The 52,918-nt window shown below is 71.2% G+C and carries 58 protein-coding genes and 1 pseudogene (1 of these 59 cut by a window edge); 22 read left to right on the forward strand and 37 right to left on the reverse strand.

All coding sequences use genetic code 11. The annotated features are described in order from the left end of the window. Positions 1 to 129: 129 nt before the first annotated feature. Positions 130 to 675 carry a TetR/AcrR family transcriptional regulator gene (locus ACFXJ5_RS30650; RefSeq protein ID WP_384638127.1) on the reverse strand — a complete coding sequence of 182 codons (546 nt, stop codon included), beginning with the start codon at positions 673 to 675 and terminating at the stop codon, positions 130 to 132. Positions 676 to 878: 203 nt separating this feature from the next. On the opposite strand from ACFXJ5_RS30650, the gene ACFXJ5_RS30655 reads away from it, so the two are divergent. After that, positions 879 to 1,346, forward strand: coding sequence for a nuclear transport factor 2 family protein (locus tag ACFXJ5_RS30655; protein ID WP_384638130.1), 468 nt, complete (start codon positions 879 to 881; stop codon positions 1,344 to 1,346). 162 nt (positions 1,347 to 1,508) lie between these two features. Here ACFXJ5_RS30655 and ACFXJ5_RS30660 read toward each other — a convergent pair whose 3' ends face one another. Further along, positions 1,509 to 2,174 carry an NAD(P)H-binding protein gene (locus ACFXJ5_RS30660; protein WP_384638133.1) on the reverse strand — a complete coding sequence of 222 codons (666 nt, stop codon included), beginning with the start codon at positions 2,172 to 2,174 and terminating at the stop codon, positions 1,509 to 1,511. A gap of 171 nt (positions 2,175 to 2,345) precedes the next feature. Here ACFXJ5_RS30660 and ACFXJ5_RS30665 point away from each other — a divergent pair, with 171 nt between their 5' ends. Then, a complete protein-coding gene (locus ACFXJ5_RS30665; RefSeq protein WP_384638136.1) occupies positions 2,346 to 3,329 on the forward strand; it encodes an aldo/keto reductase in 984 nt (327 codons plus the stop codon). Between the two features lie 166 nt (positions 3,330 to 3,495). On the opposite strand, the gene ACFXJ5_RS30670 is transcribed toward ACFXJ5_RS30665, so the two are convergent. From ACFXJ5_RS30670 to ACFXJ5_RS30680, 3 genes and pseudogenes are all read right to left on the reverse strand, one after another. Continuing rightward, positions 3,496 to 4,359 (reverse strand): class I SAM-dependent methyltransferase, encoded by an 864-nt coding sequence (locus tag ACFXJ5_RS30670; protein WP_384638355.1) that lies wholly within the window; start codon positions 4,357 to 4,359, stop codon positions 3,496 to 3,498. Between the two features lie 201 nt (positions 4,360 to 4,560). After that, positions 4,561 to 5,160, reverse strand: coding sequence for a cation transporter (locus ACFXJ5_RS30675; RefSeq protein ID WP_384638138.1), 600 nt, complete (start codon positions 5,158 to 5,160; stop codon positions 4,561 to 4,563). Between the two features lie 45 nt (positions 5,161 to 5,205). Continuing rightward, a pseudogene (locus ACFXJ5_RS30680) lies at positions 5,206 to 5,310 on the reverse strand (YnfA family protein); the annotation flags it as partial. A gap of 191 nt (positions 5,311 to 5,501) precedes the next feature. On the opposite strand from ACFXJ5_RS30680, the gene ACFXJ5_RS30685 reads away from it, so the two are divergent. The 4 genes from ACFXJ5_RS30685 to ACFXJ5_RS30700 all read left to right on the forward strand — a co-directional run bounded on the left by ACFXJ5_RS30685 (position 5,502) and on the right by ACFXJ5_RS30700 (position 7,944). Further along, positions 5,502 to 6,122 carry a TetR/AcrR family transcriptional regulator gene (locus ACFXJ5_RS30685; protein ID WP_384638141.1) on the forward strand — a complete coding sequence of 207 codons (621 nt, stop codon included), beginning with the start codon at positions 5,502 to 5,504 and terminating at the stop codon, positions 6,120 to 6,122. A gap of 127 nt (positions 6,123 to 6,249) precedes the next feature. Continuing rightward, positions 6,250 to 6,861: an NADP-dependent oxidoreductase gene (locus tag ACFXJ5_RS30690; protein WP_384638144.1), complete on the forward strand. Its 612-nt coding sequence runs from the start codon at positions 6,250 to 6,252 to the stop codon at positions 6,859 to 6,861. Continuing rightward, positions 6,798 to 7,250: a zinc-binding dehydrogenase gene (locus ACFXJ5_RS30695; protein WP_384638358.1), complete on the forward strand. Its 453-nt coding sequence runs from the start codon at positions 6,798 to 6,800 to the stop codon at positions 7,248 to 7,250. Before ACFXJ5_RS30690 ends, ACFXJ5_RS30695 begins: the two co-directional genes overlap by 64 nt. 496 nt (positions 7,251 to 7,746) lie before the next feature. Continuing rightward, positions 7,747 to 7,944 carry a hypothetical protein gene (locus ACFXJ5_RS30700; RefSeq protein WP_384638147.1) on the forward strand — a complete coding sequence of 66 codons (198 nt, stop codon included), beginning with the start codon at positions 7,747 to 7,749 and terminating at the stop codon, positions 7,942 to 7,944. Here ACFXJ5_RS30700 and ACFXJ5_RS30705 read toward each other — a convergent pair. Then, positions 7,904 to 8,461 carry a histidine phosphatase family protein gene (locus tag ACFXJ5_RS30705; RefSeq protein WP_384638150.1) on the reverse strand — a complete coding sequence of 186 codons (558 nt, stop codon included), beginning with the start codon at positions 8,459 to 8,461 and terminating at the stop codon, positions 7,904 to 7,906. The two genes, ACFXJ5_RS30700 and ACFXJ5_RS30705, sit on opposite strands and share 41 nt — an antisense overlap. 314 nt (positions 8,462 to 8,775) lie before the next feature. Here ACFXJ5_RS30705 and ACFXJ5_RS30710 point away from each other — a divergent pair, with 314 nt between their 5' ends. Together ACFXJ5_RS30710 and ACFXJ5_RS30715 are read left to right on the forward strand one after the other, a co-directional pair. Next, positions 8,776 to 8,997: a CbtB domain-containing protein gene (locus ACFXJ5_RS30710; RefSeq protein ID WP_384638153.1), complete on the forward strand. Its 222-nt coding sequence runs from the start codon at positions 8,776 to 8,778 to the stop codon at positions 8,995 to 8,997. A 20-nt stretch (positions 8,998 to 9,017) separates the two neighbouring features. Beyond that, the gene (locus tag ACFXJ5_RS30715; RefSeq protein ID WP_384638156.1) at positions 9,018 to 9,782 is read left to right on the forward strand and encodes a CbtA family protein; all 765 of its coding nucleotides are present in this window, start codon (positions 9,018 to 9,020) and stop codon (positions 9,780 to 9,782) included. A gap of 235 nt (positions 9,783 to 10,017) precedes the next feature. On the opposite strand, the gene ACFXJ5_RS30720 is transcribed toward ACFXJ5_RS30715, so the two are convergent. Next, positions 10,018 to 10,740 carry an SDR family oxidoreductase gene (locus tag ACFXJ5_RS30720; RefSeq protein WP_384638159.1) on the reverse strand — a complete coding sequence of 241 codons (723 nt, stop codon included), beginning with the start codon at positions 10,738 to 10,740 and terminating at the stop codon, positions 10,018 to 10,020. 116 nt (positions 10,741 to 10,856) lie between these two features. Here ACFXJ5_RS30720 and ACFXJ5_RS30725 point away from each other — a divergent pair, with 116 nt between their 5' ends. After that, positions 10,857 to 11,225, forward strand: coding sequence for a MerR family transcriptional regulator (locus tag ACFXJ5_RS30725; protein ID WP_384638162.1), 369 nt, complete (start codon positions 10,857 to 10,859; stop codon positions 11,223 to 11,225). A 116-nt stretch (positions 11,226 to 11,341) separates the two neighbouring features. Next, positions 11,342 to 12,439, forward strand: coding sequence for a pentapeptide repeat-containing protein (locus ACFXJ5_RS30730; protein ID WP_384638165.1), 1,098 nt, complete (start codon positions 11,342 to 11,344; stop codon positions 12,437 to 12,439). On the opposite strand, the gene ACFXJ5_RS30735 is transcribed toward ACFXJ5_RS30730, so the two are convergent. Genes ACFXJ5_RS30735 through aroQ form a run of 3 tightly spaced genes read right to left on the reverse strand, consistent with a single transcriptional unit; the run spans position 12,436 to position 15,652 of the window. Beyond that, positions 12,436 to 14,295 (reverse strand): bifunctional sugar phosphate isomerase/epimerase/4-hydroxyphenylpyruvate dioxygenase family protein, encoded by a 1,860-nt coding sequence (locus ACFXJ5_RS30735; RefSeq protein ID WP_384638168.1) that lies wholly within the window; start codon positions 14,293 to 14,295, stop codon positions 12,436 to 12,438. The genes ACFXJ5_RS30730 and ACFXJ5_RS30735 overlap by 4 nt on opposite strands. Positions 14,296 to 14,321: 26 nt before the next feature. Next, positions 14,322 to 15,182 carry a shikimate dehydrogenase gene (locus tag ACFXJ5_RS30740; RefSeq protein WP_384638170.1) on the reverse strand — a complete coding sequence of 287 codons (861 nt, stop codon included), beginning with the start codon at positions 15,180 to 15,182 and terminating at the stop codon, positions 14,322 to 14,324. After that, positions 15,179 to 15,652 carry a type II 3-dehydroquinate dehydratase gene (gene aroQ / locus ACFXJ5_RS30745; protein WP_384638173.1) on the reverse strand — a complete coding sequence of 158 codons (474 nt, stop codon included), beginning with the start codon at positions 15,650 to 15,652 and terminating at the stop codon, positions 15,179 to 15,181. The genes ACFXJ5_RS30740 and aroQ overlap by 4 nt, the downstream gene beginning before the upstream one ends. A gap of 161 nt (positions 15,653 to 15,813) precedes the next feature. On the opposite strand from aroQ, the gene ACFXJ5_RS30750 reads away from it, so the two are divergent. Then, positions 15,814 to 16,479: a TetR/AcrR family transcriptional regulator gene (locus tag ACFXJ5_RS30750; protein ID WP_384638176.1), complete on the forward strand. Its 666-nt coding sequence runs from the start codon at positions 15,814 to 15,816 to the stop codon at positions 16,477 to 16,479. Next, entirely contained in the window at positions 16,479 to 17,078 is a 600-nt protein-coding gene (locus ACFXJ5_RS30755) for a HutD family protein (protein ID WP_384638179.1), read from the forward strand. The genes ACFXJ5_RS30750 and ACFXJ5_RS30755 overlap by 1 nt, the downstream gene beginning before the upstream one ends. Positions 17,079 to 17,088: 10 nt before the next feature. On the opposite strand, the gene ACFXJ5_RS30760 is transcribed toward ACFXJ5_RS30755, so the two are convergent. Genes ACFXJ5_RS30760 through ACFXJ5_RS30775 form a run of 4 tightly spaced genes read right to left on the reverse strand, consistent with a single transcriptional unit; the run spans position 17,089 to position 20,917 of the window. Next, on the reverse strand, positions 17,089 to 17,544 hold the full coding sequence (locus ACFXJ5_RS30760; protein ID WP_384638182.1) for a MaoC family dehydratase: 456 nt from the start codon (positions 17,542 to 17,544) through the stop codon (positions 17,089 to 17,091). 55 nt (positions 17,545 to 17,599) lie between these two features. Continuing rightward, on the reverse strand, positions 17,600 to 19,102 hold the full coding sequence (gene menE, locus ACFXJ5_RS30765; RefSeq protein ID WP_384638186.1) for an o-succinylbenzoate--CoA ligase: 1,503 nt from the start codon (positions 19,100 to 19,102) through the stop codon (positions 17,600 to 17,602). Between the two features lie 10 nt (positions 19,103 to 19,112). Then, positions 19,113 to 19,994 carry an amidohydrolase family protein gene (locus ACFXJ5_RS30770; protein ID WP_384638189.1) on the reverse strand — a complete coding sequence of 294 codons (882 nt, stop codon included), beginning with the start codon at positions 19,992 to 19,994 and terminating at the stop codon, positions 19,113 to 19,115. Then, positions 19,994 to 20,917, reverse strand: coding sequence for an SDR family NAD(P)-dependent oxidoreductase (locus tag ACFXJ5_RS30775; RefSeq protein WP_384638192.1), 924 nt, complete (start codon positions 20,915 to 20,917; stop codon positions 19,994 to 19,996). Before ACFXJ5_RS30775 ends, ACFXJ5_RS30770 begins: the two co-directional genes overlap by 1 nt. Positions 20,918 to 21,154: 237 nt before the next feature. Between ACFXJ5_RS30775 and ACFXJ5_RS30780 the strand changes: the two genes are divergently transcribed. Both ACFXJ5_RS30780 and ACFXJ5_RS30785 read left to right on the forward strand, forming a co-directional pair. Then, entirely contained in the window at positions 21,155 to 21,586 is a 432-nt protein-coding gene (locus ACFXJ5_RS30780) for a MarR family winged helix-turn-helix transcriptional regulator (protein ID WP_384638195.1), read from the forward strand. 3 nt (positions 21,587 to 21,589) lie between these two features. Beyond that, positions 21,590 to 22,360, forward strand: coding sequence for an IclR family transcriptional regulator (locus ACFXJ5_RS30785; protein WP_384638198.1), 771 nt, complete (start codon positions 21,590 to 21,592; stop codon positions 22,358 to 22,360). A gap of 179 nt (positions 22,361 to 22,539) precedes the next feature. On the opposite strand, the gene ACFXJ5_RS30790 is transcribed toward ACFXJ5_RS30785, so the two are convergent. Together ACFXJ5_RS30790 and ACFXJ5_RS30795 are read right to left on the reverse strand one after the other, a co-directional pair. Continuing rightward, entirely contained in the window at positions 22,540 to 23,646 is a 1,107-nt protein-coding gene (locus tag ACFXJ5_RS30790; RefSeq protein ID WP_384638201.1) for an NAD(P)-dependent alcohol dehydrogenase, read from the reverse strand. A gap of 181 nt (positions 23,647 to 23,827) precedes the next feature. Then, positions 23,828 to 25,288, reverse strand: coding sequence for an aldehyde dehydrogenase family protein (locus ACFXJ5_RS30795; protein ID WP_384638204.1), 1,461 nt, complete (start codon positions 25,286 to 25,288; stop codon positions 23,828 to 23,830). A 233-nt stretch (positions 25,289 to 25,521) separates the two neighbouring features. Here ACFXJ5_RS30795 and ACFXJ5_RS30800 point away from each other — a divergent pair, with 233 nt between their 5' ends. From ACFXJ5_RS30800 to ACFXJ5_RS30815, 4 genes are all read left to right on the forward strand, one after another. Further along, positions 25,522 to 25,935: a MarR family winged helix-turn-helix transcriptional regulator gene (locus ACFXJ5_RS30800; RefSeq protein WP_384638361.1), complete on the forward strand. Its 414-nt coding sequence runs from the start codon at positions 25,522 to 25,524 to the stop codon at positions 25,933 to 25,935. Positions 25,936 to 26,037: 102 nt separating this feature from the next. After that, entirely contained in the window at positions 26,038 to 27,129 is a 1,092-nt protein-coding gene (locus ACFXJ5_RS30805; protein ID WP_384638207.1) for a Rieske 2Fe-2S domain-containing protein, read from the forward strand. After that, entirely contained in the window at positions 27,126 to 27,305 is a 180-nt protein-coding gene (locus tag ACFXJ5_RS30810) for a hypothetical protein (RefSeq protein WP_384638210.1), read from the forward strand. Before ACFXJ5_RS30805 ends, ACFXJ5_RS30810 begins: the two co-directional genes overlap by 4 nt. Beyond that, a complete protein-coding gene (locus tag ACFXJ5_RS30815; RefSeq protein ID WP_384638213.1) occupies positions 27,302 to 28,240 on the forward strand; it encodes a PDR/VanB family oxidoreductase in 939 nt (312 codons plus the stop codon). The genes ACFXJ5_RS30810 and ACFXJ5_RS30815 overlap by 4 nt, the downstream gene beginning before the upstream one ends. Here ACFXJ5_RS30815 and ACFXJ5_RS30820 read toward each other — a convergent pair. From ACFXJ5_RS30820 to ACFXJ5_RS30865, 10 genes are all read right to left on the reverse strand, one after another. Continuing rightward, positions 28,202 to 28,873 carry a cytochrome b/b6 domain-containing protein gene (locus ACFXJ5_RS30820; protein WP_384638216.1) on the reverse strand — a complete coding sequence of 224 codons (672 nt, stop codon included), beginning with the start codon at positions 28,871 to 28,873 and terminating at the stop codon, positions 28,202 to 28,204. The genes ACFXJ5_RS30815 and ACFXJ5_RS30820 overlap by 39 nt on opposite strands. Further along, a complete protein-coding gene (locus tag ACFXJ5_RS30825; RefSeq protein ID WP_384638219.1) occupies positions 28,860 to 29,567 on the reverse strand; it encodes a molybdopterin-dependent oxidoreductase in 708 nt (235 codons plus the stop codon). Before ACFXJ5_RS30825 ends, ACFXJ5_RS30820 begins: the two co-directional genes overlap by 14 nt. Before the next feature lie 77 nt (positions 29,568 to 29,644). Continuing rightward, entirely contained in the window at positions 29,645 to 30,820 is a 1,176-nt protein-coding gene (locus tag ACFXJ5_RS30830; RefSeq protein ID WP_384638222.1) for a 4-hydroxybenzoate 3-monooxygenase, read from the reverse strand. A gap of 5 nt (positions 30,821 to 30,825) precedes the next feature. After that, on the reverse strand, positions 30,826 to 32,010 hold the full coding sequence (gene pcaDC / locus ACFXJ5_RS30835) for a bifunctional 3-oxoadipate enol-lactonase/4-carboxymuconolactone decarboxylase PcaDC (RefSeq protein ID WP_384638225.1): 1,185 nt from the start codon (positions 32,008 to 32,010) through the stop codon (positions 30,826 to 30,828). A 259-nt stretch (positions 32,011 to 32,269) separates the two neighbouring features. After that, complete coding sequence (gene pcaB / locus ACFXJ5_RS30840; RefSeq protein ID WP_384638228.1) at positions 32,270 to 33,670, reverse strand: 3-carboxy-cis,cis-muconate cycloisomerase; 1,401 nt, start codon at positions 33,668 to 33,670, stop codon at positions 32,270 to 32,272. Then, positions 33,657 to 34,238, reverse strand: a complete 582-nt coding sequence (pcaG, locus tag ACFXJ5_RS30845; RefSeq protein ID WP_384638232.1) for a protocatechuate 3,4-dioxygenase subunit alpha — start codon at positions 34,236 to 34,238, stop codon at positions 33,657 to 33,659. Before pcaG ends, pcaB begins: the two co-directional genes overlap by 14 nt. Then, positions 34,238 to 35,011 (reverse strand): protocatechuate 3,4-dioxygenase subunit beta, encoded by a 774-nt coding sequence (gene pcaH / locus ACFXJ5_RS30850; RefSeq protein ID WP_384638235.1) that lies wholly within the window; start codon positions 35,009 to 35,011, stop codon positions 34,238 to 34,240. The genes pcaG and pcaH overlap by 1 nt, the downstream gene beginning before the upstream one ends. Positions 35,012 to 35,022: 11 nt before the next feature. After that, positions 35,023 to 36,237, reverse strand: coding sequence for a thiolase family protein (locus ACFXJ5_RS30855; RefSeq protein WP_384638238.1), 1,215 nt, complete (start codon positions 36,235 to 36,237; stop codon positions 35,023 to 35,025). Further along, positions 36,234 to 36,881, reverse strand: a complete 648-nt coding sequence (locus tag ACFXJ5_RS30860; protein ID WP_384638241.1) for a CoA transferase subunit B — start codon at positions 36,879 to 36,881, stop codon at positions 36,234 to 36,236. Before ACFXJ5_RS30860 ends, ACFXJ5_RS30855 begins: the two co-directional genes overlap by 4 nt. Beyond that, positions 36,881 to 37,651, reverse strand: a complete 771-nt coding sequence (locus ACFXJ5_RS30865) for a CoA transferase subunit A (protein ID WP_384638244.1) — start codon at positions 37,649 to 37,651, stop codon at positions 36,881 to 36,883. The genes ACFXJ5_RS30860 and ACFXJ5_RS30865 overlap by 1 nt, the downstream gene beginning before the upstream one ends. Positions 37,652 to 37,828: 177 nt before the next feature. On the opposite strand from ACFXJ5_RS30865, the gene ACFXJ5_RS30870 reads away from it, so the two are divergent. Then, complete coding sequence (locus ACFXJ5_RS30870; RefSeq protein WP_384638247.1) at positions 37,829 to 39,502, forward strand: IclR family transcriptional regulator domain-containing protein; 1,674 nt, start codon at positions 37,829 to 37,831, stop codon at positions 39,500 to 39,502. A 53-nt stretch (positions 39,503 to 39,555) separates the two neighbouring features. Here the strand turns inward: ACFXJ5_RS30870 and ACFXJ5_RS30875 are convergent, their stop codons facing one another. Both ACFXJ5_RS30875 and ACFXJ5_RS30880 read right to left on the reverse strand, forming a co-directional pair. Beyond that, positions 39,556 to 40,155: a nitroreductase family protein gene (locus tag ACFXJ5_RS30875; RefSeq protein WP_384638250.1), complete on the reverse strand. Its 600-nt coding sequence runs from the start codon at positions 40,153 to 40,155 to the stop codon at positions 39,556 to 39,558. A 106-nt stretch (positions 40,156 to 40,261) separates the two neighbouring features. After that, positions 40,262 to 41,542, reverse strand: coding sequence for a multidrug effflux MFS transporter (locus ACFXJ5_RS30880; RefSeq protein ID WP_384638253.1), 1,281 nt, complete (start codon positions 41,540 to 41,542; stop codon positions 40,262 to 40,264). A gap of 45 nt (positions 41,543 to 41,587) precedes the next feature. Between ACFXJ5_RS30880 and ACFXJ5_RS30885 the strand changes: the two genes are divergently transcribed. Beyond that, positions 41,588 to 42,103, forward strand: a complete 516-nt coding sequence (locus tag ACFXJ5_RS30885) for a MarR family winged helix-turn-helix transcriptional regulator (RefSeq protein ID WP_384638256.1) — start codon at positions 41,588 to 41,590, stop codon at positions 42,101 to 42,103. Between the two features lie 7 nt (positions 42,104 to 42,110). Beyond that, the gene (locus ACFXJ5_RS30890) at positions 42,111 to 42,449 is read left to right on the forward strand and encodes an MmcQ/YjbR family DNA-binding protein (RefSeq protein WP_384638258.1); all 339 of its coding nucleotides are present in this window, start codon (positions 42,111 to 42,113) and stop codon (positions 42,447 to 42,449) included. 62 nt (positions 42,450 to 42,511) lie between these two features. Here ACFXJ5_RS30890 and ACFXJ5_RS30895 read toward each other — a convergent pair whose 3' ends face one another. After that, a complete protein-coding gene (locus tag ACFXJ5_RS30895) occupies positions 42,512 to 43,330 on the reverse strand; it encodes a FadR/GntR family transcriptional regulator (protein ID WP_384638260.1) in 819 nt (272 codons plus the stop codon). Positions 43,331 to 43,558: 228 nt separating this feature from the next. On the opposite strand from ACFXJ5_RS30895, the gene ACFXJ5_RS30900 reads away from it, so the two are divergent. Beyond that, positions 43,559 to 43,708 (forward strand): hypothetical protein, encoded by a 150-nt coding sequence (locus tag ACFXJ5_RS30900; protein WP_384638263.1) that lies wholly within the window; start codon positions 43,559 to 43,561, stop codon positions 43,706 to 43,708. Here ACFXJ5_RS30900 and ACFXJ5_RS30905 read toward each other — a convergent pair. The 8 genes from ACFXJ5_RS30905 to ACFXJ5_RS30940 all read right to left on the reverse strand — a co-directional run. Beyond that, entirely contained in the window at positions 43,696 to 45,153 is a 1,458-nt protein-coding gene (locus ACFXJ5_RS30905; RefSeq protein ID WP_384638265.1) for a benzaldehyde dehydrogenase, read from the reverse strand. The genes ACFXJ5_RS30900 and ACFXJ5_RS30905 overlap by 13 nt on opposite strands. 37 nt (positions 45,154 to 45,190) lie before the next feature. After that, positions 45,191 to 46,804, reverse strand: a complete 1,614-nt coding sequence (locus tag ACFXJ5_RS30910) for a thiamine pyrophosphate-dependent enzyme (protein WP_384638267.1) — start codon at positions 46,802 to 46,804, stop codon at positions 45,191 to 45,193. Between the two features lie 221 nt (positions 46,805 to 47,025). Then, positions 47,026 to 47,979: an NADP-dependent oxidoreductase gene (locus ACFXJ5_RS30915; protein ID WP_384638270.1), complete on the reverse strand. Its 954-nt coding sequence runs from the start codon at positions 47,977 to 47,979 to the stop codon at positions 47,026 to 47,028. A gap of 9 nt (positions 47,980 to 47,988) precedes the next feature. Continuing rightward, positions 47,989 to 49,560 (reverse strand): MFS transporter, encoded by a 1,572-nt coding sequence (locus ACFXJ5_RS30920; protein ID WP_384638273.1) that lies wholly within the window; start codon positions 49,558 to 49,560, stop codon positions 47,989 to 47,991. A 365-nt stretch (positions 49,561 to 49,925) separates the two neighbouring features. Further along, a complete protein-coding gene (locus tag ACFXJ5_RS30925; protein WP_384638276.1) occupies positions 49,926 to 50,702 on the reverse strand; it encodes an SDR family NAD(P)-dependent oxidoreductase in 777 nt (258 codons plus the stop codon). Next, positions 50,699 to 52,027 carry a histidinol dehydrogenase gene (gene hisD / locus ACFXJ5_RS30930; protein ID WP_384638279.1) on the reverse strand — a complete coding sequence of 443 codons (1,329 nt, stop codon included), beginning with the start codon at positions 52,025 to 52,027 and terminating at the stop codon, positions 50,699 to 50,701. Before hisD ends, ACFXJ5_RS30925 begins: the two co-directional genes overlap by 4 nt. 25 nt (positions 52,028 to 52,052) lie before the next feature. Next, on the reverse strand, positions 52,053 to 52,568 hold the full coding sequence (locus ACFXJ5_RS30935; RefSeq protein ID WP_384638282.1) for a cupin domain-containing protein: 516 nt from the start codon (positions 52,566 to 52,568) through the stop codon (positions 52,053 to 52,055). A gap of 43 nt (positions 52,569 to 52,611) precedes the next feature. After that, positions 52,612 to 52,918: the end of a VOC family protein gene (locus ACFXJ5_RS30940; RefSeq protein WP_384638285.1), read on the reverse strand. It continues 632 nt past the right edge of the window; 307 of the gene's 939 nt are visible here — the last part of the coding sequence; the start codon falls outside the window, past its right edge — the gene reads right to left on this strand; it ends in the stop codon at positions 52,612 to 52,614.

Consider the following 52,918-nt stretch of genomic DNA (forward strand, 5'->3'; position numbering starts at 1 on the left):
GTCCCGCGGCGTCTGGCGCGGTGCATCGCAAGGCGGAGATTCGCCCTCGTGGGCTACTCGGGCGATTCGACAACGCAGCGAGGCGCCGTGCCAGGCGTCGCGGGACAGGCGGGATTTTGACGACAGGGCCTAGGGGCGTGAGGACGGGGAAGGGGAGTCGGTGCCAGAAGCCCACCAGGCGGGAGCGCATGCCACGGCCGCGTCGACCATGTCGTCCTTCGTCAGCGAGGCATCGTTGAGCCACGCCTTGATGGCCCCGGCGAAGCCGTGCGCCATGAACTCGGCGATCACGTGGCGGTTGGCGTCGGGCAGCTCGGAGTCGCCGCGGGCCATGAAGGCAAGGGTGTATTCGTTGAAATGGCGTACGAGCGCCGCGTACACCCCGCTGTCTGCCGGATCGCCGAGGGAGTTGCGGTAGACGTCCCTGAACCGGTCGATGTGATCCGCGACCTCCGCCGTGGCGAGGCGAAGCAGCTGCTGAGGTGAGTACCCGCCGTGCGCCCGACGCTCCTGCTCCCGTTGGTGACCACGTTCCAGGTCGGCGTAGAGCACCTGGATGAGCAGGTCCAGTGGGGTGTCGTAGCGGTTGTAGAAGGTTGCTCGGGTGACCCCGGCGCGATCCGCCAGTTCGGCGACGGTGATCCGGGAGACGGGCTGCTGCGCAGCGAGTTCCACGATGGCCTGTTCGAAGGCCCGGGTCGTCCGCGTGATGCGTGGGTCCGTCCGGCCGTTCAGTGGGCTGCCCTCCTGTCGATGCGGCGGACACGCCGCCACCCGCTAGCGGCGGCCTCCCGTCGATTTGTACTGCGTACACGTTGCACTCTGCCGCAGCCAATGTTTTTATACATCTGTCAAATAGTAAGGGGAAGGAGACTGTCATGGCCCGCCACTCCTCGATCTCACCCCAGGAAGCCGCCGACCGACTGGCCATCCGTGAGCTGATCGACGCCTACGCGCACTGCGCGGACCGGCGAGACGCCAAGGGCCAGATGGCCCTGTTCACCGAAGACACGGACTTTTTGGTGTTCATGGACGCCACGGCGGCGGTGCCGACGCAGGAACTGCACGGACGCGAGGCCCTCGCCCCGGTATTCGACAACCTCAACGCCTACCAGGCAACCACGCACTTCAACGGCCAGAGCACCGTCACCCTGGACGGGACCCGGGCGACCGGAGAGAGCTACTGCCTGGCCCACCACATCTCGGCCGGCGACGACGGACAGCGCACGATCATGATCGCCTCGATCCGCTATCTCGACGAATTCGCCAAGCAGGACGGCGAGTGGTACTTCGCCGAGCGTCGGCTGATGGTCGACTGGACCGAGACGCGCCCCTCCCACCCCTGACCGCCCGGGCAGGCCCATTGGCGTCAGCCCCGCGCGGACGCACTCACTGCCCCCGCTGACCCTCGACAACGACCACAAAAACTCCTGCGACACCGCAGCTCCGCGCTACCGGCAGGGCATGTCAGTCGTTTCGAAGCGGCGACCGCCCTTCGGGGCTCGGACCTATGCCCCGAGTTGCGTGATCTGCCGTGTCCGCAGAATGCGGGGCCCGGCACCGTCCAGTCGGGCGACAGCGATCATCGCTCGCCCCAGGTGCTCGGTGCTGGTCACATATCGGGGTGCCAGTCGACGCAGGAGCGGATAGAGCCAGGACGTGAGCCGGTAGACCAGTCGGTACCAGCCCGTGCCGGAGGTTTCCCCGTGTACGGGCTGGATCCATCCGGGACGGAAGGCGTAGGTGCGCATGTCCATGGCCATCAGAGCGTTTTCCGTGCGACCCTTCACCCGGGCCCAGGCCGCGCGCCCTTGTTCTGTGCTGTCGGTGCCTTCTCCCGATACGTACACGAATGTCACGTGCGGATTGTCGGCAGCCACTGTCTGCGCGGCGGCCAGGGTGTAGGTGTACGTGATCTTCTCGTATTCCGATGTGCTGCGCCCTGCTGCGGATACTCCAAGGCAGTAGAAGCACGCGTCGGCCCCTGCCAGATCCGCTGCTATCGGGGTGAGGTTCGTGAAGTCCGCATGAAGCACTTCACGAAGTTTCTGAGAGCTGCGGCCGAGTGGCCGTCGGACGACAGCGATGACCTCGGTCACGCCCGGGTCTTCCAGGCAGGCACGGAGAACCCCTTGGCCGACCATGCCTGATGCCCCAAAGAGAATCACCTTCACGCCGACACTCCGTCTCAGTTCTGGCCCTGCAGCGACCTGGCGGCCTGCCGGCCTGCCTGCCAGACCGAAGGCAAGCCCATGTCCGTGGCATGCAGTCCGCAGCAGCGCCGAGCACAAGCTATTCGACAGGTGTAAAATAGTCTACCCAGCCAGCCAGCGAGGGAGAGCCTGATGAAACAGCACGCATTGGGCAGCCAGGGCCTGACCGTCGGCATCCAAGGTCTCGGCTGTATGGGTATGAGCGCCTTCTACGGCACCACGGACGAGGAAGAGTCTCTGGCCACCATCGACCGTGCGCTGGAACTCGGTGTCACCCTGTTGGACACCGCCGAGAGCTACGGCCCCTTCACCAACGAGCAGCTCCTGGGGAAGGCACTCACGGGGCGCCGGGAAGCCGCCGTGGTAGCCACCAAGACCGGAATGGAGATCACCGACGACGGCCAGGTGCTCGGCCTCAACGGCCGGCCGGAGTACATCCGCCGATCGCTGGAACGCTCGCTGCGTCATCTGGCTATGGAATTTGTCGACCTGTACTACCTGCACCGGGTAGACCCGCAGGTACCGATCGAGGAGACCGTCGGCGCGATGGGCGAGCTGGTCACCGAGGGCAAGGTCCGCCACCTCGGCTTGTGCGAAGCCGCCGCCCAGACCGTCAGGCGTGCACACGCCGTCCATCCGCTCACCGCCGTCCAGACCGAGTACTCCCTCTTCGAGCGCGGTATTGAGCACGACGGAGTACTCAAGGCCCTGCAGGAGTCAGGGATCGGACTCGTTGCCTACTCCCCACTGGGGCGTGGCTTCTTGTCCGGCGCCATCACCAACCCCGACGATTTCGCCGAGGACGACTGGCGTCGGACAGACCCCCGCTTCCAGGGTGAGAACTTCGAGCGCAACCTCGACGTTGTTCGCGAGGTCCGCCGCATCGCCACTGACAAGGACGTCACTGCCTCCCAGCTTGCGCTCGCCTGGGCGCAGCACCAGGGGGCGGTCGCCATCCCCGGCACCAAGCGCCGCCGTTACCTGGAGGAGAACGTCGCCGCGACTGCGGTGACCCTCACCGCCGAGGACATCGCCGCGATTGAGGCGGTCGCCCCGCACGGCGTGGTCACCGGCGACCGCTACGCACCCGAGTTCATGGGGACGCTCAACGGCTGAGAACGCCACGAGCTCTGCACGCCGGCCACCCAAGCACGCTGCCGGCCCCCGTGCATGCCGTAGACCCAGGTTTCCGAGGCAAGGAACCGTTACCGGGAGACGACGATGGCCGGCGACCGTCGGACCGTCGATTACGTACGGGCTGCAGGCCGTCGCGAGGTTGCCGTCACCGCTCACCCTGCGGCTTGCGCCAGGTCTTGATCTCGGTCGCCGGAAGACACTCGGTGAAACGGTTGTCGGGTGACGCCTCTTGCAAGAGCGCCCGAAGGTCCCGCTCGAAGTCCGCCAGCCTGTTCTCGAAGAGATGCGGCGCAGAGTGGGATAGGGAGAACACCCACGCCACGATGTCGTCCGCGCTGCGCTCGACCACCTGCCCGGCCGAAATGACGTGCCTTGCGAAGGCCTCGAACCCGGCCTTCGCAAGGACCAGGTCCTCGCGGCCCGGCGTGCCGTTGGGAAGTGTTCCCTGGCCCGCACGGCGAAGCGGGCCCAGATACTGCCGCACCAGTTCACCGATCTCGGCGTTGGGCGGGGCAGGGTGGAAAGGCGATTGGGGCCGCGGCTGCGGTACCGATGCCCCGGACTGGTCCTTGAGGTCGCTCATGTGGACGAACGAGCCACCTGGCTCCAGCATCTCGAAGACGGTCGCAGCGACTTGGTCCCGGTCCGTCCAGTGGAAGGAATTGGCGAACACGACGACGCGGAACTCACCCAGGCCGGCCGGCAGGTCCTCGGCTCGGGCAGTCCCCCAACGCGCGTTGGTCACCCCGCGACGCTTGGCCTGTCGCTCGGCCTCGGCCAGCATGTCTTCATCCGGGTCGATGCCGACCGCCTCGGTGAGGAACCGCGCCATGGCGAGCAGCACGGTGCCCGGCCCGCAGCCGACGTCGAGGAGTCGGCCCCGGCCGTCCAGGCTGAGGGCCGTGGCCAGTGTTTCGGCAAAGCCCGGAGCGTACGGCAGCCGGCCGCGCTCGTAGAAGGCTGCACTTCCCTGGAACAGGGTGTTGTCCCACTGCCATCCATCAGGCATCTCAATTCCCCTCGATGAGTTGACGAAGTTGCCCGCGAATCCGAGCCTGTCGGTGACGTCGCGGTCATCGTGACCCTGTCGACCCAGGTGAAGACGCAGATCCCGCAGGTTCTGCACGGTCTCGGCGATGGGGGCGAGGAGGTTGTCGCGGATCTCGGCCAGACGGGCCCGTTGGGCAAGGTCCGGTCGGAGCGGCCGGGCTCAGTGCTCGCCGCGAAAGACTTCCCTCACCTCGCGCACCGCGTAATAGACGAGCACGTAGCCGACCAGCGGGTCGGCCCACCACCAGCCCAGCGCACTGTTCAGGACGAGACCCACCAGGACCGCGGCGGCCAGCAGGCCGTCGATCAGGGTGACCCGTCCCTCTGTGCTGAGCACCGGATTGCCCAGCGCCGCTCCGGTGCGCGCCTTGCCGCCCGCCAGTGCGAACATCACGCCCGCGGTCACCGCCGTCCACGCGATGCCCAGCGCCGAATGGTGCGGATGGAAGCCGATGGCCAGTACCAGCGTGGACTGCACCACCAGATAGACGGCCAGCAACGCGAAGCCAACGCCGATCAACCGCAATGCGCGGCGCTGCCGGACCTCGCCCGTGCCGCTCAACTCCCAGACCACCGCGGTCGAGGCGCCGATCTCGATCAGCGAGTCCAGCCCGAACCCCGCCAGCGCCACCGACCGAGCCGAGATCGCAGCCACCGCGAGCACCACGATGCCGACCACGTTCCAGGCGAGCGTCGCGTATTCCAGGACGAATCCCCGACGGAGCAGGGCCGTGCGTGCAGCATCGTTCGAGGTGGTCACCGAGCGAGTGTCCCAGAGCAGAATCACGGCACCGTCGCGGCCGGATCAGTGGTTGCGGGGTGCATACATGATGACGGCCATGCCAACGAGGCAGGTGACCGCGCCACTGATGTCGAAGCGGTCGGGACGGTAGCCGTCGGCGATCCAGCCCCGCCCCGTAACAGCGAACCTGCGACGTCCTGGCCGACTTCGCGGTCCGGGTCAACACCTGCCCGGATCGCAGCGGCATCGGAGTGAACAGCGCACTTGTCGCCCCCGGGCCCTCCCGCCACGCACACCATGTGTGTGGTGCTAACATCGGACGGGCGATGTAAGCGGCGTCAACTTTCGCAAGGTGTCTCATGTCGAAGTCGAGTGGCCCGTACCACCACGGCGATCTCCGCGTCGCGTGCCTGCGGGCAGCACGGGAGCTCCTGGAGCAGGACGGCGGCGCCGGGCTTTCGCTGCGCGCCGTGGCCCGGCGAGCCGGGGTCTCGCCCACGGCTCCGTATCGTCATTTCGCCAGCCGCGAGACACTGGTCTCCGCGGTCGCGGCGGAGGGGTACCGCGAGCTTGCCGGGTGCCTGGCCGAGGCTCACCCTGCACCCCGGACGCCCGACGACCTCGCCACCGTCGCCGTGGCCTATGTGCAGTTCGCACTCGCGCACCCGGCCCTGTTCCGAGTGATGTTCTCGGAGCCCTGCGACCCAGGTGACGACGGACGGGTTGCCGCGACCGCCGCCGTCTCCGCGTACGTCGACGCCCTCGTCCGGCGCGCCTTCCCGGACACCGGCACCGATGTCGAGGCACTGTCCACCGCGGTCTGGGCCCTGGTTCACGGCCTTGCGTTCCTGCACCTCGACGGCAAACTCGACGCCTCGACCCAGGAGGCGGTCGCCGACCGGGTCCGCGCCGCCGTCCACGCTGTTTCCGGGGTGACATCACAGAGGGCGGGCACTCCGTCGCCGAAGCCCCGGCAGTAGCGGGCGGCGACTCTCGGGCGGTTCCGCGAAGTGGATTCACGGTGGACGACAACCCACGACACGCGTTGTCTGAATTATGAATATTTTTACCCATATCAAACATCGACTGTGAAGGTAGGAAACTGACGTGCAGGCATACGTGATGACCCGATACGGGGACGCGAGCGCGATGGAACTGCGGGATGTCCCTGAGCCGGTGGCACGCGACGGCGAGGTACTCATCCGGGTACGGGCTGCGGGGCTGAACCCGATTGACTACAAGGTTCGTGAAGGCAAGATGCGGTTGGTGAACCGCCTCGACCTGCCCCGGGTGGCGGGCAGTGAGCTGTCCGGGGTGGTCGAGGGGGTCGGCGCCGGCGTCACCCGTTTCGCGGTCGGGGACCGGGTGTTCGCCAGGGTGGACAGGAAGAAGCTGGGCGCCTATGCCGCCTGCGCTGTCGTCCACGAGACGATGGTGGCGAAGATGCCGGAGTCGCTGGACTTCGCCGATGCGGCCGGGCTGCCGCTGGCCGGGTTGACCGCACTGCAGGCACTGCGCGACGAGCTGGGCGTCACTGCGGGAGACCGGGTGTTCATTTCCGGCGGAGCCGGGGGCGTCGGCACCCTCGCCATCCAGCTGGCTGTCTGGATGGGGCGGAGGTGGCCACCACCGCGTCACCCCGCGGCGAGGAACTGGTGCGGTCTCTCGGGGCCACGACGGTCATCAACTATCAGAAGCAGAAGTTCAAAGACGTGTTGAGCGATTACGACGGTGCGTTCGACCTGACCGGCGGACAGGACCTGCCGGACAGCTTCGCCATCCTCAAGCGGGGAGCCAAAACGGTCTCCATCGGAGGAGTCCCCGAGCCGGCCAACGCTCGCGTGGACCTGGACGCGGGCCCGGTGGTGGCCGCCGCGCTGCGGGTAGCGAGCGCCAGGATCCGCCGCCAGGCCCGGCAAAGGGGAGTCGGCTACCGGTACATGTTCATGCATCCCAGTGGTGAGGACCTCGACCTGCTGGCCGGCTTGGTCGACAAGGGCACGCTGAAGGCGGTGACCGACCGAGTCTTCCCGTTCGAGCAGATCGCCGCGGGCTTCGCCTACCTCGAACAGGGCCGCGCCAAAGGCAAGGTCGTCGTCCGGATGTGAGCCGCACTCCCCTGCTTTCGCGGGGCCATCCCCGGGCCGGCGACACATCACAAACGCGCCCTGGGAGGCGTACGCAGCCACCGACGCCACGACCAGGGCGCAGCAACGCCGCACCCACACCTCAGAGTCAACCGCGCCGCCTGCTCCGCCTGCTCCGCCAGAGCGTTCCCTCAATGTCTTCTCAGCGGCGCTCGTCGCACCCCACCTCGCTGACCGTTACGCACGCCCCGTCGACAGAACCCGACGCCCACAGCCCAACGGCCGCAATTGCGCGGAACAAACGGCCGGTTGCGCCCGCAGGCGGCACGCGCCGCTGACACGCTGACGTGCGTCCGACCGATCACCGGGCATCACCGCTCCGCTGACGCCGCCGCGGAATCTCGACAGTCGCGGAAAGTACAAGCTCACGGCGAGTACGGGACCGTGTGGATGCTGTCGGAACCTCCCCGCCGACTCCTACGCCGACTTCCTGCGCCGTCCTGAGGAGGCGGATCGCATGGCCGACGCCTCCTACCGGGCGGCCCGCGCCGCTGCCCGCACGGAGGTGCCGCTGCTGGCGGCAGGGAACACCACCACGCGCCAGGCCGCCAACCAGCTCGCCAACCGGCTCGCCGCCGACCACCAGCTCGAGTACGGCGGCTTCGCGCTCGGCCTCAGCCGAGGCGAAGGTTCCAGCGGCTGGTGCGTCCGGTGAGCTGGGTGATGGACAGAGGCAGCACGTCGATGCGCCAGAACGCTGTTGGCGGCGCGGCCAGGGCGTGCACGATCGCGGCGCGGATGACAGCGGGTTCTGTGACGGTGAGAGCGCGTCCGGTGCCTGGGGGCAGGGCGTCGAGCCAGGTCCCTACGCGCCGGCACAGATCGGTCACCGATTCGCCGCCGTGCGGGGCGACGGTCGGGTCGCTGGTCCACGCGCCGAGGCCGGCGGGGTCTTGGTCGGCCAGCTCGTCCAGGGTGCGCCCGCGCCAGGTGCCCATGTCCAGGTCTCGCAGCGCGGGCTCCACGAGGGCCAAGAGCCCGAGGGCGTCGGCGGTCTGACGGCACCGCAGCGAGGGCGCCGTGAAGTGGTGCTGGGCCGCCGGGGGCAGTGCCGCGGCGGCGGCACGGGCCGCGTCCAGGCCGCGTGCATCCAGCGGCTGGTCGTCGTCGAAACGCGCTGCGCGCAGCGCGGGGCCGGGGGCCGCGGCCAGCAGGGTCAGCCGGATGGTCATAGGGCGGTCCTTCCGCGGGGAGCCGCTGGTGGCGCTCGGGTGATGCTATCGGGACTGGTCAGCGCGCCGTGCGCCCGGTGGCGTGGACGGACTGTGACCGACGCGGCCTTGGCCGGAGCGGCGGCGGACCGCTACCGTCATAGCGATAAGGCGACGGCGCGAACGGAAGCCCGGTGCAAGTCCGGCACGGTCGCGCCACTGTGTGTCCGGCCCCGCCCCTGGTGAAAGGGGGTGGGTGACGGCGAGTCAGACCCTTGCGCCGTCGTCGCGTGCTCCACCAACACGGGACGCGTGTTCCCGAAGGAGGTCTCGCCGTGGCTCACTCCGCCATTGCCCCCGCCCCGCTCTCCCCGCCCGCCGTGCTCAAGCTGCCGATCCGGGCGATCCTGCCCTGGGCGGCGTTGTTCGGCCTGCTGATGCTGGTCCTGCTCTACTTCGTCGGTGCCGAGCAGGGCGCCACCTCCCTGCTGTCCGGCGCGGGCGTCCACGAATGGGTCCACGACGGACGCCACCTGCTCGGCTTCCCCTGCCACTGAAGACCCGAGGGGAGCACCGCATGAACTCACTCACCGTCCGCGCGCTGCTGGTGCGCGGCATGCTCGCCGGCCTGGCCGCCGGGCTGCTGGCCTTCGGTCTGGCCTACCTGATCGGCGAACCGGGCGTGAACGCGGGCATCGCCTACGAGGATGCCCACACCCACGAGCACGGCATGGAACTGGTCAGCCGCGCCCTGCAGTCCACCGCCGGTCTGGCCACCGCAGTCCTGGTCTTCGGCACCGCCGTGGGCGGCATCGCCGCCCTGGCGTTCTGCTTCGCGCTAGGACGCATCGGCCGCTTCGGTGCCCGGGCCACCGCCGCTCTGGTCGCCGCGGGCGCCTTCGCCACCGTCTACCTGGTCCCGTTCCTGAAATACCCGGCGAACCCGCCCGGGGCCAACGACCCGGCCACCATCGGCAAACGCACGACGCTGTACTTCCTGATGATCGCTCTGACCGTGCTCCTCGCCCTGGCAGCGGTGATTCTGGGGCGCCGCCTGGCCGGGCGCTGGGGCAACTGGAACGCCACCCTGGCCGCCGCAACCGTCTTCATCGCGGTGACAGCGGTGGCCATGGTGTTCCTGCCGGCGGTCAACGAGACACCCAAGGACTTCCCGGCCACCGCGCTGTGGCAGTTCCGCCTCGCCTCACTCGGCATCCAAGCCCTGCTGTGGTCCACCTTCGGCGCGGTCTTCGGCTACCTCGCCGAACGCGTCCTGGAACCCAAGCCCCACACCGAGGAGGCCCCCGCCAGGGCCGAACGGACGACAGCCGCCTCCCACTGACACCCAGGCACCCACAAGGACCCGCCGGGGGCGCGCCCGGCGGGTCCTTCGCATACCAGCATCAGCTGCGACGGCTGACCTGACGGGCCCATCACTGGGACGTCATTGCCCGGATCCGCTCGCGCGGGCCTGGCGACCCGGGAGAAGGTCAGGCGGCGAGGGCGTGGCCATTGCGTTCCACCATGGTCGTGATCGTCAGTGCCGAGACACTGAGCGCGGGCGCCCGCAGCTTCCATCAACCCGCAGATGAGGCGTCGGAGACCGCCTGGGGATAGAGCACGCTCGGGTCGGCGGCGAGAGCGGCCTTGAGCTGGACGGTGGGGTCGTCGGCGAGAACCTCGATCCTGCCGGCCTCGAGGCCGTCGAGTGCGGTGTGTACGACGTCGGCGGGGTCGTTCTTCTCGATGTCCCAGCCGGCCATCATGTCGGTGTCGGTGCTGGAGAGGTGCAGGCCCACCACGAGCGTTCCCTGGCTTGCGAGTTCGAGGCGGATGCCGTTGGTCAGGCTCCACTCGGCCGCCTTCGCGGCGCCGTAGGCGTTGGCTCCGTCGTACGCCATCCACGACATCGCCGACAGGACGTTCAGGATCGCGCCGCCACCGTTGCCGGCCAGGACGGGGGCGAATGCGCGGACCATGTCGAGCGTGCCGAAGAAGTGGGTGTCCATCTCCAGGCGAATCTTGTCCGGGTCGCCGGTGACGAGGTTCTGGAGGGTGAAGACACCGGCGTTGTTGACCAGGAGCGTGACGTCCGAGGCGTCGGCCGCCGCAGCTTCGACCGACGCCGGGTCGGTGATGTCGAGTCGCAGGACCTCCACGCCAGGGATGTCGACGCTCTCGGGAGTGCGGGCGGTCGCGTAGACCTTGGCCGCGCCCCGCGCCAGCAGTTGCTGGGCGAAGTGCCGGCCGATGCCACGGTTCGCACCGGTCACGAGAGCGACGGAACCTGCGATCTTCATGGTGACTCCTTGCTGACCTGCGGTGATTTATGGGTGATCCATGCACGGGCTACGCTAAAACCTGACGTCAACGTCAGAGGCAAGAGCTGTGGGCCGGATCACCCGAGGAGACACTGATGCGCATCGGCGAGCTGGCCGCCAGGTCGGGCGTGAGCGTGCGGGCGCTGCGGTACTACGAGCAGCAGAACCTGCTGGCTTCCGAGCGCAGCGCCAGCGGGCAGCGGCACTATCCGGAGAGCGCGGTCGAGCGCATCGAGCTGATTCAGCAGCTGTACGCCGCGGGGCTGGCCAGCAAGAAGATCGTGGAGCTGATGCCGTGCATCGTGACCGGTGACGTGACCCCGGAGCTGATCGACCGGCTGTCCGCCGAGCGGGACCGCATCGACGAGCAGGTCAAGAGTCTGGTGAACACCCGGGACAGGCTGGACGGCATCATCGACGTGGCCACCACGGCCAAGAACCACGGGCGGCCCTGCCCTCGTTGACCTCCGTTGATCCTCTTGATCACTTGCTGGGCGGCGCCTACGCTCACGTGCCCATGGAGACGGGGGAACCGGAGAACGGCCGGCGGGCGTGGCGCGATCGGCCGGCCGGACATCGTGTGGCCGCAGGGCTGCTGGCGGGGGCGGCGGGGCTGGCCGTTCTGGGCGTGGTGTTCGTCGCGGTGCCGGGTGTGGTCGTCGACCACGATCTCGCCGGGGCGAGCGTCGCGCCGCAGGATCGGCTGAGCGCGGTGAATGAGGTGCGTACGACGCTTCTTCAGCTGGTCGGCGGCGTGGTGGTGCTCTTCGGTGCGTACGCCACGTGGCGGCAACTGCGGGTCAGCCAGGACGGTTTGCGGGCCACGCAGGAGGGTTACGTCACCGACCGCTTCAGCCGGGCTGTCGACCAGCTCGGCAGCGAGAAGCTGGAGGTGCGGATCGGCGGGCTGCACGCGCTGTGGCGGATCGCGGAGCAGTCCGCCCGCGACCGTGAGGCCATCATCTCGATCCAGGCCGCTTTTCTGCGTACGCGTCTGCGCTGGCCGCCGCCCGACGGGGCGCAGGCCCCAGGGGTGGACGTGCCCATCAACGATGTGGCGCCGTTGGAGACCCGCGCTGCCGATGCCCAGGTGGCGCTCACCGCGCTCGGGGTGCTGTGCCGGCACCGGGAGCAGTCCTGGGTCAACCTCAGCGTGACCGATCTGCGCCGGGCGGACTGTGACGGGCTGTGGCTGCCCGAGGTCAACTTCGACCGTGCCTGCATGGAGGCGGCGGGGTTGTATCGCGCCAATCTGACCCAGGCGTCCCTGGTCTCGGTGAACCTGCGGCACGCGGACTGCAAGACGGCGATTCTCCGCAGGGCGCGCTGTGTTCTGGCCGATCTTCGGGGCGCGCGGCTGGTCGAAACGGACTTGCGCGACGCCGACTTCACCGAGGCCGACCTGCGCGAGGCGAAGCTGCGCAAGGCCGATGCCAACGGCGCCGTCTTCCGCCGTGCCGATCTGCGCCTGGCCGACGTGCGGGGCACGGATTTCAGAACGGCCGACCTTGCCCAAGCACGCCTGACCGGCGCCTTGGCCAGCGAGTACACCCGGTGGCCGGCCGGCTTCGACCCCTCCGCCGCCGGCGTCGTCGAGACCGAGGACCCTGGCCCGGAGCCCTCCCCCCTCCTCCAGCCGCCGGGGATGACGTGGGAGGCGCCGCCGCTGCGGTCCTAGGAGGAGGGGGCGCGCTGGGCGGCCATGCGGGCGGGGGCGTTGGTGGCGCCGAAGCCGCGGTAGCCGCGGATGCGCTGGACGACTTCGAAGAAGACGCGGCGGCCGATGGTCTCGGTGTAGAAGTGGAGGAATTCGGCGTCGCCGTCGCGGTCGTAGAGGACGCCGAGTTCGCGCATCGAGGCCACGAGGTCTTCGTCGAGGTCCCAGCGGGCGAGGAGGTCGTCGTAGTAGTTGCCCGGGATGGGCAGGGTGCGGCCGGCCGCGTCGCGGACGGCGCGGGCGGCGGCGAAGATGTCGTCGCAGGCGAAGGCGATGTGCTGGACGCCGGGGGATGATCCGCCGGGGGGCATGTTGAGGGCGAGGCGGACGGCGGCGCCGGGGTCGGTGAAGGCGCGGCTGCGGACGAGGCCGTAGGGGTCGGCGAGTTCGAGGCTGTCGGCGGGGGCGAAGCCGAGGACGGCGCGGAGGAAGAGCGCCTCCTCGTCGAAGCGGTCGAAGGGCACCGGCAGGGCGACGTGGTCGATGCCGGTGAGCAGGCCGGGACCGGCCGGTGGATCTTCCGGCCCGGCGCCGAAGTCGGCTTCCCAGTCGGGGCCCGCGCAGAAGAGCACCGCGGTGCGGCCGTCGCCGGCGACCAGGGGGAGGTCGGCCTCGTCGGGGCCGCGGCGGCGCGGCTGGGGGCGGGCCCGGAAGGCCTCGGCGCGGGCGGCGGCGCGGGCGGTGTCGTCGGCGTAGAGGCCGAAGGCGGCCAGTACGGGGCCGTCCGCCTGGTCCTGGTCGGGGCGGGCGTCGGGCTCGCGGTTGACGACGACCCGGGCGCCGCCGTGCCGCCACAGCTCGGCGGCCTTGGTGCGGTGGGCGCCGGTCCGGGTGAAGCCCAGTGCCCCGAGGACGCCGGTGAGCCGGTGGGCGGCGGTGTCGTCGACGGCCAGCTCGGCGAAGGCGTAGCCGGACAGCGGTGCGGGGGCGGGCGGGTCGAAGAGCGCGACGCGTTCGCGGACCCGCAGGGCCTCCTTGTCGCCGGCCTCCGCGGCCTCGTCGAGGCTGTCGCGTACGGACTCCTCCAGGAACAGCAGTGAGCGCACGGCGTCGTCGGCGGTGCGTACGCCGTCGGCCTGCCGGAAGACGTCGTTGAAGATCTCCAGGGAGAGCGGGCCCCGATAGCCGGCGGCGAGCACGTGTTCGGTGAAGGCGGTGAGGTCGAAGCCGCCCTGGCCGGGGAAGCAGCGGTAGTGGCGGCTCCACTGCAGGACGTCCATGGCCATGACGGGGGCGTCGGCGAGCTGCAGGAAGAAGATCTTCTCGCCGGGGATGTCGCGGATGCCGGCCGGGTCGGCGCCGCGCGACAGGATGTGGAAGCTGTCGAGGCAGATCCCGAGGTGGGGGTGGTCGGCGGCGGCCACGATCTCGTACGAGTGCCGGTAGTCGTTGACGTGGCGGCCCCAGGCGAGGGCTTCGTACGCGAGGGAGATGCCGCGCCGGTGGGCGTGTTCGGCGAGGGTGTGCAGCTGCTCGGCGGCGAGGGCGTTGTCGTCGATCGCCTGCTCGGAGACGTTGGAGCAGACCAGCATCATGGGGGCGCCGAGCTGCTCCATGACGTCGAACTTGCGCTCGGCGCGCCGCAGGTTGCGGGCGAGCTGGTCGGCGGGGACGGCCTCGAAGTCGCGGAACGGCTGGTAGAGCTCGATGGCGAGGCCGAGGTCGTCGGCCCGCCGGCGCACCTCGCGGGGCGACAGCGGGCAGTTGATGAGGTCGTTCTCGAAGATCTCGATGCCGTCGAAGCCCGCGCGGGCGATCGCGGCGAGCTTCTCCTCGAGCGTGCCGCTGATCGAGACGGTGGCCAGGGACTTGCGCATGCGCGTTCCTTTCGGGTCGCGGGAGGTCACGCGACCTGGGCCGACACGAGGCCGGACAGGTGCTCCAGCATCCGGTCGGCGTCCGGCTCGAGGCCGGTGAAGAGCCGGAAGGCGTCGGCGGCCTGGTAGACCGCCATGCCGCCGCCGTCCACGACCTGGCAGCCGGCGGCCCGGGCCTGGCGGACCAGTTCGGTCTCCAGGGGGCGGTAGACGACCTCGGCGATCCACAGGTCGGGGCGCAGGAGGTCCGGGTCGACGGCGCTGCCGGGGTGGGCGGCCATGCCGGTGGGGGTGGCGTGGATCAGGCCGTCGGCCGCGGCGAGGCGGGCCGGCAGCTGCTCCGGGCCTGCGGCCTCGGCCCGGTCGGCGCCGAAGCGGGCGCCGAGCCGGGTGGTGAGGGCGGCGGCGCGGTCGAGGTCGGCGTCGATGACGGTGAGCAGACCGGCGCCGGTGGTGAGGGCGGCATGAGCCACGGCGGCCCCCGCGCCGCCCGCGCCGAGCAGGACGACGCGGTCGGCGGCGGCGCCGGGCAGCGTACGGGCGAAGCCCCGGGCGAAGCCGGACCAGTCGGTGTTGTGGCCGATGGCCGTGGTGCCGTCGAAGACGACGGTGTTGACGGCGCCGATGGCTTCGGCGTCCGGGGAGAGCTGGTCGAGGTGGCGGAGGACGATCTGCTTGCAGGGGTGGGTGATGTTGAGCCCGGTGTAGCCCAGGGTGCGGGCCCAGTGCAGCAGTTCGGGGGTGGCGGCGGGGTCGATGCCGAGCTCGTCGAGGTCGATGGCGCGGTAGACGAGGTTCAGTCCCGCGAGCCGTCCCTCGCGCTCGTGGAGGGCGGGGCTGAGCGAGGCGCTGACGCCGGAGCCGATGAGGCCTATGAGATGGCTCATCGGCGTTCCTTGACGAGGGTGCAGGCGCGGTCGACGGCGAAGGCGTAGCCCTGGATGCCGCAGCCGGCGATGACGCCGTCGGCGACGCCGGAGACGTAGGAGTGGTGCCGGAACTCCTCGCGCTGGTGGATGTTGGAGATGTGGATCTCGACGATGGCCAGTCCGTCGCAGGCGGCGAGCGCGTCGCGCAGGGCGACGGAGGTGTGGGTGTAGCCGCCGGGGTTGATGACGACGGCCGCGTGGTTGAGCCGGGCCTCGTGGATCCAGTCGATCAGTTGGCCCTCGTGGTTGCTCTGCCGGCAGTCGGCGGTGAAGCCGTGGCGGGCGGCGGTGTCGGCGACGAGTTTCTCGACGTCGGCGAGGGTGTCGGAGCCGTAGATCTCGGGCTGGCGCTGACCGAGCAGATTGAGGTTGGGGCCGTTCAGGACGAGCACGGCGGGGGCGGCGGACTCGTCACGGGTGTTCGGCATCATTCACATCCACGTAATGTACGAACTGGTACGTTAGTAATACGCCACCGGGGTGCCATCTGTGAAGCCCCCGTGCCGCTCTTCCCGGCCCCGGATTGCCGCAGGCCTCATCGCTCACCCTAAACTGGGCGGCACCGCACCAGCCGTACCCGAGGAGCCGCATGTCAGCCGTCCCCCCGCCGACGCGCCCCGCCGGACGCATGCGCGACGCGGCAAGGACGCAGGCCGAGATCCTCGATGTCGCGACGCAGGAGTTCGCCCGCCAGGGGTACGACGGCGCCCGGGTGGACGAGATCGCGGCCCGCACCCGCACGACCAAGCGGATGATCTACTACTACTTCGGCGGCAAGGAGCAGCTCTTCACCGCCGTCCTGGAACGCGCCTACGCCGAGATCCGCCGCCAGGAGCAGGAAGCCGACGTCGAGCACCTCGAGCCCCTCGCCGCGATCCGCAGGCTGGCCGAGCTGACCTTCGACCACCACGAGGCGCACCCGGACTTCATCCGCCTGGTCAGCATCGAGAACATCCACGACGCCTCGCACATGGCGGCCTCCCCCACGCTCAGCAAGCTCAACACGCCCGCGATCGACGTCATCGGCCGGATCCTCGAAGCGGGCCGCGCCGAGGGCGTCTTCACCGCCGAGATCGACGCGGTCGACCTGCACATGATGATCAGCTCGTTCTGCTTCTTCCGGGTCGCCAACCGCCACACCTTCGGCTCCCTGTTCGGCCGCGACCTGGTCGCCGGCGGGACCCGCGAGCACTACCGCCGCATGCTCGGCGACATGGTCATCGCCTATCTGACCGCCCCGCCCGCTTCGCCCTGATGGCGATCCGGATCCTGCGGGCGTCGGAGCGCACGGCGACGGCCTGGAAGAACGGCGGCGGCGTGACCCGTGAGATCGCCGCGGGCCCGGCCGGGGCGGGCATGGCGGACTTCGACTGGCGGATCAGCCTCGCCGACGTCACGGACAGCGGACCCTTCTCCGGCTTCCGCGAGGTCGACCGGATCATCACCACAGCTCAGGGCCAGGGAATGGAGCTGTCCGTCGCCGGGGCACCGGCCGTCGTGATCGAACCTTTCGAGCCGTTCGCCTTCCCGGGCGATGCCGAGACCGGCTGCCGCCTGCTGGCCGGCCCCGTCGTCAACCTCAACGTGATGACCCGGCGGGGGCGGGCCTCCGCCACGGTCCACGCCGTCCACGGCGTCCACGCGGCCCGCCCCGGCCGCGACCTGCTCGCGCTGGAAGCGCCCACCGGCGGAGCGGTACTCGCCGTCGCCCTCGCGGGCCCGGCGGACCTGACGCCGCACGGCCTCCACCTCGACCGCTGGGACGCCGCCCTCCTGACCGACGGCTCCACCGCGGCGCTCCGGACGCAGGAGCTCGCTGCCGTGGTGACCCTCCACGGCAGCGACCTCGCGTAACCGGTAAGCGCTACGCGTAGAAGCGGGACACGCTCTGCAGCACGGCGGCCGGCTTGGCGCCGCCCTCGATCTCGATGGCCCCGTCCACGGTGACCTGGACGCCGCCCGGGACGTCCTCGACCTCGGCCAGTTCGGCGACCAGGCGGATGCGGGAGCCGACCTTCACGGGCGAGGGGAAGCGCACCTTGTTGAGGCCGTAGTTGACCTTGGTGGTGACGCCCTCGACGTCGAGCAGCTCGGTGAAGAGCGGGATGAACAGCGACAGCGTCAGATAGCCGTGGGCGATGGGCGCGCCGAAGGGGCCCTCCTTGGCCTTCTCGACGTCGACGTGGATCCACTGGTGGTCACCGGTGGCGTCGGCGAAGGTGTTGATCCGCTCCTGGGTGACGTCGATCCAGTCGCTCGTGCCCAGTTTGCTGCCGGCCAGCTTCTTCAGCTCGTCCAGGCCGTTGACGGTGATGCTCATTCTTTTTTCTCCAGGTGATGTGTGGCGTGGGTGGGTGCGGTCGGCCGACTGCTGGTCAGGACGCGCCGTGCAGCGTGCGCACCCGGGCCTTGAGGAGCTTGCCGGAGGCGGTGCGGGGCAGGGCGTCCACCACCACCACGGACTTGGGGATCTTGTACTTGGCGAGCCGCCCGGACAGCGAGGCCAGCACCTCGTCCGGGTCGAGCTCGGCGCCCTCACGGGCGACGACGACCGCGCGGCCGACCTCGCCCCACTTGTCGTCCGGCACGCCGATGACGGCGACCTCGACGATGTCGGGGTGGGCGAGCAGGACGTCCTCGACCTCGGCGGGGTAGACGTTCTCACCGCCCGAGATGATCATGTCCTTGAGGCGGTCCACGATGGTGACGTAGCCGTCCTCGTCGACCCGGCCGGCGTCCCCGCTGTGGAACCAGCCGTCGGCCAGCACCGCCGCGGTCTCGTCCGGCAGCCCCCAGTAGCCCGGCATGACATGCGGGCCCCGGACCAGGATCTCGCCGGGCTCCCCCACCTGGACCGGCGTCAGGTCGGGGCGTACGACCCGTACGTCGCTGAAGAAGTGCGGCACCCCCGCCGAGCCGGCCTTGCTGACCGCGTGCCCGGCGTCCAGGAAGAGCACGCCCGGCGATGCCTCGGTCATGCCGTAGCCCTGCAGGAAGGTCAGGCCACGGGCCTGGTACCGCTCGATCAGCGGCGTCGGTACCGGGGAGCCGCCACAGGACAGCATGCGCAGGCTCGACAGGTCGGCGTCCGCCCAGGCGGGGCGGCGGGCCATCTGGTCGAACATGGCGGGCACCCCGAACATGAAGGTGACCTTGTGCCGTGCGATGAGCTCGAAGGCCCCGTCCGGGTCGAAGGCCTCGACCACGACGCAGGTGCCGCCCTTGAGGAGCACCGGCAGGGTCATCATGTTGAGCCCGGCCGTGTGGAACAGCGGCGCGGACACCAGGGCCACCTCGTCGGCGATCACATCCTGGTCGACCAGCACATTGAAGGCGTTCCAGGTGAGGTTGCCGTGCGTGAGCATCGCGCCCTTGGGGCGGCCGGTGGTCCCGGAGGTGTACATGATGATGCAGACGTCATCCAGCGTGACCGGTTCGTCGACCGGCTCGTCGGAGGCGGCGGCCAGCAGGTTCTCGTACTCCGGGCCGACGCTGACGTGCACCCGTACGTCCGTCGTGCCGCGCAGCTCGTCCACCAGGGCGTCGTGCGAGGAGCCGCGGATCAGGGCCTTGGCGCCGGAGTCCTTGAGCTGGTAGCCGATCTCGGGCGCGGCGAGCCGGGTGTTGAGCGGTACGAAGACGGCGCCCAGGACGCCGGCGGCGAACAGCGTCTCCAGGTACGTCGGGTGGTTGGGGCCGAGGTAGGCGACCCGGTCGCCGCGGCGGATGCCCGCGGCGCGCAGGGCGTGCGCGAGCCGGTTGACGCGGCGGTGCAGCTCGGCGTAGCTGATGGCCGTGGACCGGTGGACCAGGGCCGTGCGGTTCGGGGTCTTGCGGGCCCGGCGTGCGGGCCAGGACCCCAGTCCCTCATTGCGCATCGGTGCCCCCTTATGCCTTCGTGAGACCGAGCAGCCGGGCGGCGTTCTCCTTGAGGATCCTCGGCCGGACCTCGTCCTTGATCGGCAGCTTCTCGAAGTCGGCAAGCCACCGGTCGGGGGTCAGGACGGGGTAGTCGGAGCCGAAGAGGACCTTGTCCTTGAGCAGCGTGTTGGCGTACTGCACCAGCTGCGGCGGGAAGTACTTCGGCGACCAGCCTGACAGGTCGATGTGAACGCCGGGCTTGTGGGTGGCCACCGCCAGCGCCTCGTCCTGCCAGGGGAAGGACGGGTGCGCCAGGATGATCTTCAGGTGCGGGAAGTCGGCGGCGACGTCGTCGATGTGCAGCGGGTTGGAGTACTTCAGCCGGATGCCGCCGCCGCCCGGGACGCCCGCGCCGATGCCGGTCTGGCCGGTGTGGAACAGGGCGATGGTGCCGGTCTCCTCGATGACCTCGTACAGCTCGTACGCCATGCGGTCGTTGGGGAAGAAGCCCTGGATGCTGGGGTGGAACTTGAAGCCCCTGACCCCGTACTCCTCGACCAGGCGGCGGGCCTGCTGCACGCCGGCCCGGCCCCGGAAGGGGTCGATGGACGCGAAGGGGATCAGCACGTCCGGGTTGGCGGCGGCCGCCTCGGCGACCTCCTCGTTCGGGACGGGCGCGGTGCCGGTGGCGGACTCGGCGTCCACGGTGAAGATGACGGCGGCCATCTTCCGCTCGCGGTAGTAGGCGGCGGTCTCCTCCAGGGTGGGCTTGCGCTTGCCCTCGACCTTGAAATAGGCGCTGGAGGCGTCGTGCAGGTCGTCGGACAGGGACGCCTGCCCCTTGGAGGACACCTCGGCGTGGGTGTGCACGTCGATGGCGACGAGCTCGTCCACGTTGATGGAGCTCATTACGCCTCCGGCAGCTTGGGCGCGGGGATGCCGACGCTCTGCGGCTCGCGGCCGACCGAGGTGTGCCAGGTGGCGGCGATGGTCTCGGGGGTCCAGCCGCCGTCGGCGTACGCGACCGAGGCCTCCTGCGGGTGCGACCACAGGGCGAGCTTGTCGCCGCCGATGCCGACGCACTGGCCGGTGACGTCGCGGGCGGCCTCGGAGGCGAGGAAGGGGATCAGGGCCGCGCAGTCCTCGGGGGTGCCGAAGCCCTCGCCCTTGCGGAGGAAGTCCGGCAGCGGCTCGCCGTTGCGGTTGGCCTCGATGTACGGGGCGAAGGCGGGGATGGTCTCGGTCATGGCCGTGGCGGCGACCGGGACGATGGCGTTGACCGTGATTCCGGCCCTTCCGAGCTCCATGGACCATGTACGGACGAAGGCCGCGATGCCCGCCTTGGCGGCGGCGTAGTTGGTCTGTCCGAAGTTGCCGCGCTGGCCGGCCGGGGAGCCCACGAGGATCAGGCTGCCACCTTCGCCCTGGGCGCGCAGCTGGACGGCGGCGGCGCGGGCGAGGGTGAAGGTGCCCTTGAGGTGGACGCCGATGACAGCGTCGAAGTCCTCGTCGGACATCTTCCACAGCACCTTGTCACGGAGGATGCCGGCGTTGGTGACCAGGATGTCCAGCCGGCCGAAGGCCTCCACTGCGCGGGCCACCAGGCGCTCGGCAGCCTCGGTGGTGCCCACCGCGAAGGCCTCGGCGACCGCGCGGCCGCCGGCCTCGTTGATGGTCTTGGCGGCCTGTTCGGCCACGGCCTCGTCGAGGTCGTTCACGACCACGGCCGCGCCGGCCTTGGCCAGCGCGGTGGCGTAGGCCAGGCCGAGGCCACGGCCGCTGCCGGTGACGACGGCCACCTTGCCGGTGAGGTCGATGGGGGCGTTCGACACGACTTTGTGTCCCTTCGTGAGGAAGAGGGTGACGGAGGAGCGCTTGGGGAGTGTCCTGCTCGACCCTGGGCGCGGCTCGTGAGATAGAAGCTAAGACCAATCATTGTTGACGTCAATAGTTGTCCGATACCTCAGCATGCCTCATGCTGGGACCACATCCGCAGAAGGCCTCGTACGACACGCGCGGCCCCGACCCTGGAGAACGAGATCGCTGACACCGAGGTGGACGCGCCCTGGATGCGCGGGCTGCACGCCGACACCGGCTATCTCCTCTACCGGCTCGGACTGCTGTCCGGCCGGCTCTTCAACAGCAGCCTGGAGGAGTACGGCCTGCGGCTCCGGCACTACGCGCTGCTGCGCTACCTGGCCACCGTCGAGGGCGCGCTGCAGCGGGAGCTGAGCGACCGGCTCGGCTACGACCCCAGCGCGATCGTCAGCCTCGTCGACGACCTGCAGGGTCTCGGCCTGGTCGAGCGCCGCCCCTCCCCCGGCGACCGGCGCAGCCGCATTGTCGTCCTGACCGACCGGGGCCGCGACGTACTCCGTGACACCGACAAGGCGGGGCGCCGCGTCACCGACGAACTGCTCGCGCCGCTCAGCCCCGAGGACCGGGACACCCTCCACGGCCTGCTCCAGCGCGTCGCCGCCGAACCCGGCGTCCGGGACTGAGCCGTGCCGGCCGCCGCACGTACCGCCGCCGAGCGGCTGCTCGCCGTACTCGACGCCTTCGACCACCGGCATCCCTCCCTCACCCTCACCGAGATCAGCAACCGGGCCGGCCTCACGCTCACCACGGCCCACCGGCTCGTCGCCACCCTGACCGGCTGGGGCGCCCTGGAGCGCGACGATTCCGGGGCCTATCACGTGGGCCTGCGGCTGTACGAGCTCGCCGCGCTCTCCCCGCGGGGGATCGGGCTGCGGCAGGCCGCCATGCCCTTCCTCGAGGACCTGTACGAGGCCACCCACGAGAACGTCCACCTCGCCGTCCGCGACGGCCTGGAAGTCGTCTACATCGAGCGCCTCTCCGGCCGCTCCGCCGTCGGCGTACGCAGCCAGGTCGGCGCCCGCTGGCCGCTCCACGCCACCGGCGTCGGCCTCGCCCTCCTCGCCCACGGGAGTTCCGCCCTCCAGGAGGAGGTGTGCGGCGGTGTTCTGGCGTCCTTCACGCCCTTCACCGTCACCGATCCGGCCCGGCTGCGCCGCATGCTGGCCGACGTCCGCCGCACGGGCTGCGCGGTGAGCGACCGCCAGATCACGGACGACGCGCTGTCGGTGGCCGCGCCTGTGCGTGGGCCGCGCGGGGATGTGGTGGCGGCCGTGTCGGTGGTCGTCCCGGTGGAGGGTGCGCACACGCAGGCGCTGATCCCTGCCGTCCGGGTCGCCGCGCGGGGCATCTCCCGCACTCTGGGCTGGCAACCCGCGCCCACGCCAGCGGCGGGCTAGCGGGTTCGCTCCTCTCCCCCACCCCGCCCCTTCCCGGAACCAGGGGCGCTGCCCCTGGGCCCCGGACGGGTGCGTTGTTCGGTGCGGGTCCGTGGCCGGGCTGTGCCAGCCCGTTCCGCCTTGCGGAACGTACTCCCACAACCCGGATGACCGGGGGTCTGGGGGAAGGCCCGCCGGGGTCAGAAGCGGAGGACGGGCTTGATGGTGGCGCCGGCGGTGACGTCGGCGACGGCCTGCGCGATCTCCTCGAACTTGTAGTGCTTGACGAGCCGGTCGACCGGCAGCCGTCCGGACGCGACGAGGTCGACGAGGACGGGGATGAGGGACTGGGTTTCGCTGTCGCCGAGGGTGAGGCCGACGATCCTGCGGCCGGGGATCATGAAGTTGACGTCGACGGGGACGGTGGCGCCGAAGGCGGGGGCGCCGACGATGACGGCGGTGCCGCGGGCGGCGAGGGTGCCGATGGCGGAGGCGAGGACGCCGGTGTTGCCGGTGGTCTCGACGACGCCGTTGGCACCGGCGCCGGCGGTCAGGTCGGCGACGGCCTCGGCGAGGTCGGATTCCCTGGCGTCGACGACATGCGTGGCGCCCAGCTCGCGGGCGAGGGCGAGGCGCTCGGGGACGCGGTCGACGGCGATGATGCGGGTGGCCGGGGTGAGGCGGGCGGCCATGATGGCGGAGAGGCCGACCGCTCCGGCACCGGTGACGACGATGGCGTCGCCGGGGCGGGGCTGGAGGACGTTCCAGACGGCGCCGACGCCGGTCTGGACGCCGCAGCCGAGCGGGGCCAGCAGTTCCAGCGGGGCGTCGGCCGGGACCTTGACGAGGCTGCGCTCGTCCACGAGGGCGTGCCGGGCGAAGGAGGACTGGCCGAAGAAGTGACCGCCCAGGTTCTCGCCGCCCCGGCTGACCGTGGCGGTGCCGTCCGCCCGCGTACCGCCGAGGAGGTTGAGCGGGAGCCAGGTCGCGCAGTACGCCGGGTGGCCGTCGCGGCAGTTGGCGCACGTGCCGCACGAGGTGAAGGACAGCAGCACCTGGTCGCCGGGCTGGACCCGGGTGACGGCGGAGCCGACCGCCTCGACGACGCCGGCGCCCTCGTGGCCCAGGACTCCGGGCAGCGGGAAGGGCAGGGCGCCCGCGGCGACGCCGAGATCGGTGTGGCAGACGCCGGCCGCGACGATGCGGACCAGGACCTCGTCGGGGCGCGGGTCGGCGAGTTCGACCTCGGAAAGAGTGAAGCCCGCGCCGGCCGACTCGACGACGGCGGCGGCAGTGGTGAGGGTCATGCGTGACTCCTACGGAGGGGCGTGGCGGGGACGTGGCGGCGGACAGGGTGGGGCCGGGTCCCGTCCGCCGGTCTGCGGGCGGCGGCGCCGCCGTAGCCCGGCTGGGCACGGCGCAGCCGTCCCGGAGCTGGGGTCCCCCTGCACGAAGTGCTTGGGGGAGGACTGCCCGCGAGGGGCGGCGTCAGGAGAGGTTGATGACGACGGACTTGACCCGGGTGTACGACTCCAGCGCCTCGGGGCCGTACTCGCGCCCGAAGCCGGACTGCTTGACGCCGCCGAAGGGGATGGCCGGGTCGAGCATGGCCCAGTCGTTGACCCAGACGATGCCGGCCTGGAGGCGGGCGGCGACGCGGTGGGCGCGGGTGAGGTCCCGGGTCTGGAAGCCGGAGGCGAGGCCGTACGGGGTGCTGTTGGCCAGCGCCACCGCCTCGTCCTCGGTGTCGAAGGGCTGGACGGTGAGGACGGGCCCGAAGATCTCCTCCTGCACGACGCGGGAGTCGTTGCCGAGGCCCGCGATGACGGTGGGCTTGTAGTAGTAGCCGCCGTCGAGGTCGAGCCGCTCGCCGCCGACGACGATGCGGCCGCCTTCCGCCTTGGCGAGGCCTACGTACTCCTCGACCTTCTCCAGGTGCCGCAGACCGGCCATCGGGCCGACGACGGTCGCCGGGTCGAAGGGGTCGCCGACCGGGACGCCCGCGACGGCGCCCTCCAGGATCCCGAGCACGGTGTCGTGGAGGGAGCGGTGGACCAGAAGGCGGGGGCCGCCCATGCAGAACTGGCCGCTGTTGAAGACGAAGCCCTTGATGACGGCGCCGATCGCCTTCTCCAGGTCGGCGTCCTCGAAGACGATGTTGGCCGCGTTGCCGCCCAGCTCCATGGTGACCGACTTCAGCGCCTCGCCCGCCGTGGCGGCGGCGTGGCGGCCGATCTTCGTGGAGCCGGTGAAGGCGATCTTGTTGACGCCGGGGTGGCGCAGCAGGGCCTCGCCGACCACCGCCCCGCCGCCGGTGACGACGTTGAGCACGCCGTCGGGCACACCGGCCTCGGCGAGGATCTCGGCCATCAGCAGGGCGCTGAGCGGGGTCTCCTCGGCGGGCTTGTGGACCACGGTGTTGCCTGCCGCGAGAGCCGGGGCGAGCTTGGAACTGCTCAGGATCAGCGGGAAGTTGAAGGGGGTGATCGCGGCGACGACGCCGAGTGCCTCGCGGCGGGTGTAGGCGTGCGAGGGGATCGGGATCTGCCGGGTCGCCCCGTCGACGCTCTGCGCCATCGCGGAGTAGTACTCGTACTCCTCGGCGGCGGTCGCCACGTCGACGGCACGGGCCAGGGAGACCGGCTTGCCGACGTCCAGGCTCTCGACGGCGACCAGTTCGTCCTCGCGCTTGCGGATCAGGTCGGCGACGCGGTGCAGGATGCGGGCCCGCTCGCGTCCCGGGGTGTGGGCCCAGGGGCCGTCGTCGAAGGCGCTGCGGGCGGCGGTGACCGCCGCGTCGACGTCCGAGGCGTCCGCCTCGGCCACGGTGGTGATCACCTTGCCGGTGGAGGGGTCGGTGATGTCACGACGACCCTTGGCCTCGGCCTCGCGCCATTCGCCGTCGATGAAAAGCCTGCCCGGCTCGATCGTAGGCCTGTTCACGGACATGGCCCGCTCGCCTTCCCGGTGCCGTGTGGGCGCACCGCGCTGATGCCGGCCGCGCCACTGCAACCAACAGGTTTCCTGATGATTACGCTCCCATGGCACCGAACGCAAGAGGGTAGGGATAATCAGGAAGTCTGAATGTCGAGCAGTGGAGGACACACGTGACCACGCGCACCGTGAGCACGTCCGGCGACGGATCGGCGCAGGAGGTCCCCCCTCTCCCGCGCCCCTCGCTGATGTACGCCGTCAAACAGGTCGAACTCGCCGCCCGCGCCCACATGGACGAGCTGCTCAAGCCGGTCGGCATCACCGCGCTGCAGTACACCGCCCTCACCGTCCTCCGCCGCCGGGACGGGCTCAGCTCCGCGCAGCTGGCCCGCAACTCCTTCGTCACCGCACAGTCCATGGCCGACATGGTCACCGGCCTGGAGCGGCGCGGCCTGATCTCCCGCCGCCGCGACCCGGACAACCGCCGGGTGCTGCTGATCAGCCTCACCGACGCCGGGCACGAGCTGCTCGCCTCGTACGACGCGGCCATGGACACGCTGGAACAGCGGATGCTCGGCGGACTCAACCCCCGCGAGCGGACCGATCTGGAGGACTACCTCAACCGCTGCCGGGCCGCTCTCGCGCAGGAGCCGCCGCACTGACATTCCAGGCCCGGCTTCCGCCGGGCGGAAGGTCCATTGCCGGGTCTCGGCGCGCTTCCCCATCGTGTTCCTCACACAGCGTCAACGATGACGGGACCCGCCATGACCGCTTTCGCCAGGAACCAGTGGTACGTCGCGGCATACGGCCGCGAGATCGGCCGTGAGCTGCTCGGACGTACGATCCTCAACGAGCCGATCGCCTTCTACCGCACCGAAGACACCGGCGAGGTGGTCGCCCTCGCCGACCGCTGCGTACACCGCCGTTTCCCGCTGTCCGCAAGCCGTCTGGACGGCGACAAGGTGGTCTGCGGCTACCACGGCTTCACGTACGACACCACCGGCACCTGCGTCTACGTCCCCGGCCAGAAGCGCGTCCCGCGCACGGCACGCGTCAGCAGCTACCCGGTCGTGGAGCAGGACTCCTTCGTGTGGGTCTGGATCGGCGACCCCGCGCTGGCGGACGCCACCACCATCCCCCGGGCGCCGCACCTGGCCGACACCGGGAAGTGGACGACCGTCGGCGGCATGGAGCCGATCGACGGCAACTACGGGCTGCTCGTGGACAACCTGATGGACCTGTCCCACGAGACGTATCTGCACGGCGGTTACATCGGCACCCCCGAGGTCGCCGAGACGCCGATGACCACCGAGGTCGACGAGGGCGCGGGCATCGTGCGGGTCAGCCGGCACATGGACGACGCCGCCTGTCCGCCCTTCTACTCCCGCTCGACCGGGATCCAGGGCCGCATCACCCGCTGGCAGGACATCGAATACCACGCCCCCTGCCTGTACCTGCTGCACAGCCGGATCGCCCCCAAGGGCGTGCTGCCGAACGCCGACGGCACCGACCCGGACGCCTTCCACGTGGAGATCACGTACGCGATCACCCCGTCGACCGACAAGCACGTGTACGACTTCTGGTCCGTCTCCCGGGACTTCGGGCACGGCGACGAGGAGATGTCGACGTTCCTGCACGACTTCAACCGCGAGGTCGTCATCCAGGACGTCGACGCGCTGAACCTGCTGCAGAAGACCCTGGACACCGAACCCGAGGGCTACCAGGAGCTCAGCATCAACATCGACACCGGAGGCCTCGCCGCCCGCCGCATCCTGGCCCGCCTCGCGGCCGAGGGCGAGCAGCCCGCGCCCACCGCCGCGGCCCCGGACCCGGACCCGGTTCCGGCGACGCGATGAGCCGCCCGCACACCGCCGAGGTCTACCGCATCGACTGGGTGCCGGGGACCGACTGGCTGCACGGCATCTGCCACTGCGGGGCCGAGCGCGACGGGCAGGACCCGGTGGAGATGTGGGACTGGATGCTGGCCCACCCGGTGGGCCACGAGAGCCCTGACAGCAAGGAGGACCGGTGACCCCGGAACACGAGGCCGAAGTCGTCGTCACCACCCGCACCGACGAGGCGGCGGGCGTGGTCTCGCTGACCCTGCGGCACCCGGCCGGTGAGCCGCTGCCCGCCTGGGAGCCCGGCTCCCACATCGACCTGGTCCTGGGCAACGGTGCCGGACCGGTCCGTCAGTACTCGCTGTGCGGCGACCCCGCGGACCGTACCGCCTGGACCGTCGCGGTGCTCCGCGAGCCCGCCGGGCGCGGCGGATCGGCGTACGTCCACGACAAGCTGACGGAAGGGACATCCGTACGCGTCCGGGGCCCCCGCAACCACTTCGCGCTGCGACCGGCCGCCCGCTACCTCTTCGTCGCGGGCGGCATCGGGATCACCCCCATCCTGCCGATGCTGGCCGCCGCCGAGGCCGCCGGCGCCGAGTGGTCGCTGCTCTACGGCGGCCGGACGCGCGGCTCGATGGCCTTCCTGGACCGGCTGGCCGCGTACGGGGACCGGGTGCGGGTCGCCCCCCAGGACGAGACGGGTCTGCTGGACCTGGCCGGGTACCTCGGCTCCCCCGGCCCGGAGACGCTGGTCTACTGCTGCGGCCCGGGGCCGCTGCTGGACGCCGTGGAGGATCGCTGCACCGCGCACACGGAGCGTTTCCAGGCGAAGGCGGCGGATCCCGATGCCGCCTCGGACGCATTCGAGCTGGTGCTTCAGCAGTCCGGGCTGACGCTGACGGTGCCGCCGGGGCGCAGCATCCTGGACACCGTTCAGGACGCCGGAGTCCAGGTGCTGTACTCCTGCACGGAGGGCACCTGCGGCACGTGCGAGACCGACATCGTCGAGGGCGAGGCGGACCACCGGGACTCGGTGCTCACGGCCGAGGAGCAGGCCGCGGGCGAGACGATGATGATCTGCGTGTCACGCTGCCGGGGTGCGCGGCTTGTCCTTGACCTCTGAGTCCCCCGCGTCCCCGCCGTGCTGCCACTTGGGGTGATGGTCGCGGACCCACTGCGGGGTGACGAAGCCCGTACGCATCCCGAGGCGCGCCTCGGGATCGCGTGCGGCCATCCAGATGTGGCCGATGACGACCACCCCGATGGCCAGCGCCAGCCAGTCGTGGACGAAGGTGGCCCCGGTGCGCAGGGTGACCACCACCATGTTCGGGAACCACATCATCAGGCCGGTGCCGATCATCACCAGCGCGGCGCCGGCCGCGAAGGACGCGTACACCTTCTGTCCGGCGTTGAACTTGCCCGCCAGGCGCAGCGATTCGGGCCTGCGGTGCATGGCGTCACGCAGCCAGCCCCAGTCGTACGAGGTGAAGCGGTTGAGCAGCTTCAGGTCGTGGCGGAAGGCCCGTGAGACGAGCCCGGCCAGGACCGGGACGGGGAGCATGATGCCCGCCCATTCGTGGACGGTGACCACCAGGCGGCGCCGGCCGACGATCTCGGCGAGCGCGGGCAGATAGAGCATCGCCGCGGTGACCAGGCAGATCAGCATCAGGGCGGACGTGGTGCGGTGCACCCAGTGCTCGGCCGGGGTGAAGCGGCGGATACGGCGGCCGGTGGCCGCCTTGTCAGGTGGAGTCATCGCTGCGTCCGTTGGAGCGGCCGACCCAGGCGTCGACGTCGTAGCCGTAGTGCTCCCAGTAGCCGGGCTCGACACCCTTGGTGACCTCGATCCCGGACAGCCACTTGGCCGACTTGTAGAAGTACATCGGCGCGACATAGAGCCGGACCGGACCGCCGTGCGCGTTCGTGACCGCCTGTCCCTGCATCTTGAGGGCGACGATGACGTCGTCGCGGCGGGCCTGCTTCAGGGTCAGGCTCTCGCTGTAGGCGCCGTCGAAGCAGGTGAAGCGGACGGCGGTGGCCTCGTCGCGCACGCCCGCCAGGTCCAGCAGATGCGAGAGCTTCACGCCTTCGAAGGGGGTGTTGTCGACCCGCCATCCGGTGACGCACTGGACGTCGCGCACCAGGCGGGTCTGCGGCATGGAGCGCAGGTCGGAGAGCCGGTAGGTGGCCGCTTTGTCCACCAGGCCGGTGACCGTCAGCCGGTAGTCCGTCTCGGATCGGTGGGGAATGGAGGACGCCACCGAGTAGAAGCGGAAGCCGCCCCCACCGGGCAGCAGACCGGTGACCCCGGTGGGGTCCTTGCTGCTGACCGCCGACAGCGCCGAGTCGAGCCCGCCCTGCAGCTTGGACCCGAACGCGACCCCCGCCGCGCCGAGCCCGATCATGCCGAGCATCACGCGCCGGCCGACCGGCGCGCCCTTTTCTTCCATGCCGCCCACACTAGACCTTGTTCCAGGGCTTCCCATGATCGCCGGAAGGCCGTAATAGGACGGTAAGGACCGCCGGCTCAGCCGATGTGCAAGCCCGCGTAGTTCTCGGCGAGTTCGGCGGCCGCGTGCGGGGACGACGCGATCCGGTCGAGCTGGGAGATCTGCAGCCGGGTCTCGAACGGGCTCTGGTTCGGGTCGGTGTGCAGCGTGCTGGTCATGAAGTACGAGAAGTGCTCGGCCCGCCAGACGCGCTTGAGGCAGGTGTCGGAGTACGCGTCGAGCAGCTCGGCGGAGCCGGTGTCCTTCAGGTGGGCGAAGGCCCTGGCCAGGACGATGACGTCGGCGGCGGCGAGGTTGAGGCCCTTGGCACCGGTGGGCGGCACGATGTGCGCGGCGTCGCCGGCCAGGAAGACCCGGCCGTAGCTCATCGGCTCGGAGACGAAGCTGCGCATCGGCAGTACGCCCTTGGAGGTGATGGGGCCCCGCTGCAGGGTCCAGTCGCCGTCGATGGCGAAGCGGGCGTCGAGCTCGTCCCAGATCCGCTCGTCGGGCCAGTCGGCCGGGTCGGTGCCGTTGGGAACCTGGAGGTAGAGCCGGCTGACCGACGGGGAGCGCATGCTCAGCAGCGCGAAGCCGCGCTCGGAGTGGGCGTAGACCAGCTCGTCGCTGGACGGCGGGACGTCGGCGAGGATCCCGAACCAGGAGTACGGGTAGACGCGCTCGTACGTCTTCTTGATGCTCTCCGGCACCGCGTCGCGGGCGACGCCGTGGAAGCCGTCGCAGCCCACGACGTAGTCGCAGGTGAGGGTCTTGTCCTGGCCCTCGTGGGTGTAGCGGATCACGGGGCGGTCAGTGTCGGCGCCCTCGACGGCCCGCACCTGGGCCTCGAAGAGCAGCGGGGCGCCGTCCTTGAGCTGCAGAGCTATCAGGTCTTTGCAGACCTCGGTCTGGGCGTAGACCCAGACGCGGCGGCCGCCGGTGAGGGAGGGGAAGTCGATGCGGTGTGCCTTGCGGTCCCAGCGCAGCTCGATGCCGTCGTGGACCAGGCCCTCACGGTCGAGCCGCTCGCCGGCGCCGGAGGAGCGCAGCACGTCCACCGTGGACTGCTCCAGGATGCCGGCGCGCTGGCGGTGCTCGACGTAGGCGCGATCGCGGCTCTCCAGGACGACGCAGTCGATGCCCGAGTTGTGCAGCAGACGGGCGAGAAGCAGGCCCGCCGGGCCGCCGCCGATGATGCCGACGGTGGTGTGCATGAGGATCAGTGCCCCTCTTTTTGGTCTTCTCGGTCTTCTTGGTCTTCTTCGAGGATCCGGTTGGCGATGGCGAACGCGGCGTTGGCCGCGGGCACCCCGCAGTAGACGGCCGACTGGAGCAGGACTTCCTGGATCTCGTCGGGGGTGAGGCCGTTGCGCAGCGCGGCACGGACGTGCATCGCCAGCTCTTCGTGGTGGCCGTGCGCGACCAGCGCGGTGAGCGTGATGCAGCTTCGGGTCTTACGGCTCAGGCCGGGGCGGGTCCAGATCTCGCCCCACGCGTAGCGGGTGATGAAGTCCTGGAACACCGAGGTGAAGGCGGTGGTGCGGGCCACGGCCCGGTCGACGTGCGCGTCGCCCAGGACGGCCCGGCGGACCGCCATTCCGGCGCCGTACCTCGTGCCGTCGTCGCTGGGGCGGGCCGGGTTGGCGGCGAAGTGGCCGAGCAGCGCGGCCAGTACGGGCGCGGGGCGTTCGACATTGGCCAGGTGGGACGCGTGCGCGACCTCGGTGAGGCTCGCCCCCGGGATCCCGTCGGCCAGCTCACGCGCGTGGGCTGGCGGGGTGGCCGGGTCCTCGCGGCCCGCGATCACGATGGTCGGCGCGGTGATCTTCGGCAGCTCCGCGCGCAGGTCGAATGCGGCCAGCGCGTCGCAACAGGCCGCGTACGCCTCCGGGTCGGCGGCCCGCATGTCGGCCACGAGCGCCTCTGCGGCCGGCTCCCCCACGAAGTCCGGCGTGAACCAGCGCCCGGCGGCGGAGCCCGCGACCGGGTCCGTGCCCTCCGCCCGGACCAGGGCGGCACGCTCCTGCCAGCCGGCCGGCTCCCCGAACCGGGCTGACGTGCACATCAGCGCGAGGCTGCCGATCCGGTCCGGGTGGTTGACGGCCAGCCACGTCCCGACGGCTCCGCCGAGCGACACGCCTGCGTACGCGAACGTCTCGATCCCGAGGCTGTCGGCGAGCTCCAGGACCAGCCGCCCGAGGTCACCCATGGTGGCTCCCGCCTGGACGAGCCGCGCCGGCGAGCCGCCGTGCCCCGGCAGGTCATAGCGGACCACGCGGTGCGTGCGCGCCAGCGCGGGCACCTGGGCGTCCCAGACGGCGAGCGACGTGCCGAGGGAAGGGCCGAGGATGAGCGGAGGTGCGGTGTCGGCGCCGTCCACGCGGTGGTGCAGCAGGGTGGTCATACGCTCTCCTCGGGCCGATCTCTTTCGCCGCCCTCACGGGCGCTTCGCTTGCTTCGGCCGGCTGCGGGCCGGTGACCGGGGGCTCCGGGTTGGGGGTAGGCCGCTCGCCTGAGGCGGAGCGGGCTGGCCCAGCCCGGCCGCACCCGGCAACGCGCCCGCAGCCCCACGGCGGGTGGCCGAGGGTGCGTCGGCGGCCTCAGGCCCGTGGCCGGGTTGTGCCAGCCCGTTCCGCCTTGCGGAACGTTCTCCCACAACCCGGTCATGGCGCGGCGCGCCGCAGCGCGCGGTCGACAAGCGCACCGGCCGACCCCAAGTAGTTCACCGGGTCGGTGAGTTCGCGGAGGCGTTCCTTGGGGAGGACGCCGGCGAGCGCGGGCTCTTCCAGGAGGGCTTCGTCGAGTTCGAGGCCCTCCTCGACGGCGCGGCGGGCGGCCCGGGCGAGGGCGGATTTGGCCTCGCCGCGGCCGATCAGGGCGGTGAAGGCCGCGGCGAGGTGCTCGGAGACGATGAGGCCGTCGGTGGCGTCGAGGTTGTCGCGCATGCGGTGGGGGTGGACGCGGAGGCCTTCGGCGAGTTCGGCGGCGTCGCGGGCGGCGCCGCCGACGAGGCGGAGGGCTTCGCGGAGCGGCTGCCATTCGGCGTGCCAGGCGCCGGCGGGGCGTTCGTCCTCGGCGGCGAGGGAGCCGTAGAGGACGGAGGCGAGGGCCGGGACCTGGCGGGCGGCGGCGGAGATGAGGGTGGCGCGCACGGGGTTGGCCTTGTGGGGCATGGCGGAGGAGCCGCCGCCGGTGCCTTCGGAGAGTTCGCCGATCTCGGTGCGGGACAGCAGCAGCACGTCGGCCGCGATCTTGCCGAGGGCGCCCGCCGCGAAGGCCAGCGCGCCGGCGAGGTCGGCGATGGGGGTGCGCAGGGTGTGCCAGGGCAGCGCGGGTTCGGCGAGGCCGGTCTCGGCGGCGTAGGCGGCGAGCAGCAGTACTCCGATGTCGGTGCCGTCGCCTTCGGGGACCACTGCGTCGGCCTCGGCGAAGGCCTGGAAGGCGGCCAGGGTGCCTGCCGCGCCGCCCAGTTGGGCCGGGAGGGAGGCACGGACGGCGGCGAGGCGGTCGCGGGCGTCCAGCACGAGGGCCCGCCAGCCGGCCGCCTTCAGCCCGAACGTGGTGGGGACGGCGTGTTGCGTCAGGGTGCGGCCGGGCAGCGGCGTGTCGCGGTGCTCGGCGGCGAGCCGGCCCAGCGCGGCGGCCGTGCGGTCGAGGTCGGCGAGGACCGGGGCCAGGGCGCGGGAGGCGACCAGCATGGCGGCGGTGTCGAGGATGTCCTGGCTGGTCGCGCCGCGGTGGACGTAGGCGCCCGCTTCCGCGTCGCGCTCGGCGACGGCGGCCGTGAGGTCGGCGACCAGCGGGATGACCGGGTTGCCGCCGGCGCGGGCCCGCAGCGCCAGGTCCCGTACGTCGTAGCGGCCGGTGTCGGCGGCCCCCGCCGTGACGGCGGCCGCCGCCAGGGCCGGCGCGAGGCCGAGCGCGGCCTGGGCGCGGGTGAGCGCGGCCTCGGCGTCGAGCATGCCGCGTACGTACGCGGCGTCGCCCGTGGCGGCTTCTGCTTCGGACCCGGCCCGCCCCGGTGAGAGCAGGCCGAGGTCCTCGGCGGGGTCAGTCGAAGGCAAGGAAGACCGTCTCCTCATGCACACCGTCGCACTGCAGACGGATGTCGAAACGAAGGACCCCGGGGGCGCCGCCGCTGTCCGGCGTGGCGAGCAGCGTGGCCCGGCGCTGGGGGCTCAGCGAGGTGAGCAGCGGGTCGGTCGTGGTGTCGGTCAGCTCGGGCAGGTAGGCCCGGGTGTACAGGTGGTGGAGAAGGCCGCGCGCGAAGACGATGAGCGACAGGTACGGGGCTCCGCCCGGCGGCAGCGTACGGATGACGTAGTGGCCGTCGGCGTCGGTGGCGATGCGGCCGAAGCCGGTGAAGGCGACGCCGTCGCGGCCGATGACCTCGCCGTTGACCGGGTCGCGGCGCAGGGAACCGGGGGCGCCGGTGCGGGAGCCGTCGGGGGCGGGCTGCCAGACCTCGACGATGGCGTCGGGGATGGGCAGGCCGGCGCCGTCGTAGACGTAGCCGTGGACGGTGATGGTGTCCGGGTGGCCGGTGGGCGCGATGTCGCCGCCCTTGGCGAAGGGGAGGGCGTAGCCGTAGAAGGGGCCTACGGTCTGCGAGGGAGTGGGGGCGAGAGACATCAGCGGCCCTCCTCGATCCAGGTGGCGGCGGGGCCGTCCAGGACGATGTCCCAGCGGTAACCGAGCGACCATTCGGGGGTGGACAGGTCGTGGTCGTAGGCGGCGACCAGGCGAGCCCGCGCGGACTCGTCGGTGACGGACTGCAGGATGGGGTCGTACGCGAAGAGCGGGTCCCCGGGGAAGTACATCTGGGTGACCAGGCGCTGGGTGAACGCCGTGCCGAAGAGCGAGAAGTGGATGTGCGCCGGGCGCCAGGCGTTGACGTGGTTGCGCCACGGGTAGGCGCCGGGCTTGATGGTGACGAACTCGTACTCGCCGTCCGGGCCGGTCAGGGTGCGGCCGACGCCGGTGAAGTTGGGGTCGAGCGGGGCCGGGTGGTCGTCGCGCTGGTGGGCGTAGCGGCCGGAGGCGTTGGCCTGCCAGATCTCGATGAGCTGGCCGCGTACGGGACGGCCCTCGCGGTCGAGGACGCGGCCGGTGACCTTGATGCGCTCGCCGAGGGGCTCGCCGTGGTGCTGCTGGGTGAGGTCGTGGTCGAGAGCGGTGACGTCGGTGGCGCCGAAGGCGGGTCCGGACAGCTCGACGGCCTCGGGGTCGCCGTTGACGGCGACCAGCGGCTGTTTGGGGTGGCGCAGGACGCTGCTGCGGTACGGGGCGTAGCCGCGGCTGGGGTGGTTCTCCACGGGCGCGCCGTCCGCGATGCGCTTGGCGTACGCCTCGCGCTCGTCGGCGATCTCGGCGCTGATGTCGCCCTGGGTGAGGGGGGTGGTCATGCGGGGCTTTCCTACCTTTCCAGGACGAGGGCGAGGCCTTGGCCGACGCCGATGCAGAGGGTGGCCACGCCGGTGCCCGAGCCCGCCGCCTTGAGCTGGTGGGCGACGGAGCCGGCGAGCCGGGCACCGGAGGCGCCGAGCGGGTGGCCGATGGCGATGGCGCCACCGCGCGGGTTGAGGATCGCCGGGTCGAACTCGGGCCATTCGGCGACGCAGCCGAGCACCTGGGCGGCGAAGGCCTCGTTGAGCTCCAGCGTGGTGAGGTCGTCGAAGGTCCTGCCCGCGCGGGCCAGGGCGCGGTTCACGGCCTCGACGGGGGCGAGGCCGAAGTAGTGCGGCTCGATGGCCGACACGCCGGTGGCGGAGACGCGGGCGAGCGGCTCACGGCCGGTGGCCTTGAGGCCCTCCTCGTCGACGAGGAGCAGGGCGGCGGCGCCGTCGTTGAGCGGGGAGGCGTTGCCGGGGGTGACGGTGCCGTTCTCCTTGCGGAAGGACGGCTTGAGCTTGGCCATGGCGGCCAGGGAGGCGTCCGCGCGCACGGATTCGTCGCGGGCGAAGACGACCGGGTCACCCTTGCGCTGCGGGATGGGGACCGGCACGGTCTCGTCGTCGAACAGGCCCTGGTCCCAGGCCTGCGCGGCCTTGCGGTGCGAGGCGAGGGCGAACTCGTCCTGCTGCTCGCGGGTGATCTTGTGTTTCTCGGCGATCAGTTCGGCGCTCTCGCCGAGCGGCACCGTCCACTGCGGGTCCATCTTCGGGTTGACCATGCGCCAGCCGAGGGTGGTGGAGTACAGCTCGGTGTGCCCGGCCGGGAAGGGCCGGTCGTTCTTCGGCAGGACGTACGGGGCCCGGGTCATCGACTCGACGCCGCCGGCCACGGCGATGGACAGGTCGCCGAGCGCGATGGCGCGGGCGGCCTGGATGACGGCTTCGAGGCCGGAGGCGCACAGCCGGTTGACGGTGACGCCGGGGACGGTGACGGGGAGCCCGGCGAGCAGGCCGGCCATCCGGCCGACGTTGCGGTTCTCCTCGCCGGCGCCGTTGGCGTTGCCGAAGTAGACGTCGCCTATGCGGGCGGGGTCGAGGCCGGGGGTACGCGCCAGGAGCTCGCGGATGGCGTGGGCGGCCAGGTCGTCGGGGCGGACCGAGGACAGGGCGCCGGTGTACTTGCCGACCGGGGTGCGGACGGCGTCGACGATGTAGACATCACGTGGGCGAAAGCTCATCGGACGATCCCTTCGGCGATGCGGACCTTGGCGGCCGTCTTCTGCTCGATCTCCTGGACGGTGACGCCGGGGGCGGTCTCGACCAGCACCAGGCCGTCCTCGGTGACGTCCAGGACGCCGAGGTCGGTGATGATCCGGTCGACGCAGGCCTTGCCGGTGAGCGGCAGCTCGCACTTCTCCAGGATCTTGGGGCTTCCGTCCTTGGCCGTGTGGGTCATGGTGACGATCACGCGGCGGGCGCCGTGCACCAGGTCCATGGCGCCGCCGATGCCGGTGACCATTTTCCCCGGGATGGCCCAGTTGGCGAGGTCGCCGTCGGCGGAGACCTGCATGGCGCCGAGCACGGCGGCGTCGATGTGGCCGCCGCGGATCATGCCGAAGGACAGGGCCGAGTCGAAGAAGGAGGCGCCGGGCAGGACCGTGACGGTCTCCTTGCCGGCGTTGATCAGGTCCGGGTCGAGCTCGTCCTCGTACGGGAAGCGTCCGGTGCCGAGGATGCCGTTCTCCGACTCCAGGACGACGTGGACACCCTCGGGGAGGTGGTTGGGGATCAGGGTGGGGAGGCCGATGCCGAGGTTGACGTACTCGCCGTCGCGCAGTTCCCGGGCCGCGCGGGCGGCCATGTCGTCTCGCGTCCAGGCCATCAGACCTGCACCTCCCTGGCCGTGACGGTGATCTTCTCGATCTTCTTGTCGGCGGCCTGCTCGGGGGTGAGCGCCACCACGCGCTGGACGAAGATGCCCGGCAGATGGACCTGGTCCGGGTCGAGATCGCCGGGCTCGACCAGTTCCTCGACCTCGGCGATGGCGATCCGGCCCGCCATGGCTGCCAGGGGGTTGAAGTTGCGGCTGGACTTGTTGAAGACCAGGTTGCCGTGCCGGTCGCCCTTGGCGGCCCGTACGAGGGCGAAGTCGGTGGTGATGCCGCGCTCGAGGACGTATTCGGTGCCGTCGAAGTCGCGGACCTCCTTGGGCGGGGAGGCGAGGGCGACGCCGCCGTTGCCGTCGTAGCGCCAGGGCAGGCCGCCGTCGGCGACCTGGGTGCCGACGCCGGCCGGGGTGAAGAAGGCGGGGATGCCGCAGCCTCCGGCGCGCAGCCGCTCGGCGAGGGTGCCCTGCGGGATCAGTTCGAGCTCCAGCTCGCCGCCCAGGTACTGGCGGGCGAACTCCTTGTTCCCGCCGATGTAGCTGCCGGTGACGCGGACTATGCGACCCGCGGAGAGCAGCACGGCCAGCCCCGAGTCCATGGCGCCGCAGTTGTTGGACACCACGCTCAGGCCGCTGACGCCCTTGACGTGCACGGCGTCGATCAGCGTATTCGGGACGCCGCTGAGACCGAAGCCGCCGACCGCGATCGACGCTCCGTCATGGACATCAGCCACGGCCTCTGCGGCCGAGGCGACCACCTTGTCCATCCGTCGCCCTTTCCTGTTAGCTCTTGTTCGTCCAGTGAACTTTAGTTCACAATGGCTTACAGCAGAGTCTGTTCCGAAGGCATCTGCCCTGTCAACGCTTTGTGCCAGTACTGTTCCTCCCCCAGACTCCGTCCGGGGGGACCCCCATCACTCCTTGATCTCTTGTGGAAAGAGCAGATGACGTCTCCCATCACCGCCGACGCGGCGCCGCCGCAGGAGGCCGTGGGTCCGCTGATCCGGGGCCTCGCCGTGCTCCGCGAGCTCGCCGCCGCCGACGGCCGGCGTTCGGTGGGCGATCTCGTACGGGCCACGGGCCTGGCCCGCTCCACCGTCGACCGGGTCGTCAGCACCCTGGCCAGGACCGGATACCTGCGGCTCGAGGGCCGGGACGCGGTGCTCACCCCCCGGCTGATGGAGCTGGGCAACGCCTACCTCTCCGCCTGCCGGCTCCCCGATCTGCTCGGCCCGCTCGCCGACTCCCTCGCCGACAGCCTCGACGAGTCGGTGTCGATCGCCGTCCCCGACCGGGACGGGGTGCGCTTCGTCCACCAGGCCACCCGGCGCCGGGCCATGTCGCTCACCTTCCGCATCGGCGACCTGCTGCCCGCCGAGCGCGGCGCGCCGGGTGCGCTGTTCGCGGCCGGCTGGAGCGGCGAGGACTGGGAGCGGTGGCACCGCCGGCGCGCGGCGGACCCGACGGACAGCGGCTTCCCTGCGGTGCCGCCACACGGGCGGGCCGACGCGGCCGGCTCCTTCGAGCGGCGAACGGCCTACGCGCGGGAGCAGGGCTGGGCGGCGGACGACCAGCTGATCGAGCCCGGCCTGGTCGCGGTCGCGATGCCGGTACGGGACACCCGGGGGCGCCCGGTGTGCGCGGTGAGCGTGGTCAGCCACACCAGCCGGCACAGCGCGGAATCGCTGCGCGAGGCGGTGCTCCCCCGGCTGCGCCAGACCGTCGGCGCCATGGAGGCCGCTCTCGCCGCCCCCGCCGAACCCTCCGCCCCCGCCGCTCCCCCGGCGGCCGGCTCGGCTCCCGCCGCCTGGACCCGCGCCTCCAAGCAGGAACTGGGCCCGGAGTTCGTGGAGTCCCTCGCGCGCGGACTCACCGTCCTGACCGCCTTCGACCAGGGCCACGCCGAGCTGCCGCTGACCGCCGTCGCCGAGGCCACCGGGCTCGCCCGGGCGACCGCCCGGCGCTCACTGATCACCCTGGAACACCTGGACTACGTCGCCCACGACGGACGGCTCTTCCAGCCGACCCCGCGCATCCTGGAGCTGGGCTTCGCCCACCTCTCCGCGCTCACACTCCCCCAGATCACCCAGCCCCACCTGGTCGAACTGGTCGGGCAGGTGCACGAGTCCGCGTCGATGGCCGTCCTGTCCGGCGACGACATCCAGTACGTGGCACGCGTCCCCACCGTGCGCATCATGAGCGTCAACATCACAGTCGGCACCCGCTTTCCCGCGTACGCCACCGCCATGGGCCGCGTCCTGCTGTCCGGCCTGCCCGCGCACGAGCGCGCCGAGCGGCTGGCCCGTACGGAGCTGAAGCCGCTCACCCGGCACACCGTCACCTCACCGGACAGGCTCGCGGCGGTCCTGGAACGGGCCGAGCGGGAGGGCTACGTCCTCGTCGACGAGGAGCTGGAGGAGGGCCTGCGGTCGATCGCCGTCCCGGTGCACGACCGTACCGGGAGGGTCGTGGCGGCGGTGAACGTCTCGACGCACGCCAGCCGCAGCACCGCCGACCACGCCCGCGAGGACCTGCTGCCGCCGCTGCGGGAGACGACGGCGCGCATCGAGGCCGACATGCAGATCGCCGGGCGGTACGGGCGGATCGCCCCGGCCTGACCGGGGCCGGCCCTGCGGCACGCGGCCGCAGGGCCGGGGGGATGGCGGGGACGTCAGCCGATGCCGAGCGGGGTCTGCCAGGAGCCGGCGAAGAAGGTCTCGTCCAGCGGACGGCGCGCCCGGGTCTCGGTCTCGCGGGCCCGCAGCGTCTCGTCGGGCAGCTTGTCGGCCTCGGCCAGCGCACCGACGGCGATGACGGCGAGCGGCCGGAAGCCCTCGGGGATGTCGAAGGACGCGGTGAGCCGCTCCGGCAGGAAGCCGCCCATCTGGTGGGCGTGCAGGCTCTCCGCGTGGGCCTGGAGGGTGAGTTGGGCGACGGCCAGACCGGTGTCGTACGCGGCCGTCGTGTTGGCCGAGCCGTCGTCCAGCCGCTCGGCGGCGACGGCGGCGATGAGGACGGAGGCGTTGCCGGCCCAGACCTGGTTGAAGCCGATCAGTGCGTCGTGCACGGCCTTGTACGTCTCGTCGCCGCGCCGTCCGACGATGAAGCGCCAGGGCTGGATGTTGCGCGCCGACGCCGCCCAGCGGGCGGCCTCGAGCAGCGAGGCGAGTTGGCCGCCGGTGATCTCGTACGAGGGGTCGAAGGAGCGCGGGCTCCAGCGCTCGGCGAGCAGCGGGTGCACGGGGGCGGAGGTGACGGCGCTACGGGACATTCGGATGGCTCCTGGAGGGGTGCTCGGTGTTCGGGTGGGGACTCGCTGCGATCAGCGGCAGCATGGCGTGCGGCTATTCCCGTCGGCCATGCCCACCGCCGGGATTTCACGCGGCTGCAACAGTGTGGGGGGATTCGCGGAACTCGCCGTGCCCCTGCCAGGGACGCGCCAGCAGGATCAGCGACAGTGCGGCGCAGGCCAGCGCGCCGAGCATGACGGCGGCCATCGGTGTCGCACTGCTCGTGCCGAACAGCCCCACCAGCGGCGAGGCGAGCGCCCCGAGCAGGAACTGCGTACCGCCCAGCAACGCCGACGCCGTGCCGGGGGCGTGCCGGCCCAGGGTCTGACCCAGGCTCATGCTGGCCGGGAAGACCATCCCGATGCCCGCCAGAGCGACGAACAGGCAACACCAGGTGCCCGTGAGGCCGGCACCGACCGTGGCGATGAACACGACCTGCCCGATCACACCGGCCGCCGCTATCGACACGCCGAGGCTCAGCAGTGTGTTCATCCGCAGCCGACGGGCCAGCACGCCGAACGCGCCGCCGGACAGCAGCATGCCGAGGGCGTTCACCGCGAAGATCAGGCTGTACTGGGTCGCCGAGACGCCGTAGATGTTCTCGAAGACGAAGCTGGACCCCGAGATGTACGTGAAGAGCGCGGCGGTGGCGAAGCCCAGCGTCAGCACATAGCCGACGAACGTACGACGGCCGAGCAGCCCGCCCATGGCCCGGAAGGTGCTCCCGAGGCCCACCGCGCGACGCCGCGCGGACGGCAGCGACTCGGGCACCTTGGCCAGAACGGCCAGGAGCAGCAGGACACCGGCCGCCGTGAGCACGAAGAAGGTGGCCCGCCAGGTGGAGACCGACAGGATCGCGCCGCCGAGGACGGGCGCCGCGACCGGTGCAATGCCCAGGACCATCGAGAGCATCGAGAAGTACCGGGGAATGTCGGCGCCTCGGAACCAGTCGGTGATCACCGCGCGGGCCAGCACCATGCCCACCGCGCCCGCGACGCCTTCGAGGAAGCGGGCTCCGATCAGTATCTGGACATTGGGCGCGACGGCGCACAGGAAGGAGAGCGCGGCGAAGGCGGCGGTGCCGGGTATCAGCAGCCTGCGGCGGCCGAGGCCGTCGCTGAGCGGGCCGATGAGGATCTGCCCGAGGACCGCGCCGGCCAGGAAGGCCGTCATCGACAGCTGTACGGCGGAGACGCTCGCGTGCAGGGAGCTGCCCATCTCCGGGAAGCCGGGTACGTACATGTCGGTGGACAGCGGGGCGACCGCGGTCAGGGCACCGAGTACAGCGATCAGCGCGGCAACCCGCTTGGGCGGGGCTGCGGGGGAGGATGTCGTTGAACCTTCGGTGGTGGTCTGGGCGGCTACCATGGAAGAAGCGTACCTAATAGTCTACTGGTTAACAAAGTCGGAGCGATGAGCCGCATCTCCCCTCCCCCTCCCTTCACCGTGCACACCCCGCGCGAGCAATGGGCCGCCGCGCGCCCGGAGCTCGACACCTCCCCGATGGATGTCATCGGCCCCATCAAGCGCATCCACTGGCTGTACGAGGCCGCGCTGGAGCCGCTGTACGAGGCCGCGCCGGTCACCGCGCCCGAACTGGACGTCCTGGTGCAGCTGCGGCACAGCGACGAGCCCCTCATCGCCCGGCGGATCGCCGACCGGATGCGGTGCTCGCGGGCCGCGATCAGCAAGACACTGGCCAAGCTCGAGAAGCGCGGCTTCATCGCGCGCGAGCCCAATCCCGCCGACCGCCGGGCGGCCCTCGTCACGATCACCGAGGCGGGGGCGGAGGCGGTCGACGCGATGTTCCCGCGTCAACTCGCGGTCGAGGCCGATCTGCTGGCCGGCCTCGGTCCAGACCGGGACCGGGTCATGGCCGCGCTCAATCTGCTGGCCACCGCATTGGAGCGCCGCTCTGCGGGCGGATGATGTACCCATGCTGGACGCCGACGACGTACGCCGTATCGCCCTCTCCCTGCCCCGGACGGTGGAGAAGGAGCGCTGGAACCATCCCACCTTCGACGTGGCCGGACGGATGTTCGCCACCGTCCCCGACGACGGGACGTCCTTCGCGGTGCGCTGCCCCAAGGTGGACCGCGCGGAGCTGATCGCCTCCGAGCCGGACAAGTTCTGGGTGCCTGCGCACGAGGCGCACTCCTCCTGGGTGCGCGCCCGGCTGGCCGAACTGGAGGACGACAAGGAGCTCTACGACATCCTGGCCGACTCCTGGCGCCAGGCCGCCCCCGACGACCTCGCGGACCGGCATCTGCCGTAGCGGGCCCGGCTCGCCACCCGTCGGCCTAGTGCTGCGCCCGGCAACGTTTGCCCGTCACGGCACTAGTTCTCCCCCGGCTCGCCGCCGAGGGCCACATTGCTTGCCAGCAACGACGCCATCAGCTGGGAGAACCCCGGGTCGGAAGAGGTCATCTCCTTGCCGCGCGGCGACTTCTGGATACGGTCGACGACGCGCTGGTGGTACTCCTGGAGCAACTCCACCGCGCGGTCCGCATCGCGGTTCTCCAGCGCCTCCACGATGTCCATCCGGGTGTCGTGCAGGGCACCGGCGACCCGCTTCCAGGAGGCGAGACTCCCGCCCGACAACTCGACGGCGAACCCGATCTGGACCTCGGTGATGAACCGGCACAGGGAGATCAGCAGCGGGTGGTGCGAAAGCCCGGCCAGGGTGTGGAAGAAGCCCTTCAGCTCGGCCGCCGCCTGATCGACACTGCCCGTGACCGCCGCGCGCTCGGCCGCCACGCGCAGCTGCGCGATCTCCTCCTCGGTGGCCCGTTCCACCCCGAGCCTGACGGCGTAGGTGTTGAGCACGGCGAGGAGCCCGAAAACGTCGCGGGCGCCCATCTTCCCGAACTGCACGACCGCGGCGATGGACACGGCGATGAGCGTGTCGCTCTGCGCGGTCACGGTGCTGCCGCTCCCGTTCCTGGACGAGACCAGCCCCATGGCCGTGAGCACCCGGATCGCCTCGCGAATGGTCGGCCCGCTGACACCGTACTGCGCGGCCAGCTCACGCTCGGACGGCAGCTTCGCGCCGTGCGGGAGCGCGCCGCTGAGGATCTGCCCCCGGAGGTCTTCGAGGATCTGGTCGGCGACCCTTTTCCGGTAGATCTTGCCGGGCTGCTGCTGGTTCATGGTCATCGGTTCGGCCTCTCCGGGCGCTAATCCTCCTGGTAGCTTGATGTCAAGGCTAACAGCGTGCTTGGCTTTATGGGAAAATTAATGTTTCGCCTTCGGTTCCTCTTGAGCCTATTCCCGCACCACCGTGTTCTCGATGACGGCCAGGTCGATGGACGGACGGGCCGCGCCGGATCGCCGACCTGGTCAACGTCAGCTCGGTGTCCGGCCGTACGGTCCGCAAGGGGGCCGGTGTCCACCGCGCCACCAAGCCACCGCACGCCCGAGGATGTCGCCGACACCATCGGATACGTCGTCACCCGCCCCCGCCATGTCGCCATGAGCGAGGTGCTCATGCGCCCCGGCGAGCAGGAACGCCGACGGTCGGTTCAGAAGGGGTAGACCGCCGCTTCCGCCCGCGCCGTGATCCACCGCGTCTCGGTGAACGCCTCGATGTTGGCCACACCGCCGAACCGGGAGCCGGTACCGGAGGCCGCGACGCCTCCGAAGGGGGCGACCGCCTCGTCGTTGACGGTCTGGTCGTTGATGTGGACCAGGCCGGTGGGGATGCGCTCGGCGAGTTCGAGGCCCCTCATCACATCGCGGGTGAGGATGCCGAGCGACAGTCCGTACGCACTGGCCGTCGCCAGGGCCACCGCCTCGTCCGCGTTCGCGAACGTACGGATGGGCGCGACCGGGCCGAAGACCTCCTCCGTATAGGCCGGGGAGGAGTCGGTGACGCCGGTCAGGACCGTCGGGCGGTAGAAGAGGTCCTCGTACGTGCCGCCGGCGGCCAGCCGGGCACCGCCGTCGACGCTGGCCCGCACCAGGTGGTGGATCTTGTCGCGCTGGCCCGCGTCGATGACCGGGCCGAGAGCGACCTGTTCCTTGGCCGGATCGCCGACAGGCAGGTGTCGGGCCTTCTCGACGAGCCGTTCGGTGTACTCGTCGGCTATCGACTCGTGGACGAGGTGCCGCCCGGTGGTCATGCACACCTGGCCCTGGTGGAAGAAGGAGCCCCAGGCGGCGATGGACGCGGCGCGCTCCAGGTCGGCGTCGGGCAGCACGACCAGCGCGGAGTTGCCGCCCAGTTCCAGGTGGGCCCGCTTGAGGTGGTGGGCGGCGGCCGCGCCGACCTTCCGGCCGGCCGCGGTGGAGCCGGTGAAGGAGATGACCCGCACCCGCGGATCGGCGACGAGCGCCGCACCGGCCTCCGCGCCACCGGGTACCAGGCACAGCACGCCCTCGGGAAGCCCGGCCTCCTCGAACACCCGCATGATCGACACGCCGCCGCCGACCGCGGTGCGCGCGTCCGGCTTGAGCACCACCGAGTTGCCCAGTGCCAGGGCGGGGGCGACGGAGCGGATGGCCAGGATCAGGGGCACGTTGAACGGGGCGATCACGCCGACCACCCCGGCGGGCACCCGGCGCACCATGCTCAGGCGCGGCTCGGCGGACTGCAGCAGGTCGCTGACCGGCCGGGAGACCAGCGCCGCCGCCTCGTAGCACTCCTGGGCGGCCGTCGCCGTCTCGAAGGCGGCCTTTCCCGGGATGCTCCCCGCCTCGCGGATCAACCAGTCCTGGATCTCGTCGGCCCTCTCGACGAACAGGTCGCCGGCCCGGCGGAGCACCGCGGCCCGCTCGGTGTAGGGGGCCCGCGCCCAGGCCGGCTGGGCCTCCGCGGCCCGGCACGCGGCGCGCGCCACGTCGTCCGCGTCCGCGAGGCCGATGTGTTCCAGGGTGTCGCCCGTGGCGGGTTCGATGACGGCGTGGGCGCCGCCCGTGCCAGGTGACCAGCCGCCGATGTTGAGGGTGCCGGACCAGATCGTGGGGTCGAGGAGAGACATCGCGGTGCTCTTTCCGCTGGAGGTGGGTGGGTGGCGGTCAGGGGTGGAATTCCGGGTCCGGCGCGACGACCACCTCCAGGAGGACGGGCTCGGTGCGGGAGCCGAGGGTGGGGATGATGTCGCCGAGGACGTCCAGCAGTTCCGGGTGCTGCGTGATCCTCCGGGCGGGGCACCCCAGCGCCAGGGCCATATCGCTCACGCTCACCTCCTCGAAGGCGGGCCAGGGCGGCTTGCCCCCGTGCTGCTCGGCGAGCCGGTCCATGATCGCGTAGCGTCCGTTGGCGAGGACGACGAAGACGACGCCGACGCCGTAGTGCGCGGCGGTCCACAGTGACTGCACCTGGTACAGGGACGAGCCGTCGCCGACGATCGCCACCACCGGGCGCCGGGGCTCTCCCATCCGTACGCCGACGGCGGCGGGCATCGCGAAGCCGAGGCCGCCCATCGCGGCGCTGAGAAATCCGAGCGGCCGCCGGGCGGGCAGCAGCGCGTGCAGGTCGGGGCGGGAGGACGGGGTCTCCTCCACGATCACCGTCTCGGCGGGCAGGCTGCTCGCCAGCGCGGCCAGCACGTGCGCGGCCCGCAGCGGCTGTCCGGGGGCCGGCGGCGAGGCTGGAACCGGTGCCGGCGTGGGCGGCCGTACGGATCGCGGCGCGCCGGCCTCCCGGGGCGGCACGCGCCGCGCGAGCCGGTCGCAGAAGTCGGGCAGCGGGGTGACGACCGCCAGGTCGGCCGGGGCACGGTGGGCCTCGGCCGGGTCGTCGGTGACCACGGCGACCCGCGTACCGGTCCCGGTCAACGTCCCCTGCGCGTACGGGTACTGGCGCAGGAAGGGGGCGCCGACGACGAGCACCAGGTCGTTCGGGGCCAGGGCCTCGCGCAACCGGGTCCGGTCGGCGGGCAGGTGACCCGCGAACAGGTGGTGGTCCTGCGGGAATCCGGCCCGCGCCCCGAACGGCTCCTGCCACACCGGGCAGTCGAGGCGTTCGGCGAGCGAGGTCAGCGCCGCCCACGCCCCGGCGCTGTCGGTGCCCGCGCCCACGACGAGGGCGGGTGCGTCGGCCCGGGCGATCAGCCCGGCCACCTCGGCGACCGCCGCCGGGTCGGCGGTGGTCGCGCGGCGCAGCACCGCCGGTGCGGGGACGGGCAGTTCCTCGGCCGGCTCCGCCCAGTCGTTCATCGGGACGATGACCAGTGCCGGGCCGCGCCCGGTGCGGGCGGCATGCACGGCCCGGCCGATCGCGCCCGGCACGTCCTGGGCCCGCGCCGGGGTCTCCACGCTCACCGGATAGTCACCGGCCAGCCCCTCGAGGCGTCCGGCGAGAAACGGCTCGTGGGCGAGGTGGCGACGGTCCTGCTGGCCGACCACGACCACCAGCGGGACCCGGTTGACCCGCGCCGTGGCGAGCGCGCCCACGGCGTTGCCGAGCCCCGCCGTCGTGTGCAGCAGGACGAGCGCCGGTTCGTCGCGCACGATGGCCCAGCCGGTGGCCGCGCCGACCACCGACCCCTCGTGGAGGGCGAGGACGAAGTCCAGGTCGTCGGGGAGGTCGGACAGCAGCGACACCTCGGTCGAGCCGGGGTTGGCGAACATGGTGGTCAGACCGTGCAGGCGCAGCACATCGAAGGAGGCATCACGGACAGTACGCATCACAGGAGCGCTTTCTCATCGGAAGGAGCCGGCAGAGCCGTTTCGGGTCGGCGCCCTCAGCCGACGTGCCGCTCGTCCTTCGGGTCCTCGAACGTGATGGCGTTGTATCCACGCCGTGTCACCGAACGGGACGATCTTCATCGCGGATCCTCCGCTCTCCGTCTACGGCGTAAAGAGGCTAAGCTTCCTAGTAGGTTTGGGTCAAGGAGTCGGATGGCCGCTCACCCGCTGATGCGCAGGCCGAGCTTCCCCACGGAGCCGGTGGCGAGTGCCTCGAAGGCCGCGTCGATCCGGTCGAAGTCGTGAACGGCGGTCACCGGGGAGTCCTGCAGGCTGTGTTCTGCCAGCCCGGCCAGCCGGTGCAGGACCCGTGTGCCGACCTCCGGGCGTACGTTCACCGCGGGGATGCCCTGCAGCGCCTGGGGGTCGGCGGCGCGCAGTGTCGATGCGGCCCGGCCGCCGGGGGCCAGCGTCCGGACGACGAGGGGGGTGAACGCGGCGGGGTCCCGGTCGATCAGATCGATCACGGCGGTCACCCCGTCCGGATGCCTCCCCCGCACCGTCCGGGCGACGTCCTCGGCCGACCAGTCGACGGTCTCGGCGGCCCCCATCTTGCGGACATGGTCCTCCTCGGGGCCCGGCCGGGCCGTCGCGATGACCTGGACGCCCCGGGCCGCGGCGAACTGCGTCGCGAAGCTGCCCACCCCACCGCTTCCCCCGACGACGAGCAGCGTGTCGCCCTCCCCGACCCGGACCGCGTCCAGGCAGGAGACGGCGGTCACTCCGGCGAGGCCGAGGACCCCGGCCGTCAGGTCGTCGACCGTGGCCGGTACGGCGGCCAGCCGGTCCTGCTGGACGGCCAGGAACTCCGCGAACGAGCCCGCCCGCACGACGTTTCCGTGCACCAGGCCGAACACCCGGTCTCCGGGGGACAGCCCCGTGACGCCCGGCCCGGTCTCCGCCACGACGCCGGCGAAGTCGGTGCCGAGGATCGCCGGGAAGACGTACTCCTTGTAGCGTCTGGCCCGTCCGCCGGCGATGTTGGCGTCCAGCGGGTTGACCGAGGAGGTACGCACCTGGACCAGGACCTCGCCCTCACCAGGGGTGGGTCTGGGGACGTCCGCGATCCGGGGGCGGGAGCCGAAACCCTCCAACTGGTATGCCCGCATGCTCATGGTGTGTACTCATTCCTTGATTCGACGGGGGACCGCAGCCGGCGCGGCGAGCGGCGCGGCAGACCTGCCGGCGGCCGGTGCCTTTCCCAGGGTCGGCGCCTCTTCCCGGGGCTCGCTGTCGATGTCCTCCGAGACCTCGCGGGTGCCCCACTGCTTGGTCCGCGCCAGCCCCACCACGGCGACCAGCGAGGCCAGGAACGCCATGCAGGCGGGAATGGCCAGGCCGGCGGCGACAGCGTCGGCGAAATTCCCACGGTGGTCGGCGAGTGAGGAGAAGAAGACCGAGGTGGCGATCGGAATGCCGATCGCGGAGCCGATCTTGACGCCGACCTGGTAGGTCCCGCCCGCCGTACTCGCGTCGGTCTTGGGGATGTCGTACAGGCCCAGGCTCTGGTTGGAGGAGATGACGAAGCCGGCGCCGAGACCGCAGACCAGCAGCCCGGGAGCCAGGACGAGGGCGATGTTGCCGCCGTTCCAGTTCAAGGACAGCAGGGAGGTGGTGGTGAGCCCGGCCGTCATCATCAGGCAGCCGGCCACGACCATCCGGCGGCCGTAGCGAGGCACCAGGCGCCCGCTGATCAGCGCTCCGGACATCGAGCCGATCGGGAAGAGCAGGGTGCCCAGCGAGGACTGCAGGGCGGAGTAGTGCAGCCCGCCCTGGAAGTAGAGCTGGAGGAGGATGAAGATCGGGGGGAACGCCGCGTAGAAGAACAGGCAGGTCACGAAGGAGAAGGAGAAGCTGGGCAGGGCGAGCAGCCGGGGCTTGATCATCGGATGCGCGTCACGCCGGTCCAGCGACCGCTCCCACAGCACGAAGGCGACCAGCAGGACGGCCCCGACGCCCAGCAGCCACCACGGGGGGTTCACCCCTTGGTCGCCGTTCTCGGCGAGCGGCAGCACGATCGCGATGAGCGCCAGACCCAGCAGGGCCATGCCCCCGAAGTCGACCCCACTCCGGCCGGCGCCCTTGTGCGGTGTCTGCGGCAGCCGCCGGTAGCCGAGGACGAGGGAGATCAGGCTGATCGGCATGCCCATGAAGAAGACATAGCGCCAGCCGTTCTGGTGTCCGAAGCCGTCGACGGTCTGCCCCGCGATCAGGGGACCCCACGCGGTGGACATGGCCACGATCGCGGCGTACACACCGAACGCCTTGCTCCGCCCCTTGCCGGTGAAGAGCTGCTGCATCAGCCCGATGACCTGCGGGATGACGATGCTGCCGGCGATGCCCATGACGAAGCGGGAGGCGACCAGCCAACTGCCGTTCGGCGCCAGCGCGCAGGACAGGGAGGCCAGCAGGAAGAGCACCATGCCGATGACGAACATACGCCGCCGGCCGAAGTCGTCGCCCAACCGTCCGGCAGGCACCAGGGTCACGGCGCCGGCCAGCGAGAACCCGGCGGTGGCCCACGTCACCTGGGTCGGCGACATGTGCAGCGCGGTCTGCATCGTCGGGAGGATCGCGTTCATCATGCTCGTGTCGAACATGACCATGAACGCGCCGACGAGACCGATGGACAGAGCCCGCCATCGCGTGGGGTCGAGTTGAACTGTCGTGGTCTTTGCTGATGCCGTCGTTGCCATCGGCCTTTTTCCTTTCGGTTATTCCCTTGGCTCGACTCGCGCGGTCGTCAGCCGGCGTCGGCTGTCCGCCAGGCATGGGCGCCCCACCGGCGGCGCGATTCCGAGGGCATTGCGAATGGACGTGCCGCCGTACGGGCACGCGGCGGCACATTGACGTCCGACCCGTCGCCTCCGTCCCGTCGCCGGCTCGTACGAGTGGCACACGTCATAGAAAAGGAAGCTAGCTTCCTAGTAGGTAGGCGTCAAGGAGTCCTGCAAGCTTCAGGGGCAGTTCACATCTGGGCAGCCCGAAGGGCCGGACTCCGTGGGACTGAGTCCGGCCCTTCGTCGCTGTCCTGCACCGCTTACCAGGGGCGGCCACCCGGTCAGGCCGGGGCGATCATGCCCGCCGAGAGGTCGATGTCGGCGCCGCACAGGCCGGGCATGGCCAGCATGGCCAGCAGCGCCTGGGCGACCTCGGGCTCCTCCACCAGGCGGCCCAGCGCCGAGCGGGAGGCGAAGGCACGCTCGGCCGCCTCGACCGTGGAGCCGGTGAGCTCGGCTTCGAGGCGGAAGTTCCGAGCCATGCGCGGTCCCCGCACCGGGCCCGGGGAGAGTGTGTTGACGGAGATGCCGAGCGGTCCGACCTCCCCGGCCAGGGTCCGGGTGAGGCCGATCAGGGCCATCTTGGAGGCGGTGTAGGGCGTGCGGTTGAGCAGCGGACGCTTGCCGCTGACGGAGGCGACGTTGACGACGTCGCCCCGCCCTGCCGTGATCATGGCGGGCAGGAAGGCCCGGCAGACCAGGTAGACGCCCCGTACGTTCGCGGCGAAGACGTCATCCCACTCCCCCGGTTCGATGTCGACGAGCGGCTTCACGGGACCGGCGACGCCGGCGTTGTTGACCAGGACCGAGATGTCCTCGTCCGCCAGCTCCGCGGCGAGGGCGGCCACCGAAGCGGGGTCGGAGACATCGCAGCGGGCCGTACGGGCCTTGCCGCCGGCCTCCTTGACGAGCGCGGCGCCGGCACCCAGCGCCTCGGCATTGCGGCCGACGAGGACGACCCGCGCGCCGGCCCCGGCCAGCGCGACCGAGAAGGCCCGGCCGAGCGGGCCGCCCCCGCCGGTGACCAGCGCGGTGCGGCCGTCGACAGGGTGCTTCACGCGCCGGTCCCCTCGTAGCCGGAGCCCTCGGTGGCCCAGGGCAGCGCGTCGTCACCGAACTTGGCGGCGCGCAGGTCGCCGGAGCGGGCATGCCCCTCGAAGAGCTCGACGCGGGCGGCGCGCCCGCACAGCCGGCCGAGGAACGCGCTGGACCCCGGCTCGGTGACCTCCTGGTACGTCACCGTCTTGAGGTACTTGCCCACCCACAGGCCGCCGGTGTACCGGGCGGCGCCCCGCGTGGGCAGCACATGGTTGGTGCCGATGACCTTGTCGCCGTAACTGACACACGTGCCCTCCCCCAGGAAGAGCGCGCCGTACTGGGTCATCCGCTCCAGCGCGAGGCGCGGCTCGGCGGTGAGCACCTCGACGTGCTCGGAGGCGAACTCGTCGGCCAGCTCGTACAGTTCGTCGATGCCGTCGACGACGATGACCTGGCCGTGGTCGCGCCACGCGGGCTCGGCGAAGTCCTTGGTGGGCATGTCGGGCAGGATCGCCTCGACGTGCGCGATGGCCTTGCGCCCGAGCTCCTCGGACGTCGTGATGAGGATCGCCGGGGAGTCCGGGCCGTGCTCGGCCTGGCTGAGCAGGTCGACGGCGGCGGTGTACGGGTCGGCGTCGTCGTCGGCGAGGACCAGGATCTCGGTCGGCCCGGCGAACAGGTCGATGCCGATCTGGCCGAACAACTGGCGCTTGGCCTCGGCGACATAGGCGTTGCCGGGGCCGGCGATCAGGTTGACCGGCGCCATGGTGTCGGTGCCGATGGCCATCGCGGCGACCGCCTGGACGCCGCCGAGCAGCCAGATCTCGTCCGCCCCTGCGAGGTGCGCGGCGGCCACGGTCGCGGCGGGGACCTCACCGCGGATCGGCGGCGTACAGGCCACGACGCGCGGGACGCCGGCAGTCTTGGCGGTGACGATCGTCATGTGCGCGGAGGCGGTCAGCGGGTAGCGCCCGCCGGGGATGTAGGCGCCGACGGCCTGGACGGGGATGTGCTTCTGGCCGAGCCGGACGCCGGGCAGGGTCTCGATCTCGAACTCGCCCATGGAGGCGAGCTGGTGCTGCGCGAAGTTGCGGACCTGGTCCTGGACGAACCGGATGTCGTCGATGACCTGCTGTGGCACCTCGCTGACGATCTTCTCGATCTGCTCCGGCGAGAGCCGGAACGATTCGGGTGACCACTTGTCGAAGCGCTCGGAGTACGCGCGGACCGCCGCGTCACCGCGCTCACGGATGTCGGCGATGACGCCGGTGACGACGTCCTTGACGGCCTCGTTGGAGGCCGCGGTCTGCTCTTTCGGTTCGGCGTGCTTGAGGTGCGTGCCCATGGCGGGGCCTTTCGGTGAGTGCGGCTCAGTGCAGCGGGCTGTGCATCAGACCGTCGAGCACATCTGCGCCGAGACGGTCCTTGAGGTCGTCGGTGAACACGCCGTCGACGAGGATGAACGCCATCCGGGCCGAGGAGTCGGTGCGGTTCTCCCAGCGGTGGTCGGTGCCCCGCTGGACCACCACGTCGCCTGCGCGCAGCGTGGTCTCGGTGTCGTCCAGGACGAGGACGACCTCGCCGCTCAGCACGATGCCGTAGTCGACGGACTGGGTGCGGTGCGTCGGGGAGATCACGCCCGGCGGGAACTCGTTGACGCGGATCTTGGTGCCGTTCGGGGACGGCGGCACGGTCAGCGAGATCTCCGTCGGGTCGGGCTCGTCCGGGGCGATCGGCGCCGGCATGGCGGCGGTCCCCCACATCTCGTAGAAGTGCGCGCCGTCGGGGGCGGTACGGATCACCGGTGGCGGGCCGTCGGACAGGAAGACGGAGGTGCCGTCCTTGTCGTGGCCGGTCACCACACGGCGGGGGGTGTCGCTGGTCACGGGTCTCCTCTACGGGCGGCGGTACGCGGGCGTACGCGGGCGGCTATACGGGCGGCGCGCTGAACAGCACGTCCGGGTCGTTGAACTGCTCCTTGGCGACCAGCTCGCTCATCGGGTCGGCGGTGCCCCACTGGTCCTGGGTGATCGGGTCGTCCACGTCGTGCAGACCCGGGTGCCAGGTGTCCTCGTCGAGGACCGCGAGCTCGGTGGTGTACTCCACGGTGTTGCCGTGCGGGTCGTGGAAGTACGAGAAGGTGTTGTCGCCGGCGGTGTGCCGGCCGGGTCCCCAGGTCAGCCGGGTGCCGGCGCGCAGTGCCCGCCCGGTGCCGCGCATGTACTCCTCGACGCCG

Source organism: Streptomyces sp. NPDC059373, assembly GCF_042751495.1.
Taxonomy (GTDB): Bacteria; Actinomycetota; Actinomycetes; order Streptomycetales; family Streptomycetaceae; genus Actinacidiphila.

What these genes read in the sequence shown, in the direction of transcription:
- ACFXJ5_RS30860 (WP_384638241.1), bottom strand. Translation starts at nt 36,881, where the DNA reads ATGGCCTGGACGCGAGACGACATGGCCGCCCGCGCGGCCCGGGAACTG.
- aroQ (WP_384638173.1), bottom strand. Translation starts at nt 15,652, where the DNA reads ATGCCGAACACCCGTGACGAGTCCGCCGCCCCCGCCGTGCTCGTCCTG.
- ACFXJ5_RS30790 (WP_384638201.1), bottom strand. Translation starts at nt 23,646, where the DNA reads ATGACCCTCACCACTGCCGCCGCCGTCGTCGAGTCGGCCGGCGCGGGC.
- ACFXJ5_RS30720 (WP_384638159.1), bottom strand. Translation starts at nt 10,740, where the DNA reads ATGAAGATCGCAGGTTCCGTCGCTCTCGTGACCGGTGCGAACCGTGGC.
- ACFXJ5_RS30810 (WP_384638210.1), top strand. Translation starts at nt 27,126, where the DNA reads ATGAGCCGCCCGCACACCGCCGAGGTCTACCGCATCGACTGGGTGCCG.
- ACFXJ5_RS30915 (WP_384638270.1), bottom strand. Translation starts at nt 47,979, where the DNA reads ATGAGCATGCGGGCATACCAGTTGGAGGGTTTCGGCTCCCGCCCCCGG.
- ACFXJ5_RS30855 (WP_384638238.1), bottom strand. Translation starts at nt 36,237, where the DNA reads ATGAGCTTTCGCCCACGTGATGTCTACATCGTCGACGCCGTCCGCACC.
- ACFXJ5_RS30880 (WP_384638253.1), bottom strand. Translation starts at nt 41,542, where the DNA reads ATGGTAGCCGCCCAGACCACCACCGAAGGTTCAACGACATCCTCCCCC.
- ACFXJ5_RS30820 (WP_384638216.1), bottom strand. Translation starts at nt 28,873, where the DNA reads ATGACTCCACCTGACAAGGCGGCCACCGGCCGCCGTATCCGCCGCTTC.
- ACFXJ5_RS30885 (WP_384638256.1), top strand. Translation starts at nt 41,588, where the DNA reads ATGAGCCGCATCTCCCCTCCCCCTCCCTTCACCGTGCACACCCCGCGC.
- ACFXJ5_RS30750 (WP_384638176.1), top strand. Translation starts at nt 15,814, where the DNA reads ATGTCAGCCGTCCCCCCGCCGACGCGCCCCGCCGGACGCATGCGCGAC.
- ACFXJ5_RS30740 (WP_384638170.1), bottom strand. Translation starts at nt 15,182, where the DNA reads ATGAGCCATCTCATAGGCCTCATCGGCTCCGGCGTCAGCGCCTCGCTC.
- ACFXJ5_RS30865 (WP_384638244.1), bottom strand. Translation starts at nt 37,651, where the DNA reads ATGGACAAGGTGGTCGCCTCGGCCGCAGAGGCCGTGGCTGATGTCCAT.
- ACFXJ5_RS30670 (WP_384638355.1), bottom strand. Translation starts at nt 4,359, where the DNA reads ATGCCTGATGGATGGCAGTGGGACAACACCCTGTTCCAGGGAAGTGCA.
- ACFXJ5_RS30655 (WP_384638130.1), top strand. Translation starts at nt 879, where the DNA reads ATGGCCCGCCACTCCTCGATCTCACCCCAGGAAGCCGCCGACCGACTG.
- ACFXJ5_RS30795 (WP_384638204.1), bottom strand. Translation starts at nt 25,288, where the DNA reads ATGTCCGTGAACAGGCCTACGATCGAGCCGGGCAGGCTTTTCATCGAC.
- ACFXJ5_RS30875 (WP_384638250.1), bottom strand. Translation starts at nt 40,155, where the DNA reads ATGTCCCGTAGCGCCGTCACCTCCGCCCCCGTGCACCCGCTGCTCGCC.
- ACFXJ5_RS30665 (WP_384638136.1), top strand. Translation starts at nt 2,346, where the DNA reads ATGAAACAGCACGCATTGGGCAGCCAGGGCCTGACCGTCGGCATCCAA.
- pcaDC (WP_384638225.1), bottom strand. Translation starts at nt 32,010, where the DNA reads ATGACCACCCTGCTGCACCACCGCGTGGACGGCGCCGACACCGCACCT.
- ACFXJ5_RS30905 (WP_384638265.1), bottom strand. Translation starts at nt 45,153, where the DNA reads ATGTCTCTCCTCGACCCCACGATCTGGTCCGGCACCCTCAACATCGGC.
- ACFXJ5_RS30780 (WP_384638195.1), top strand. Translation starts at nt 21,155, where the DNA reads ATGCGCGGGCTGCACGCCGACACCGGCTATCTCCTCTACCGGCTCGGA.
- ACFXJ5_RS30715 (WP_384638156.1), top strand. Translation starts at nt 9,018, where the DNA reads ATGAACTCACTCACCGTCCGCGCGCTGCTGGTGCGCGGCATGCTCGCC.
- ACFXJ5_RS30700 (WP_384638147.1), top strand. Translation starts at nt 7,747, where the DNA reads ATGGCCGACGCCTCCTACCGGGCGGCCCGCGCCGCTGCCCGCACGGAG.
- ACFXJ5_RS30800 (WP_384638361.1), top strand. Translation starts at nt 25,522, where the DNA reads ATGTACGCCGTCAAACAGGTCGAACTCGCCGCCCGCGCCCACATGGAC.
- ACFXJ5_RS30830 (WP_384638222.1), bottom strand. Translation starts at nt 30,820, where the DNA reads ATGCACACCACCGTCGGCATCATCGGCGGCGGCCCGGCGGGCCTGCTT.
- ACFXJ5_RS30895 (WP_384638260.1), bottom strand. Translation starts at nt 43,330, where the DNA reads ATGACCATGAACCAGCAGCAGCCCGGCAAGATCTACCGGAAAAGGGTC.
- pcaH (WP_384638235.1), bottom strand. Translation starts at nt 35,011, where the DNA reads ATGACCACCCCCCTCACCCAGGGCGACATCAGCGCCGAGATCGCCGAC.
- pcaG (WP_384638232.1), bottom strand. Translation starts at nt 34,238, where the DNA reads ATGTCTCTCGCCCCCACTCCCTCGCAGACCGTAGGCCCCTTCTACGGC.
- ACFXJ5_RS30760 (WP_384638182.1), bottom strand. Translation starts at nt 17,544, where the DNA reads ATGAGCATCACCGTCAACGGCCTGGACGAGCTGAAGAAGCTGGCCGGC.
- ACFXJ5_RS30685 (WP_384638141.1), top strand. Translation starts at nt 5,502, where the DNA reads ATGTCGAAGTCGAGTGGCCCGTACCACCACGGCGATCTCCGCGTCGCG.
- menE (WP_384638186.1), bottom strand. Translation starts at nt 19,102, where the DNA reads ATGCGCAATGAGGGACTGGGGTCCTGGCCCGCACGCCGGGCCCGCAAG.
- ACFXJ5_RS30870 (WP_384638247.1), top strand. Translation starts at nt 37,829, where the DNA reads ATGACGTCTCCCATCACCGCCGACGCGGCGCCGCCGCAGGAGGCCGTG.
- ACFXJ5_RS30920 (WP_384638273.1), bottom strand. Translation starts at nt 49,560, where the DNA reads ATGGCAACGACGGCATCAGCAAAGACCACGACAGTTCAACTCGACCCC.
- ACFXJ5_RS30890 (WP_384638258.1), top strand. Translation starts at nt 42,111, where the DNA reads ATGCTGGACGCCGACGACGTACGCCGTATCGCCCTCTCCCTGCCCCGG.
- ACFXJ5_RS30770 (WP_384638189.1), bottom strand. Translation starts at nt 19,994, where the DNA reads ATGAGCTCCATCAACGTGGACGAGCTCGTCGCCATCGACGTGCACACC.
- ACFXJ5_RS30910 (WP_384638267.1), bottom strand. Translation starts at nt 46,804, where the DNA reads ATGCGTACTGTCCGTGATGCCTCCTTCGATGTGCTGCGCCTGCACGGT.
- ACFXJ5_RS30705 (WP_384638150.1), bottom strand. Translation starts at nt 8,461, where the DNA reads ATGACCATCCGGCTGACCCTGCTGGCCGCGGCCCCCGGCCCCGCGCTG.
- ACFXJ5_RS30725 (WP_384638162.1), top strand. Translation starts at nt 10,857, where the DNA reads ATGCGCATCGGCGAGCTGGCCGCCAGGTCGGGCGTGAGCGTGCGGGCG.
- ACFXJ5_RS30825 (WP_384638219.1), bottom strand. Translation starts at nt 29,567, where the DNA reads ATGGAAGAAAAGGGCGCGCCGGTCGGCCGGCGCGTGATGCTCGGCATG.
- ACFXJ5_RS30755 (WP_384638179.1), top strand. Translation starts at nt 16,479, where the DNA reads ATGGCGATCCGGATCCTGCGGGCGTCGGAGCGCACGGCGACGGCCTGG.
- ACFXJ5_RS30805 (WP_384638207.1), top strand. Translation starts at nt 26,038, where the DNA reads ATGACCGCTTTCGCCAGGAACCAGTGGTACGTCGCGGCATACGGCCGC.
- ACFXJ5_RS30735 (WP_384638168.1), bottom strand. Translation starts at nt 14,295, where the DNA reads ATGCGCAAGTCCCTGGCCACCGTCTCGATCAGCGGCACGCTCGAGGAG.
- hisD (WP_384638279.1), bottom strand. Translation starts at nt 52,027, where the DNA reads ATGGGCACGCACCTCAAGCACGCCGAACCGAAAGAGCAGACCGCGGCC.